Source organism: Sphingomonas sp. C3-2, from assembly GCF_033025475.1.
Classification (GTDB): Bacteria; Pseudomonadota; Alphaproteobacteria; order Sphingomonadales; family Sphingomonadaceae; genus Sphingobium_A.
Map to the genome: position 1 here is coordinate 1245851 of NZ_CP130322.1, position 54869 is coordinate 1300719.

Consider the following 54869-nt stretch of genomic DNA (forward strand, 5'->3'; position numbering starts at 1 on the left):
ACCATCTCGATCCCTGTCGATTCGACCAGCCGTTTCGGTACGGGGTTGTCCTTTTCCGAGATTTCCGGTCTCAGCCCCCGCTCCAGCGGCCTCTCCAATGCCGGCATCCGTGAACAGATTGCCGACAACCCCCTCCTCCTGCCGCTCGCCAAGCTCCAGCTGGGCGCGGCAGTGGGTGACAAGGCGCTGGGTGCTGGCGATATTCGCGTCGCAACCGATTTCGTCGACCGGCTTGCTGCTGCAGTGAACATGGGCACGGCCGGAACCGCGACGTTCGACAGCTTTTCCAACCAGATGATCGCGAACGTCGCCGGTCAGGCGCTCACCGCCGAAACCGCCTTCAACGCCGCTTCGGCGCGCCTTAACGATGCGATCAATCGCCGCGACGGCTTCGCCGGGGTGAATGTCGACGAGGAACTGGCCAACATGGTCGTCCTCCAGAACAGCTATTCCGCTGCGGCCCGCGTCATGACGACCGCTGGCCAGATGTACGACACGCTCCTCGCAATGATGAACTGAGGGTTATTGCCATGAACCGCGTATCCACGTTCCAGCTCACCACCGCCATGTCTCGCGGCATCGAGCGCACCCAGCAAAATCTCGCCAATGCGCAGATGCAGTTCAACACGGGGAAGAAGACGCAGGACTATTCGGGCCTCGGCGCCGAAGCCATCCGCTCGCTCTCGGCCCGTTCGGTGCTCGTCCGCCAGCAGGCCTATACAAGCTCGGCGGGGGCGGTAACGACCACGCTCGAACTTTACGACGCGCATATGTCGAATGTCGAAACCAGCATGGGCAATCTGCGCCAGCAGATCTACGACGCGCTTGCACTCGACAGTGGGCTTGATCTCTATCCGCAGGTCGAAGGCGCCTTCAGCGATTTCCGCAACGCGCTCAACAATACCGAGAACGGCAAGGCGCTCTTCGGTGGCGCGCAGACCGGCGATCCGTTCCTGCTCAACACGCTGGGGGAAACGGTCGGCATCAATCCCGACGATGCCTTCGCCAATGATCAGATCCGCAACAGGGCGCGCCTGGGCGATGGGCTCGACGTCGAATATGGCATCGTCGCTACCGATTTCGGCAAGAATTTCGTCAGCGCGTTCGGTACGCTCGCCGCCTTGGGCCCGCTTGACGGTGCTCTTTCGGATACCGACCGCGCAACGCTCAAGACCGCGCTCGAACAGATCGATGCCGGCCTTTCGGAAGTCCGTGCCGTCAACGGCGAGAATGGCCGCAAGCTGGCCTATGTCGATACGCTCAACACCCGGGCGGAAGACCGGATCATGCTGCTTGAAACCGTTGTAGGCAAAGTGGAGGATGCCGATCTTGGCCGTGTCGCCATCGACATCACCCATTACAAGACGATGCTCGAAGCCTCCTATTCGGTCTTCTCGACGATCTCTGGCCTTTCGCTGACCAATTATCTGCGCTGACGCGTATCCGCAGCGCAGACCCGGTGGGGCCGCTCCGCACATTGCGGAGCGGCCCCTTTTGATTGGCGCCACGGACGCCGCCTTGAACCTATGAAAAAGGCCCCGGAACCTATCCCGGGGCCTTTTGCATGATTGTCGCTGCAAGCGCCTCAGGCGGCGGTTTTTTCCTGCTGCATCGGCCCAGCCTCGATCAGTTCGGCCAAATCCCCCGCCGGGCTGACGGCAGGCATCGCCGCCATGGCTTCCGCCACCGCGGATGGGTCGGCGGACCCAACCGCGCCCGTCAGAAGGTCGAAAACCGGCGCGGTCGCACGGTCGGCAAAGCCTGCCGCATAGCGCGCGCGCAGATTGGCCAGATCGGCCTCGCGGCCCAGCATCGCCAGCGAGATCGCATAGCGCAGGATCTCGGTCTGCTTGACGTCGGAAAGCGAACCGCTTGAGGGCAGCGCAGCCTGCGCCTCGATGGCAAAGGCCTCCCAGTCGCGTCGATTCCACAAGATCTCTGCACGCAGCACCTGCGCGCCCGGAACGTCCTGCAACACGGCGAAGGATTCTTCGACCTTGCCAAGCTGGCTCAGCGCGATCGCCTCGATCCGCTTGCGCGCCTGGATCATATCGTCGGTAAAGCCCGAGCTGTTGCTCTTGCGGATCGCGGTCAGCGCGCGCTCGGGCTTGCCCGCCAGGATATAGAGCGTGCCCACCTTGGCCGATAGCGGCCCGCGCGCCAGTTCCCCCGCACGCGCGAAAAGCTGGTGCTCCAGCAGTTCGGCAGCACGGCCGTAAAGCCCCGCCGATTGCAGACGATCGCTCAGACGGCTGACCAGATAATCGCCCTGCGCGCCACTCGGCGTCAGGTCGCGGTAATCCCAGTACAGCCCTGCGGCCTTGTCCACCGGCATCGTGCTGTTTTCATCCAGCGCGCCGGCAAGTTGCGCCTGCAGGTTGTTCAGGAATTCCGGGTCGCGCCGGATCGGATCGAAGAAACGGAAAAGCACCGCGCCCGTCTTCAACGCGCCGAACATGTCGTTGCTTTCGCGGTTCAGTCGGTAACTCAGCCACAGCGCGCGCTCTTCCACATAATCGCCGCGCCAGATAAAGCGCAGCGCATCGAGCTGTGCCAGCGCCGCCTTGGTGCCGATCGTCTGCCCGGCCACCTTCGCTTCGATCACGCTCAGCCGGGCATCCATCTGCTCCTGTCGCGTTCCGCTGCGTTCGACACGCGAAAAGCGCAGACGCGCCTCGTCCGCCTGCCCCATCGCGAGCAGCGCGCGCGCGCGGTAAAGGTTGGCCGTCGAATCGCGGTCCGGCAGGTCCTTCAGCCAATTAAGCGCAAGGCCGGGATTGCCAGCCTCCACGGCCGCGCGTGCAACCGAAAGCGCAAACGGCTTGCGGCTTTGATAGCTGCGCTTGGAGATCGCCGCCCGCGCACAATTGAGCTGCTCCATTGCCTGCTCGGCAAATCCCGACTGCGCCAATGCACGCAACCGCCAGGCGCAGGCCTCGCTATTATTGGCAAGCAGCCCCGCCGACAGCTCGGCAACGACATCGCCATAATGCCCCATCTGGGTCATGGCGGCGGCCCGCGCTATGCGAAAGGCATCGACCAGCGCCAGATCGGGATCGTCCTGTCGCATCACCTCAAGCACACCGAATGCTTCGCTGCCTTTGTCCTGTGCAATCAGGCTACGCGCATAATCCCAACGCACGCGCTGTTTCTGGATGCCGCGCGCCCGCGCCAGCGCGGCCCAGCTCTTGGCCTTGTCCTGCGCCACCCAGAGTTCGGGGCCGGTAACGCTCGGGCGCTGCGCCAGCTCGCCCGAAAATCCGGGAATGCGGATCGGGGGTGGTGCCGGAAGCGGTGGCAGCGGCGTACCCAGTGCGGCGGCTTCACCCAAAGTGCGCGGCCCGGCATCGGTGTTCGCCGTGCCCTCGCCGGATGCGGCATTGGCGGCCACGGGCGCAGCCTGTGCGGCAGCCGCCGTCGCACCAGCGGCCACGGCTTTGGCCGGCGCAGTCCCCTTGGCGGCCGGCTTCGGATCGGGGGTCCGCGCGGCCTGGGCCAATGCAGCGCGCTGCTGCCGGGTCAGCGGCTTGCGTGCGGCCCCAGCCGGTGCAGCCGGCTTCACCACGGACTTGGCGGCAATAGGTGCGCGATTGGCGGGTGCTGGTGTGGTTCGCTCCGGTTTCTTCGCCTCCACCGATGCCTGCGGAGAAGGCGTCGGTGCCGCCGTTGGGGCTGCAGGGGCCGTCGCCGCGGGCTTAGGAGCCGGAACGGTTGCAACGGTTGCATTCTGGCTCGCCACCGTTGCGGGAACGGCAACGATGGCTGCGGTCGTCAAAAGCAGACGCATGGTCATGATGCGGACATCTCAAAAAATCCGAAAAAACTGATCAGCGCGCCACCAATGGCGCAGCCGGCAAGAAACAGCAGCATTGCGCCCCAGCGCATGCCACCCACGGTGGACGGGTCATTGATTTCACGCTCAACGCCAGCAATTTCGGGCGTTTCAGCGTCCGGCCTGATGTCGTCATGCCGACGCAAAGGATGGTCTGGCTGCTCCCCGGCAGAAAAAACCCTGACCTTTGCCGGGCGTCGATTCCCGCTCATCGCTTACCGTCCTTTAGTAATTTCCTCCTATTATAGAATGACGACGCCCCATCGGAGGCCTTTATGGGCTGAACAATTCGACGGGACAGCGTTCAATTTTTCGGGAGTCCGACGATGCGTTCCTATCTTGCCGCAACAACCGCCGCGCTGGTCGCGCTCGTTGTTGGAGGATCAGCGGCAGCTGTCGATCCCGAACCGCAAAATCCCAGCGGCCGGGGCGGGCCCTATTTCGTGGAAATGGATCCGATGGTCACGCCGATCGTCGGCCCGGCCAAGATCGAGGGATCGCTCGAGGTGAAGTTCGTGCTCGAAGCCGCCAGCGCGGCCGAGGCCTCTGCGCTCACCATGAAGATGCCCGAACTGCGCGATGCCACCTATCTGGCGGCGCTCGAATTTTCGCGTCTGCACGCATCGGGCTATCTGCCGGTCGATGCGCAGCGCTTCAGCGCGGATGTGACCGCTGCGGTCCGCACCGCCCATCCCAGCGTATCGCGCGTCCTGGTTCAGGAAATTTCAGCCCTTCCCGGCTGATCGAACAATCCACCAGCGATCATTCATTCGCCCGGGCCGCTGGCCCGGGCGTTTTCGTTTCAGCGTGCGCTGCGCGGAGCGGCCTGTTCGGCGCTCCGCGGATTGGCCTTGGGCGCAGGTGCATCGCGGCGCGGCGCACGCGGTTCGGCCGCCGCCATCTGCTGCACCGGCATCTTCGGCACAGGCTTGCCCGCCAGCGCCATGCTCAGCTGCACGGCGGCATTGGGGCTCATGTTCGACATGATGAGCGCCATCGCACGCTCCCGCATGCGGCGGGCCACCTCGGTCTGCACTTCCAGATCGAGCCGCTCGAAAATCGGCGCCGCCTTGGCGGGCTTCATCGTCTGATAGATGCGCGCCAGTTCATCATAAGGCTCATTGGCTTCGACGGGCTTGCCGCCCGCCGCCATGCGCGGTGCCGGCTTTTCGGCTTCGGCCTGCCGGGATGCCAGATCGGCCTTCAGCCGCTCCTCGGTTGCCTTCGCCGCCTGTTCACGCAGCTGCAGCGCGCGCTTCTGCTCGGCCATCGCGCGGTCGCGGTCGCGCACGCTCTGCTGGATCGAATTGCCCAGCCGCGTCTGCGGCTGTTCGGTGGCAGGCGCGGCAACTGCGACCGCGTTGGCGATCGCCGAAAGCCCGGCAACCCCTGCGGTCACCATCAACAGGCTCGGCCGGAAACGGTCCGGGATACGGGCGGTGATCCGCCCCAACCCGCTCAACATGCCCGAAGACGCCGCAACCATTATGCCGCCTCCGCGCGCGGTGTTGCGGCTTCGGCCTCGGCCACCGCCATCGCGACCAGCGCGGCCGTTTCCGAATGATCCGACGGCTGCGACGCGGGGGTGTCGCCGCGGCGGCCACGGCCACCGCGCTTACGCCGGCTCCGCCCCTGCGGTACCGCGCTCGTCACCACATCGCCTGCCTCGGCATCATCATCGGTCAGGATATCCTCCTCACCGTCCTCCTCTGCGCCGCGCGAACGCTCATTGGCGCTCGCGCTCGCTTCCATGATCCGCTCGGCAACCGAATTGCCGATTCCGATCATCATCGACAATTCGTCACGCAGCGCCTCGCCCGAGGCGATGGTACGTGCATTGGCGGCACCGTCGGTAGCAAGCAGGTCTTTGAGCTCGGCCAGCACCGTGCGCGCCTGCGCGGTGGCATTGTCGAGCGACTTCACCGTCTGCGCCAGATCGCCCGACTTGATCGCGTTGAAGCTGCGCATCATGCGCGCGCACTGCACAAGGACGGCAACGCACAGCAGCATCAGCGCCACATTGGTGAAAGTTGCGAACGTCATTTGGAAAAGCCCTTCGAAATGTCCGACACCATCCGGACCGCAATATTGTTGCAGCGCTGGCCGATCTGCGCATGGCCCAGCGGAATCCCACCGCAATGCAGTTCGAGCGGATCGTCGGGCCCGCGATTGAGCGGGATCGTCTGGCCAACCTGCAGGCTCATCATGTCGTTGAGGCGCATCTGCCTTTCACCCAGAACAACATCGACCGAGACTTCGGTGTTATGCAGTTCAGACGCCATGTGCGCTTCCCAGATCCGGTCGCGACCCAGCTTTTCACCCATGAAGCGCTGCAGCAGCTTGGCACGCACCGGCTCGATCGTGGCATAAGGCAACAGGACATCGAACTTGCCGCCGCGCCCTTCCATGTCGACGCGGAAGGTGGCGACCGCTGCAATATTGCTGGGGCCGGCAATCGCGGCAAAGCGCGGGCTGGTCTCGATACGCTCCACCTGCATCGTGACGGGCTCGATCGCCTCGAATGCCGTCGACAGATCGTCAAGCGCCAGCTGCACCACCTTCGAGACGAGCATCGTCTCGATCGTCGTGAACGCCCGCCCCTCGATCCGCAGCGTGCTATTGCCCTTGCGCCCACCCAAAAGCGCATCGACCACGGCATAGATCAGGTTGGATTCAACCGTGACGACACCGTAATTTTCCCATTCCTTCACCTTGAACACGCCGAACATCGCGGGCAGCGCGACACGGTTCATGAACTCGCCGAAACGGATCGGGCGGATTTCCTCAAGGCTGACATCGATCGCATCGGACGTCAGGTTGCGCATGCTGGTGGCAAAGGTGCGCACCATGCGTTCGCACACCACCTCCAGCATCGGCAGACGTTCATGGCTGATCACGTTCGATTCGATGACCGCCTTCAGACCACTCTTTTGCGGCGACGGCGCGCTGTTGTCGAAACCGAACAGCGCATCGATCCCCGCCTGATCGAACGTCACGTCGCCAAGCGGCATCGGCTTGGGATCGGGAAGGATGAAATCGTCGAAGTCATCGCTCATTGCTGGACAAGATCCTGAATAAGCACGTCGCGCACCATATTGGCGCCCAGCGTGGCTGTCATGCGGGCCATCATCTCTTCCTTGACGCGGAACACCGCCGCCGATCCGTTCAGATCCTCGGGCCGCAATTCGCGCAGGAAAGGCTGCAACGCATCAAGGATGAAGGGCAGCTTCCCGCGCACTTCGTTCACCTGGCCTTCCTCATCGGCGACGATGATGAAACGCAGCTTCAGGAAACGCGCCTGCCCATCGCTGGATCGCAGGTTCACGACCAACGGCGGCACCTCGACATAGGCTTCAGGCCCTGCGCCCGACGCGCTCGGCTTGGCGCCTTCATCACCGCTCAGCAACATATAGCCGCCACCGCCCGCACCCAGCAGCAATATCGCCGCAGCGCCCGCAATCATTGCCTTGCGCTTGTCGAAACGGCGCGCCGGTGCGGCGGGCTCGGGCTCTGCCGGCGTCGCGAGTTCGGCATTGGCACCTGTTTCAATCGTCATACTGGTGGACACGCATTCACCCCCTAGATCCGCCAGGACCCGCCTGCATCCGAATATCGGCGCCGCGCGTCCGTTTTCGCGTTTTCGGTTCTATTATAGGAGAAGCGCGCGGCAAATTCTGCCTAGCGCCAATTATCGCTGAATTTTCCAGGATGGGTGCAATGGACGTCTCGACCTATGTGCTGCTGAGCCACGAACAGGCGCTGCGCCGTCGTCTCGATGTCACTGCCAATAATATGGCGAACAGCAGCACTGTCGGCTTCAAGCGCGAACAGCCCCTGTTCCATGAATATGTCGAACGCGCGCAAGAAGCGCCTGTCGACGATGCGAAGAAAACCTCCTTCGTGCTCGATTACGGCGCGGTTCACGATACCAGTCCGGGTGCTTTCCAGCCCACCGGCAATCCGCTCGATGTGATGATCGACGGCCCCGGCTATCTGAGCGTCGAGGTTGCCGGCGAGGTCGGCTATACGCGCGCGGGATTCATCAAGATCCTGGAAAGCGGCGAGCTCGTCACCGCGGGCGGACAGTTCATCCTTGGTGAGGGCGGACAGCCGATCCGTGTGCCCCCCGAACAGCGCGCCACGGTGGCAATCGCCTCGGATGGCAGCGTCATCACGCGCGAAGGCCAAATCGGCCGTATCGCGGTTACCGTCTTTGCCGATGAAAACCAGATTTCCCCGCGCGGCGACGGCATCGTCACCGGCACGGGCGGACAGCAGCTCACCGCCGATCAAACCCGGCTCCGCGTCGGCGGGGTCGAAGGCTCAAACGTCCAGCCGATCGTCGAGACCAGCAATATGGTCGAAATTCTCCGCGCCTATCAAAGCAGCATGCGCATGTCGGAAAACCTGAACGAACTGCGCAAGCAGGCGATCAGCCGGCTCGGTCGCATCAACTGATCCACCCCTATTCCAGTCCAGAAAGGCTAAACCATGCGCACCCTGTCCATCGCCGCAACCGGCATGCTGGCCCAGCAGACCAATGTGGACGTGATCTCGAACAATATCGCGAACATGAACACCACCGCGTTCAAGCGCCAGCGCGCCGAGTTTCAGGATCTGCTCTACCAGCAGATCGCACGCCCCGGCGCCACGTCCAGTGCGGATGGCACGCGCGTCCCCTCGGGCATCCAGATCGGTGCCGGTGTGCGCACGGGTGGCGTCTACCGCATCACCGAACAGGGTCCAATGACGAACACCGGCAACCGCTATGACATCGCGATCGACGGGCTCGGTTATTTCCAGATTGCGCTGCCCTCGGGCGATCTCGCCTATACGCGCGCGGGTTCGTTCCAGCTGTCCGATCAGGGCGAACTCGTCACCACCGACGGCTACCGCGTCCAGCCCGACATCACGATCCCGCAGGGCGCGATCGACGTTGTGATCTCCAAGACCGGCGAAGTGCAGGTAAAGCTTGCCGGTCAGCCGGAAATGCAGACGGTCGGCCAGCTCGAACTCGCCACCTTCGTGAACGAAGCGGGGCTCGAAGCGATCGGCTCGAACATGTTCCTTGAAACCGCAGCATCGGGTCAGCCCACCGTGTCGGTCCCCGGCGAACCCGGCTTCGGCGTCCTGAGCCAGGGCTTTGTCGAGGCATCGAACGTCAATCCCGTGGCCGAAATCACCGCGCTCATCACCGCGCAGCGCGCCTATGAGATGAACAGCCGCGTGGTGAAGACCGCCGACGAAATGCTCTCCACCACCAGCCAGCTGCGCTGATCCAATGCGTCTGCTTCCGTTCCTCGGCGTTATCGGCCTGGCCCTTGCGGGCCCGGCCGGTGCGCAGACTGCACCGGCCGGCCCTGCCACCGTCGCCACGCATGTGCTGGCGCGCATGATCGACAAGGGCGAAAGGCTGTCTGCCGCCGATTTCCAGCTCGAACAGCGCAGCCCCGCGACGGCGCGCAACGCGCTTCGCCCGGCCGATGCCGAGGGGATGGAGGCATCGCGCCGATTGATGGCCGGCTCTGCCGTACGCGCCACCGATCTGATGCGCGCCCAGGCCGTGCGGCGCGGCGAAGCCGTCACGATCGCACTCGTCAACGGGCCGCTCTCGATCACCACTGCCGGGCGCGCGCTTTCGGGCGGCGGCAACGGCGATACCGTCCGCGTGATCAGCCTCAGCACCAATCGTACGCTCGACGCGGTCGTCGAACGCACCGGCCATGTCCGCGTCGCTGGCCACTGATCGCCGCGACGCCGCGAATTCAAAGGATTTTCGGATGAAAAAGCTCCTGTCCGCGCTGCTTCTTGCATCGATGCTGTCGGGCTGCGGCGTTCCTGGTCGCCTCGCCAATGTCGGCAAGGCGCCCAAGATGACACCGATGGATGATCCCGCCGCACCGCTCATCGAACCCTCGCTCGGCAACCAGGCCGCCGCCCACCGCGCCGGCCGCAACGGCCAGCCCGCGCCGGAGACGCCCGCCAACAGCGCCTCGCTGTTCCGCACCGGCGCTGGGGCCTTTTTCCGCGATCAGCGCGCCTCGCGCGTGGGCGACATCGTCACCATCCGCATCAATATTCAAGACAAGGCCGTTGTCGGCAACTCCACCAGCCGCTCGCGGGCCGGCTCGGAAAATGGTGGAATTGCAGCACTGCTTGGGCTCGAAAGCCAGATCGGCAAGGTTTTACCCGGCAATCCCGATCCCGCGCAGCTGGTGAACACCAATTCCAACTCGCAGTCTCAGGGTTCGGGCAACACCGCGCGCAGCGAACAGATCAACATGACGGTGGCGGCGCTCGTTACCGATGTGCTGCCCAACGGCAATCTGCTCATTCGCGGGCGACAGGAAGTCCGCGTCAATTTCGAGCTGCGCGAGTTGATCGTCTCGGGCGTCATCCGCCCCGAAGACATCGCGCGCGACAACAGCATCCGTCACAGCCAGATCGCCGAAGCGCGGATCAGCTATGGTGGCCGCGGCCAGCTCACAGATGCCCAACAGGCACGCTGGGGGCAGCAGATCTACGACGCGCTCTTCCCCTTCTGAATTCGGCGCAACAGCGTTGCTTCCAGCCGGGGCCGGCCCATGCATCGTGCATGGGCCGGCCTTTTTGCTGCGCGCCTTCCGGCAGGCTTCGTTAACCATGAAAATTTGCGCGAAACGCTTTGGATAGGCTGATTTTCTTCCCAGAATAAAAGGCGACCAAATCAAATCTGGATCGCCGGGGGGCAGCGCAACTGCTCCAGAGCCGAAGAATTCGGCTTATTCATCCTAGAAGGAATAAGAACATGGCGTTTTCGATCAACACCAACGTTGGTGCAATGGCTGCTCTGCAGACCCTCAATGCGACCAACAAGAACCTGTCGACCACCTCGAGCCGCATCAACACCGGCCTGAACGTTGCATCGACCAAGGACGACTCGGCTAAGTTCACCATCGCTCAGACGCTCCGCAGCGACGTCGGCGGCCTTTCGGCTGTCACCTCGTCGCTCCAGAACGCCAAGAGCGTGACGGACGTGGCCGTTGCCGGCGCCGAGCAGATCTCGGACCTGCTGAACCAGATGAAGACCAAGGCTTATGAAGCTTCGGACGCTGGTATCAGCCAGGAATCGCGCGACATGATCAACCAGGACTTCAACTCCCTGCGTGATCAGGTCAACACGATCATCAAGGGTTCGGAATTCAACGGCATCAACCTTCTCGACTCGAGCTTCTCGGGCACGACGACGGTTGCGGCACTGCAGTCGCTCGAAGTCTCCGACACGCTCAGCGTTGCCAACCAGGCGATGGACACCGACGTGTTCGCCAGCCTGACCACCGATGGCATCAAGGACCAGGGTGACGCGGCAACGATGGTCGGCACGATCGAAGGCCTGATCACCGATGTGAACGGCAAGCTCAGCACCCTCGGTGCAGCTTCGCGTAAGATCGATGGTCAGCTCAACTTCACCAGCAAGCTGACGGACGTGATCGAAAGCGGTATCGGCAACCTCGTGGACGCCGATCTTGCCAAGGAATCGGCGAAGCTCACCGCCCTGCAGACCCAGCAGCAGCTCGGCCTCCAGGCGCTGTCGATCGCCAACCAGGCACCGCAGACGATCCTGTCGCTCTTCCGCTAAGGAAGGGAGGCGACGGCCCCCTCCCCCCGATGGGGCCGCTCGTTTGCCGACCGGGATGGGTTCGCCCATCCCGGTCATTTTTTTGTCCATGCAATTAATTGTATTATCAAAAAAAACCTCAGATCTTTACTAGATTAAGGGAAAACCCTTAGTTGGAGTCGTGCATCCACCCCGGCAAAGACGGCCATGCAACTGCCGACGGGGGTCAGCAGGAGCAGTCTGTCCGGGGGGGCAGGCGAGACCAGTGTTTTGGTTCGCATCGAGGGTCGATAGACAATGCATCATGACACCGCATCCGCGATTGCCGCGATTGGCAATCGCTCATGCAGCCAGCGGGTCAATCTGACGTTCCAGTTCAGCATCGCCGATCCGGCCGCGCTTTGGCGCGCCGCGGCCCAACGCTGCATGGACGGGACCGGCCTTTCTCCCGAAGACGTGTTCGAGACGCTCGGCCCGCCCGAAGATCCCTCGATCGAGGATTGTCTGGCGATGCTGCTCAGCGCGCCCCTCATTCCCGGCTGTGCGATCGAGGACATGGCGATCGAGGCCGCCGAAGATGACCTTCTGCCGCTTGCCGGTGAAGCCCCCATTCCGGCCCCGCGCCTGCCGATCGAGGCGATGTCCGGCCTGTTCGATCCGCGCCTCCAGCCGAACCCGTCAGCGGCCTGAGACATCATTCCATTTCCATAAACAAAAAGCCCCGCGCCAAAATCCGGCGCGGGGCTTTTTGTTTGTACAAGGGCTAAGCGATCAGGCGGGAAGCGGGGTCGGCTCAGGCGCCGGCGAGGCCGAAGTCGGGGCAGAAACCGCCACCAGCCCGTTCACCGACATGCGGATGCCGTTGACACCCAGCAGGATATTTACGCCGTCGGTCACCACGTCCTTGACGATGCCGACCGAGTTGATTGTCGAGTTGAGCTGGACGCCGTTGCCGCCATCGACGGTCAGTGCCAGCGTATAAGCGCCTTCGGGCGCGCGCGTGCCATCGGCAAGCGTGCCGTCCCAGCTGAAGCGCCCCTGGTTCGACGGATCGATCGACGCCTCATGCACCACCTTACCCGACGCGTCGGTTACCTTTGCGGTAATCGCCTTGGGCGTGCCATCGACATAATAGGTCCAGGTCGCCGGATCGCTGCCCAGCCCCGAAACCGCTGAATCGAAGCGCGCTTCCTTGCCGATATAGGCCGATGCCTGCGCCATGTTCTGCGACGAGATCTGCGCCAGAATCGACTGCAGCGCGCCGGTCTGCTGAAGCGACTGCTCCACCTGCGAATATTGCACCAGTTGCTGGGCATATTCGCTCGTATCCATCGGATCGAGCGGGTCCTGATTTTGCATCTGCGCGGTCAGCAGCTTCAGGAACATGTTGAAATCGGCGGCGATTGTCGATGTCTGCTGCTGTTGTTGCGTGGCAGCGGCAGCCGCAGCGCCGGATCCGGTCCCGTTAACGGTTGTCATCTCAAATGCTCCTTACGCCATTACGTCCACACGGCCGCTCGTCGTCAGCCGTTGATATTGCGGTACATCGTCTTCGCCTGCGCCCTGTCCGCCGCGGGCATGGCCATCGCCACCCGAACGACCGTCCTGCTGTCCGCGCTGAGCGAACTGGCCGCCCTCACCGCCCCGGCTGTCGAACCGGAAGGACTGGCTGTCGGTGCGTACGCCCGCCTCGCTCAGCGCGCGGTTGAGGTCCCCCGCCTCGCGCCGCAGCATGTCGAGTGCGACCTGGCTGTCCGCCGTCACCAACGCGCGCAGCCCGCCATCACGGTCGAAGGTCATGCGCACATCGATCCGGCCAAGTTCAGCGGGGTCCATGCGGACGATCAGTTCCTCGCGTCCCGCCGCCATGTGCCGTGCAATCTCAACGCCCATGTCGCGCCCCACCTGCCCCGGGCGCGCGGCGACCACGGCATGGTGCGGTTGCTGCGCCTGGGCAGCGCCATAAAGCTGGTCGAAACTTGCCGTACGATGTGCGGTCGCACCCGGCAGCGCCTGGCTCATCAACGGCGTCGACAGGCCGTCGGGCATGTCCGTCGCCGCCAGTGCGGTTTCGGCGCCATTGCCCGGAACCACACCCTGCGTGCCCGCATTGGCTGTTGCACCTGCGCCACCGTGCATGATGGGCGCCGGCGTCGGTGCGGTCCGACTGGGCTCGGGCATAGGAGCAGCGGCATCCACCACCGGGTTATCCACAGGCGCCTGCTGAACAGCCACCGCCATGCGCGCTTCGGCAGCGGGTTGCGGCGGCGTAACGGGCGCCGGGACGGCAAGCGGCGCATCACCGACCGGAACCGGAAGCGGCGCGGATTTCGTCTTGTTTTCAGGGCGCTCATCCGGTGCGGCCTGCGCCAGCAGCACCGCGTCCTCGGGCAGGATTTTCTCGCCTGCTTCTGCTGCCAGTTCCGCCTGCATCGTCGCATCGGGTTTTACAGGCGTAGGCGCAAGGCTGTTGGCGGGCAGCGCAACCTGAGGCTTGCCGCCCTGTTGCGGCACCACCACCGTCTGGTCTGCCTCTGCGGTATCTTTTCCGGGCACCGCCAGTGTCTGCTCGGGCATGGCGTCCTTGCCCGGCTGAAGCATCTGCGCGGCTGAAGGCAACACGGTCGCGTCCACACCGCCGGGCAGCGCCAGCCCGTCGGCGGGAACCGCCTGGGTCGCAATCGGCATCACGCCGGTCGGTGCGGGTGCTGTGGCGGAGCCCGCAGTGGCACCCAACAGCGCGCCAAAGGCAGATCCGGTTTCTCCCGCGGATGCCGATCGAGCGGCACCATTTGCGGTGGCCGGGGTTCCGGCACCGGGTACGGTCGGGAATATGTTCATCTCAGCCTTTCACCGGGTATGAAGCCATGTCCTCATTATAGAATGGTTTGCGACGAACGGGTCGCACTCAACCAACCGCGCCCAATGTTCGAATGCGCGCACGCGCATGAATCTCGTTCTGCGACAGAACGACCGTCGCAGGGCGGACGCGTTCGATGATCGATCGCACAAAGGGGCGGATTGCGGGGCTGGTGAGCAGGCACGGTATCTCCCCGTCCGCCGCCAGCTTGTCATAGCATTCGCGCACCGCGGCGATGAACGCCTGCAGGCTCGAAGGCGCCATCGCCAGCTGGCGTTCGTCGCCATCGCCGATGATGCTCTCGGCAAACTCGGCGTCCCAGCGCGGTGCCAGCGTCACGATCGGGATCGTGCCATCGCGGGTGTTCTGCGCCGAAATCTGGCGCGCCAGCCGGCTGCGCACATGTTCGGTCATCTGTGCAATATTGTGCGTCAGCGCCGAGGCTTCCGAAATCCCCTCAAGGATCGTCGGCACGTCGCGGATCGATACGCCTTCGTTGAGCAGATTTTGCAGGATGCGCTGCACGCCCGAGATCGAGATCTTGGCCGGCACGATATCCGCCACCAGCTTTTCCGACTCCTTGTGCACCTCGGTCAGCAATTTTTGCGTCTCGGTGTACGACAGCAGATCGGCGATATTGTCCTTGACGATCTCAGTCAGGTGCGTCGCGATCACCGTGCCACAATCCACCACGGTCAACCCGCGCAGGCCAGCCTCGTCGCGCAGATCGCGGTCGATCCACAAGGCAGGCAGATTGAACACGGGTTCGCGCGTTTCCTCGCCGTTGATCCCCACGGGCCCGCCGCCGGGATTGATCAACAACAATTTGTCGAGCCGGATATTGCCGCGCGCCGTCTCGGTTTCCTTGACGTACACGACATATTCGTTGGGCTGCAGCGCGAGATTGTCGAGAATGCGCACCGCCGGCAGCACAAAGCCGTAATCGATCGCCATCTGGCGGCGCAGTGCGCGCACCTGATCGTCAAGCCGGGGTTCGGAGGTTGCGTCGTTGATGATCGGCAGCAACGCATAGCCGATCTCGATGCGCACCGCGTCGATCGCCAGCGTGCGCGAAATCGGTTCTTCAACCTGGGCGCTCTGTTCCTGCGCCACCGCCTCGGCCATCCGCTCCTGCGCGGCATCGGCTTCGGCCTTGCGGTTCATCTTCCACGCCAGCCAGCCGCACAGCCCGCCCAGCAGCGCGAACGGTGCAAAGGGCATCCCGGGCAGCAGCGCGAGCGTGATCATCAGCGCGGCGGCAAGGCCGAACGCCTTGGGATAACGGCCCAGCTGATCGGCCAGCGTCGCGCCGGTCTTGCCCGATATGCCGCCCTTCGAAACAAGCAGGCCCGCCGCGGTGGAAACGATCAGCGCCGGGATCTGGCTGACCAGGCCGTCCCCCACGGTCAGGATAGTATAGGTACGAAACGCCTCGCCAAAGGCGACATCGTGGATCACGACACCAACGATCAGGCCGACGACGATGTTGATCGCGGTGATCAGCAGCCCGGCGATCGCATCGCCCTTCACGAATTTCGATGCACCGTCCATCGCGCCGTAAAAGCCGCTTTCGGCCTCGATCTCGCTGCGCCGCTCACGCGCATCCTGCTCGGTGATCATGCCTGCCGAAAGATCGGCGTCGATCGCCATCTGCTTGCCCGGCATCGCATCAAGGCTGAAGCGCGCGGCGACTTCGGCGATACGCCCGGCACCCTTGGTGATCACGACGAAGTTGATGACGATCAGGATGATGAAGATGGTGAGGCCGATCACGGTCTCGCCGCCCATCAGGAATTCGCCAAATGCCGCGATCACCCCGCCTGCGGCGTCATGCCCCTCATGCCCATGACCGAGGATCAGCCGGGTCGATGCGATGTTGAGCCCGAGACGCAGCATCGTCACGATCAGCAGGATCGTCGGAAAGCTCGAAAGCTGAAGCGGCTTTTCGATGAACAGCGCGGTCATCAGGATCAGGACCGATGCCGTGATCGACAGCGACAGCCCAAGATCCAGCAGCCAACCGGGCATGGGCAGGATGAGCATCGCGATGATCGCGATGACGCCCAGCGCCAGCGCCAGATCGCGCCCGGGGCCAAGCCGCTTCATGAAATCGTCAAAACTCGTGGGCATCAAGGGGCTCCGTTACCGGCTCAGATCTGGACCGCGGGGATCACCGCCACGCCGTCTTCCATGAAGCTCCTCAGCTTGTTGCGCATCGTGCGCACCGAAATGCCGAGCATCGCGGCCGCGCTGGTGCGGTTGCCATGGCAATGTGCCAGTGTCTCGAGGATCAGCGCGCGTTCCACATCCGCCACGGTGCGGCCCACCAGCGGCATGCACAGATCAGCCAGGCTTTCGCCCGAACGCAGCCGCTGCACCACGTCGGGCACGTCGACCGGAACGTCCACCATCACCAGCCTTTCCGCATTGCGGCGCAGCCGTTCCAGCGCGCCTTCGGTTTCGCACACCGACAGCGCCGCATGCGATCGCCGCGCCATTTCGGCGGCGACGCGAAGCGTGCTGCCGGGCTCGCCGACCAGCATCAGCCGTGCCGAGGCACTGGATGTTGCCTGTGCCGTCAACGGTCTTGCCGGACGATTTCAGTGAGCGTCACGCCGAGTGCGCTGTCGATCAGCACCACTTCGCCGCGCGCGATAAGCCGGTTGTTGACGAAGATGTCGACGGGTTCACCAACCCGGCGATCGAGTTCGACAACGTCGCCCGATTTCAGGCGCAGCAACTGGCCGATATCCATCTGCGAACGACCGAGAACGGCCTGCACCTTCACCGGCACTTCATACACGGCCTGCAGATCATCGGGCGTCGGCGGCGTGTTGGGGCGTTCGACAGCAGCCGCGCGTATCTGGCTTTCATCACCGCCCACGGCGTCCATGCCTTCCTGGGCGAATTGGGTGGGGGCCAGTTGGCGCGGTTCGTTTTCGTTGGTCATGGGATACTCTCTCATGCGTTCATCCACTGGCGGATAACCGATACGGATTCAGTCGGGTTGATGGCGACGGCGTCGCCAATGCGCTTCAGGGCCGAAAGCTTGATGCGCCCGTCCACCTGGGCCAGCGCAATTTCCTGATCGAGCAGCGGTTGGTCGCCCTCGCGCATCTGCTCCAGCTGCTTCATCGCCTCCTCGTCGCCATCGGCGGCGCGGGTCGCCAGTTCGAGCATTTCGGGGCTGTCGGGGGCTGGTAGTTGCTCCGCCCCCTCGGCGCCTGCGGCGGCGGGCGCCGGCAGCGCGCGCTGGTCGCGGAAGCGCTTGGGGCGCAGCATGTTGAGCGCGAACAGCACGATACCGCCAATCACCACCACCTTCAGCAGGTCGAACAACTGGCTCGCGGTAATGCCGAAAGGCAGACCCGAATCCGCGCCTTCCATGTCTTCGGCGGTAGCAAAGGCCATGCTCTCGACGATCACGCTGTCACCACGCTCGGCGTCGAAGCCCACGGCATTCTCGACCAGCCGGGTCAGGCGCTGCACCTGTTGCTGCGGCAGCCCGTCGGGGCCGCCATCGACCATGACGGCAACCGTCAGGCGATTGAGCTTGCCCGGATTGCGCACGCTCACCTTCTGCGTGCGGCTGTTCTGGAAGGTAATGTCTTCAGATGTTTCGTTGCGCGCCGAATTCCGGCTGTCGCCGCCATTGCCCGCAATTGCCTGGTCGTTTTCGGGCAGCTGGTTGGAAATCGTCGCGCCGTCGGCCGAAATGCGGTTTTCGTTGTTCTGCTCGCCCGATTCCACGGTCACCTGGCGCGCGATCACCTGCGTGTCGGGGTCGTACACCTCGGCTTCCTCGCGCGTCTGCTCACGGTCGAGCATCGCGGACACCTCAGCGCGCACCTTGCCGGTGCCGACGATCGGCTCCAGCATGGTTTCGATCTGCTGGCGCAGGCGCGCCTCGACGGCGGCCTGGCGTTCCTCGATCTGCGAACCGGCGGCATCGCCGCCCTCGCCTGCACGCGCCAGCAGCGCACCCGACTGGTCGACGATCGAAACGCTTTCGGGCGCCAGTTCGGGAACCGACGACGCCACGAGATAGCGGATCGCCTGCACCGTCTCACCGGTCAGGCGGCCATTGGTCTTCACCGTCACAGCGGCCGTCGCCTTGCGGGGTTCGGCGGCGAACATCGCGCGTTCGGGCATCACGATATGGACGCGCGCGCGCGATACACGCTCGAGACTTTCGATTGAACGCGCCAATTCGCCTTCGATCGCGCGCGTCTCGTTCATCTTGGCGCGGGTGGAGGAAACACCAAAGGGCTCCTCGGCATCCAGCACGTCATAGCCGATCTTGCCGCCCAGCCGCTCGGATGCCATCGCCATGCGCAGTTCGGCAAGCTTGTCGACCGGTGCCATCACCGATGTGCCGTCCGACGAAATCTGGAAGGGCACATTCTGCGCCCTCAGCTTTTCGGTGATCGTCTGCGCCGCCGACGGATCAAGGTCGGTATAGAGATATCCCATTTCCGACGTGGGACTGCGCAGCGCCAGCGCACCGAGACCGACAAGCAGGGCAAGCGCAACGCCCCCCATGATCATCAGCCGGCGCGGCCCCATCTGCGCGACAAAATTCCGCAATCCGTTCAAGACAGGCCTCGTAACTAGATCCGCAAAGGCCCGCGCCCCTGCTTCGGTTTATTATAGGAGGACCGAAGCTAGGCAATTATTGCCCAGACGAAATCTTTTACGATTTTATGCGTTCGCCCAGCAAAGGCGCCATTTCTTCAAGCACTGCGGCATGGCGCGCGGCGCGTTCTACGGCCAGACCGCCATCATCCCAGAAAATACGCGCATCGCCCTGCGGCATGTCGTCGTCGGGGATCACCGAGATCACCAGCTTGCGGCGCTCCTTGCTCGCGCGGACTTCGACAAGCTGCTCGACATCGGCCACCTGCGCCGAATTGACGCGGATCCGCAACTGCGCGCCGCGTCCGATCTGGTCGAGTACGCGGCCAAGCGCCTCATCGATCGCCCGGGTCGGCTGCATCTCCAGCGCATGGCCGGCAATCGCCTCGGCAGCGGCCAGCACGGCCTCGCCCGCATCCTCGCGCATATCCTGCGCCGCGCGTTCCAGCCGTTGATCGGCATCTTCAAGCGCCGCGTGGAGCGCATCGATCGCCGCCAGCACCGCCGCCTCGCGTTCGCCGCGCGCTTCAGCCAAGGCCGCCTCGAAACTTTCGCGGCGCGCATCGACCAGCTGGTTCGCATGCGACCGCTTCAGCCGATCGATCTCGGCCTGCAGGGCCGCAATCCGATCGAGCAGTTCGGGGCTCTGCACCACCTCGTCCTCAACCGCCTCTTGCTGGCGGAATATGCGATCGAACCCGAACGGCCGAATTTCGATGGAAGACCCCATCCTCGCCTCTCAAATCGTCTTTGTCCTGTCCCCGCTGGGGGCAGGATCAGTAAATCATCGCATCGTCGCTCTTGGGATCGACGAGCACGATCTCGCCCCGGTCGCCCAGAGACTTGGCCAGGCGCACCAGGTTCGTCTGCGCCTCTTCGCAATCGCGCGCGCGTACCGGGCCCATCGCGGACATGTCGTCGCGCATCAGCTTGGCGGCACGTTCGGTCATGCCCGAGAAGAAGAGCTGCTTCATTTCCTCCGGCGAGCCCTTCAGCGCCAGCGCAAGTTCGCGCTTGTTGCTGTTGCGGACGATCACCTGGATCGCTGCCGGCAACAGATTGCCCAGATCCTCGAAGGTGAACATGAGCGCGCGGATGCGTTCGGCCGATTCCGGCGCCTTTTCGTCGAGCGCGGTCAGCATCGCCTCTTCGGTCGTCCGGTCGAGCGCGTTGAACACCTCGGCCATCGTTTCGTGCGGATCGCGGCGCTGGGCGCGCGACAAGTTGGTCATAAACTCGCTCTTCAGCGTCTGCTCGACCTGCAGGATCACGTCCTTCTGCACCGTTTCCATGCGCAGCATACGCATCACGACATCGGTCGCCATCTCATTGGGCAGTTCAGCCAGAACACGCGCAGCATGGTCCGAACGCAGCTTGTGGAGGATCACCGCCACGGTCTGCGGATATTCGTTCTTCAGATATCCCGCGAGCACGGTCTCGCTGACATTGGACAGCTTGTCCCACATCGTCCGGCCCGACGGGCCACGGATATCCTCCATGATCTCCTTCACGCGCTCGGGCGGCAAAACCGCCTCTAGCAGGCGTTCGGTCGATTCGAACGAACCGTGCAGGCTCGTCATGCTCGACACCTCGCCCGAGAACTGGACGAGCAGATGCTCAACGACAACCGCCGGCACCCGGCCCAGTTGCGCGATCGCCTGCGACAGTTCCTTGATCTCGTCGATCGTCAGCTGTTCCCAGATGGGGCCGCCATGTTCATGGCCGAGCGCCAGCATCAAGGCCGCTGCACGCTGCAGGCCCGAATACTTTTTCAACTCCGGCGGCTCGGCGACCGGCGTCATAACGCTCATGCAATAACCCCCAAAATATTCGCGCTTCCGTGCCCGAAAGGGCCGCGCGTCCTCTATCTTATAGGAGGATGCATCGACGGCCGGCCATCGGAGGGTAATTTGGCGATAAATTTAAACAACAGCCTGCTGGGGCTGAGCATGCTCACGGGCACGAACTATCTGTCGGGCGATGTGTTCGGCTCGGTGGAATCCGCAGCCGTGCGCGCCGCCAAGAAACTCTTCACCACGCCGACGACGACCGCGCCGTGGAATGAGCCCGCCTCCAAAACGCCGGTTTCGATCCAGATCTCGAACATCAAGCGCCTGCCGACGATCATCGACACCACCGCCAGCAGCACGATCAGCAAGCTGCCCGACGTGCAGACCAGTTTCACCACCTATAAGGCGCTCTACAAGCTGCAGCTGCTCGCCGAGTTCGCGTCGAAGACCTCAACCTCCGCATCCGAGCGCGCCCAGCTTCAAACTGCATTCTCCAAAGGGTTGTCCGACCTTCAGACCTATCTCGGCAAGGCGCCGAGCGACGCACTCAACCTGTCCTTCGGCAAACCCTCGACCTCGGCCGAAACCGTTGGCATCGACAAGGCCTCCAGCTCGGGCAAGGTGGTCGGCACTGGCCTGCTCAAGGAACGCGACGGCGCACTTCAGGGCATCACCGGCAACGAAGTCATCTCGATCAAGGTCGCGCGCTCCAGCGGCTCGGAAACCTTCACGGTCAACCTCGCCAACACGCCGCAGCCGCCGACGCTCGATTCCATCGCCGCCGCGCTCAACGCCGCGATTGCCTCCTCGCCGATCCGCGACAGCAACGGCGATCCGATCCTCAACGGCAATGGCGAGGAAATTCCCCGCTGGGCATCGCGCTTTGCGGTCGAAAAACATGACGACAAATGGGGCCTCGTGCTGAACGGCCAGGCCGCCGAAAAGATTTCGCTCGATCAGGTCGGCGCGCCCGATGCGCTGCTCGTGGTCAGCGGGCAGACGGGGCTTGATGCCCCCACCTCGGCCAAGGTCCAGCGGATCGACGATCCCCTATCCAGCCTCGGCAACCTCACCTCGCTCGGCACGCTCAGCGCGGTCGATGCCGCCGCCACCGAAAAGGCTGTCCAGGCCGCCAAGACCAAAACCAAGATAGATACCAAAACCAACAAGACCGACGACGCCAAGGACAATACCCCGGCCGACGTCGCCGCCGCGCTCAACGCGCGCGCTGTCGTCACCGATGCCGATGGGTTCAGCTATGTCGTCGGCACCACCGCGGGCGATCTTGGTTCGCAGCTGTCCGATGGCGCGAACGATCTCTTCCTCACCAAGCTCGACAGCGAAGGCAATGTCGTGTGGCAGCGCACGCTGGGCGCCGCCGGCGAGGCTGCAGGCGCGGCGATCAGCATCGCGGACAATGGCGACATCGTCGTCGCCGGCACGGTGAAGGGCGCGTTCAACGGTTCGATGAGCGGCGACAGCGACATGCTCGTCGCCCGGTTCGACGCAAGCGGCCAGGAAAAATTCGCCACCTCGATGCGCAAGGCGGGCAATGATACCGCCAATGCGGTCACCGTCGGCCCCGACGGCTCGATCTATATCGGCGGGCGCGCGTCTTCGGGCAATGGCGACGCCTTCCTCGTCAAGCTCGACGCCACCGGCAAGGAAGTCTCGCGCCGCACGATCGACAGCGGCAATGGCGACAGCCTGACCGCACTCAGCTTCGATGCTTCGGGCCAGCTCATCGCGCTCACCCGCGAGGGCACCAACGCCGTCGTCCGCAAGATCGACAGCGACAATCTCTCGCTCGATCTCGGCTCCTATTCGCTGGGCGCGGTCGACGCCTCGGCGATCAAGGTCGCCGCGAGCGGGGAAATCATCGTCGCTGGCGCCACGAGCAATGCCGTGTCCGGCGCGCAGGTGAATGGCCTGAGCGGCGGGCGCGACGGGTTCGTCACGCGGATCGATGGCGCGCTTTCGGGTGCCAGCACCACCTATATCGGCTCGTCGGGCGACGATCAGGTCGACAGCATCGCCTTTCTCGGCGACGATATCTATGTCGGCGGCCGCACCAACGGCGCCATTGATGGCGATCGGCGCGGCGCGGTCGACGGCTTTGTCGGCCGGATCGATCTGGCCACCGGCGCGCTCGAAAGCGTCTCGCAATTCGGCCGGGTCGCGCAGCGTACCGAAACCGTCCAGGTCGCCGCCGCCCCCGGCGGGTCGACGATCATGGGCGCGCTCGGTTTCAACCGTGGCCAGATCAACGCCACCGAATCCACGACGCTCACCTCGCTCACCAGCCTGCGCAAGGGGGATAGCTTCAGCCTCACCGTGAACGGCGGCACCGCCAAAAAGGTGACGATCGACGCCACCGAAACCTTCGCCACGCTCACCAAGAAGCTGGGCAAGATCCTCGGCTCGTCCGCCACCGTCACCACGCCGACGGTCAATGGTCAGCAAACGCTGCGGATCACCGCCAAGAACGGCCAGAAGATCGAACTGATCGCCGGTCCCAATGGCACCGATGCACTGAGCAAGCTCGGCATGCTTCCCGCACGCCTCATCGGCTCCACTTCAACGGGCAGCAAGACGCCCAAGGTCAGCCCCGGCGGCAATTACGGTCTCAACCTCAACCTCGGGCTCAACCTCTCCGATCGCGGGGCCGCCGCTGCCGCGCTCGATGCGGTCAAATCGGCAATCTCGATGACGCAGAGCGCCTATCGCTCGCTCTATTGGAGCGATGCCAACGCCAATATCGTCGACGGCAAGAAAGCCACCATCTCGGGCGGCGGCTCACCCTATCAGCAAAAACAGCTCGCCAATTATAAGGCCGCGCTCGAGCGGCTCGGCGGTTGATCCAAGGCGAAAGGGACAGACGATGAAAACCAACGCCCTGCTCGGCGCCATCCATCAGCAGATGAAGCATCTGGCCGAACGCCAGCGCGTCATCTCCCAGAACATCGCGAACAGCGAAACCGGCGGCTACAAGGCGCGCGAGGTCACCGGCCCCGATTTCGCCGCGCTCCTCGAAGCGCAGGGCAGCAATGGCGGCAAACCCCGCATCAGCCGCCCGCGCATCAGCCTCACTTCTGGCATGGCCGCGATGGGTGCCACCCCGCCCCAGGGTGGCACGCGTATCATCCTTGATCCCGATACCGGCGAAACCAAACCCGATGGCAACAATGTGACGCTTGAGGAACAGCTGCTCAAAATGGGTCAGCTCCAGGCCGACTTTGCCGAGATGACCAACCTCTACCGCAAGCAACTCGCGCTGATGAAAACCGCGATCGGAAAGGCGTCGGGATAAGGTCGGCAGCCAGGTCGGATTTTGTCAGGCTGCACGCTCGCGAAGCGGCCGTTTCGACGCACTAGTCGCCATTGGCATCGACTGTAAAAATTACCGTCTTGCCTCGCGATGCAGGGTCCCACCCTGCCGACAACGCAGCCCGCACCCCTCTGGCGGCAATCGTGTCGTTGATGTGAGAACGGCCCTTCGGCAATCCTCGCATAAGGCGCTTGGGCGTCGGAAACTCGAGCACCGCCTCACGCGGCATGTCGTGCTGACGCAATGAGACCGTCATGCCTTTCCAGCCATCGTCAGAGGATAGCTGGGGCTCGCTCAGAAGCTGCCAATCATATTTGAACCCATCGATTTCGACGGTGCCGCCATGGCTACGGATGCTGGACATAATACGCCCTAGCATGCCGATGACGACACTTCACCCCATTCACTGATGGCGCAGCACTTTCTCGAACCCCTCATTCGCCTTGGTCATCTTGGCCAGCTTCCTAAGGTAGCTGCGAATATGCCGCTCGAACCGGGCGTCATCATAGGTGCTCGTCGCCGGATAATCGTCTTGGCTGACAAGTTCCTTGACGCGCTTGGCGAACGCGGCCTGTTCATCCGTGCAATCGGCGTTTTTCAGTACGCGGCAAACCCATTCCTCAGCTGCGGCCTTGTCATAATCGTCCCGCGCCTCATAGCCGCGCCGGTCCGCCGCCGCCTGATCCAGCCTTGCCGCCTCGAAACGGCGCTCAAGCCATTTGCGAACCTGCTCTCCATCCCATGGTTTCAATGGATCCGTCATCGCTGTTCCTGTTTTTGAATTTCGGCAAACGCCGATTTATGAATTTGCCAATATGATGCCGCCGTTCGCATCGCTATAGGCCAAACGAAACCAAGACAATTGAAGCGATCCATGGCCCGCAAGCGTTCGAAACACGACCCCTATGACCATCTCCCGCAGGAAGACGAGGCTCCGGCAGCGCCGGTGCCCTGCTGGCTATGCGGTCGACCAACCGGCACGACCATCGTCTGGCATCATCCCATACCCAAAAGCCGTGGCGGGCGCGATGTCGTGCCGATGCATTCCATCTGCCAGCAGACGCTGATTGCCAATTTCACCAATTCCGAACTGCAGCGCCATGGGATGGAGGTGGCGGGCCTTCTGGAAAATCCAAACGTCCGCAAATTCGTCGACTGGGTCGCAAACAAGGATCCGGACTTCACCGCGACCATCGCAAAGAAGCAACGCTAAGGCTGGACGAGTTACCGCTAAAAGGCCGGGATGGGCTCTAGCCCTTCCCCGCCATCCATGCGAACCCATGACCCATGTTGAAGGTCGATCACGTCGCCATTGTCGGCGGGGGATTCAGCGGCGCGTTGCTCGCGATCAACCTGCTGCGGCACGACACGGTGCGCGTGACGCTGGTCGAGCGCCGGTCGGACCGGCTGGGCCGGGGGCTCGCCTATTCGGCGCCGCATCTCGATCATGTCCTGAACGTCCGCGCCGCGAATATGAGCGCGCTGCCCGATGCGCCCGCGCATTTCGTTGACTGGCTGCAGGCGGAGGGCGCCGGGCAGGAAGCCAGCTTCGCCACGCGCCGCGGCTATGGCACCTATCTCTGCACGCTGCTCGACGCCGCGCGCGCCTATGCCGGGAAACGCTTCACCGTGCTGGCGGATGAGGCGGTCGATCTGACGACGGGCGAACACGGCGCGGCGCTCACGCTGCGCTCGGGCGCGCGCGTCGATGCCGATATCGCGGTGCTCGCGCCGGGCAATCTTCCCCCGCACGACCTGCCCGCCTTTGCCGGATTGGCGCACCCCGCTTATGTCAACGATCCCTGGAACACGAACATCGCCGCCGGGCTGGCGCCGCAAGACTGCGTGCTGCTGCTCGGTAACGGCCTCACCGCGGTCGACTGTGCCTTGAGCTTCGAAAATGCGGGGTTTGCCGGAAAGATCATCGCGGTGTCGCGGCGCGGGCTGGCGCCGCACGCCCATGCCCCCGCGCAAGAATTTGCCCGCCGCAGCGCGCGTCCAACCGGGCCGGTCTCCGCGCTCGTTCATGATGTCCGCGCCCGTGCACGCGCCATTGGCTGGCGCAACGCCGTCGATGAACTGCGCCCCTTCACGCAGGATATGTGGCGCGCCGCCACCCCAGCTGAACGCCGCCGCTTCCTGCGCCATTTACGCCCCTATTGGGATGTCCACCGCCACCGCATCGCGCCCGAGGTCGCCGCGCGGCTTGATCGTCTGCGCGCCAATGGCCGACTGACCGGTCGCGCCGCCAAAGTCATCTCCGCCGCGCCCGCTGGCGAGGGCCTTATCGTCACGCTCCGCCCGCGCGGGGCAGATACGGACGAAGTACTGCGGGTCGCGCGCGTCATCAACTGCACGGGCCCTTTGGGTGATCTGCGCCGCGCCGCCGATCCGCTGCTCAAAAATCTTTTCGCTCGCGGAGATATCCGCCCCGATCCACTGGCCATCGGCATCGATGTCGATCGCCAATGCCGTGCCATCGCATCGGATGGCAACGCGCAGGACCGGCTTTATGTCGTCGGCCCGATGACGCGCGGCGCGCATTGGGAAATCGTCGCCGTCCCCGATATCCGCCAGCAGGTATGGTCGCTCGCGCGCCAGATCACCAATGCACATTGGGTGGAAGCAGAGGGGCTCTGAGATCCGCACAGGTGCTTGCACATGTCCTTGATCGTCCCCAATATGCGGCTATCTCCATGAGCCGAAAAGAAAAACGATGAAGACCCTGATCCCCAGCGCCCTGTTTGTCGCCCTCACCCTCACCACCAGCCCCGCGCTTGCCGCCGGGCAAATCGTCAACGCGGCGGTGGGCGATTTCAACCGCGACGGCGCGCCCGATCTCGTCACGCTCACCGCCGACCCCGAGGAACCGACCGAGATCGGCATCGCGGTCTATCTGCGCGACAAGGATCGCAACATCCTCTTCCCCACGCTCACCGCGCCGCGGCTGTTCTGGGGCAGCGCGGCGAAAGATGGCTTTACCGGGCAGGAACCTGAGATCGCCGCCACCGCGAGCGGATCGATCCGCGTCACCACGAAGAATAACGCAATCGGGCGGCACCGTTGGGAACAGACGCTCACCATCGCGCACCGCGACGGCGGCTTCGTCGTCGCCGGCTTCACCTACAGCCATTACGACACGATCGATCCCGATACGGGCGGCAGCTGCGATCTCAACCTGCTCACCGGCGCGGGGCTGCGCGATCAGAAGCCGCTCAAGGCCAAGCCGCAGCGCATCGCACTGCCTGACTGGAAGGGCGAACTTGGGATGGACGCGTGCGGGATGGGCGGCTGAGCCTTTCGGCTCAGGGCACCAGCACCGTATCCACCGCCTCGGCGAGCGTCTGGGGATAATCGAGCGTATAGTGGAGCCCGCGGCTTTCCTTGCGCTTCAAGGCGGAGCGCACGATCAGATCGGCCACCTCGATCAGGTTGCGCAGTTCGATCAGGTCGGGCGTCACGCGGAAATTGCCGTAATATTCCTCCACCTCGCGGCGGAGCAGCTTCACGCGGTGCGCCGCGCGTTCCAGCCGCTTGGTGGTGCGCACGATGCCCACATAATCCCACATGAAGCGGCGGATCTCGCGCCAGTTATGCGCGACGATCACCTCCTCGTCGGAATCGGTGACGCGGCTTTCGTCCCAGGCGCGGATCGGCGGCGGCGCGGGGAAGCTTTCCCAGTTCGCCGCGATATGCTTGGCCGCCGCTTCGCCAAAGACAAAGCATTCGAGCAGCGAATTGGATGCCAGCCGGTTCGCGCCGTGCAGGCCCGATTGCGTCACCTCGCCTGCGGCATAAAGGCCGGGCAGGTCGGTACAGCCATTGAGGTCAACGATCACCCCGCCACAGGTATAATGCTGCGCGGGGACGACGGGGATGGGCTCGCGCGTGATGTCGATGCCCAGATCCATCAGCCGGTTGTAGATATTGGGGAAATGCTCGCGGACGAATTCGGGCGGCTTGTGGCTGATGTCGAGATGGACATAGTCGAGGCCCAGCCGCTTGATCTCATGGTCGATCGCGCGGGCCACCACGTCGCGCGGAGCCAGTTCGGCGCGCGGATCGAAATCGGGCATGAAACGGTGCCCGGTCTCGGGGATCAGCAAATGCCCGCCCTCGCCGCGTACCGCCTCGGTGATGAGGAAGTTCTTCACCTCCAGATTATACAGGCAGGTCGGGTGGAACTGCATGAACTCCATGTTGGAAACCCGCGCACCCGCACGCCATGCCATTGCGATCCCGTCACCCGTCGCGCCGCGCGGCGCGGTCGAATAGAGATAGGTGCGCCCGGCCCCGCCCGTCGCCAGCACGGTCGCGCGCCCGGTGAACAGTTCCACCCGCGCGGTCTTGCGATTGAGCGCATAGACGCCCCACACATGCCCCTCGGCGCTGAACTTCTCGCCGTGGCGGCCGGTGACAAGGTCGATCACCACCATGTCGGGGATCAGCGTGATATTAGGGTGTGCAAAGGCCGCGCGTTCCAGTGCCTGCTGCACCGCCCAGCCGGTCGCGTCGTCGACATGGACGATCCGGCGGTGGCTGTGCCCGCCCTCGCGCGTCAGGTGCCAGCGGTCATCGCCCCCCTCGCCGGGGTTGAACGGCACGCCCAGTTCGGCCAGCCGCTCGATCGCCGCCGGCGCATTCTCGACAACAAGCTCGACGGTGCGGCGATCATTCAACCCCGCGCCCGCCACCATCGTATCCTCGATATGGCTTTCGAACGTGTCGCCCGCCTCGAGCACGGCGGCGATGCCGCCCTGTGCATGCGCGGTCGATCCATCCGAAATCCCGGCCTTGGCGATCACCGCCACGCGGAAGCGTTCCGCCAGATTGATCGCCGCGGTCAGCCCGGCCGCGCCGGATCCGATGACGATCACATCATAATTATGGCTGGTTTCGCCCATGGCCGGTCCGTTCGTATTCACTAGGGGGATGTGTCAGGCCGCGCGCTCAGCCCTGGGCCGCCGCGCGCGTGAGGTTCAGGAAAACATCTTCCAGATCGGCTTCGCGGGTGACGACGTCGACGATGCCGAAACCGCTGTCCTGCACGGCGGCCAGCACCTGCCCCGCATTCACCTGCGCCTTGGAATAGGTGATCGACAAAACCCGCTCGCCCTTCAGCTCGATCTTCTGGAATGCGCCGTGCGCGGGCATCGCCGCTACATCGCGGTCCACCGTCACCTCGACCAGTTTTTCCTGCGCCTTGCCCACCAGTTCGCGCGTGGGCTCGTTGGCGATCAGCCGGCCATGGTTGATAATGGCGATCCGGTCGCACAACGCCTCGGCCTCTTCCAGATAATGGGTGGTCAGCACCACCGTCACGCCCTGCCGATTGAGTTCGCGCACATAGGCCCAAAGCTGCTGGCGCAGTTCGATATCGACGCCCGCGGTCGGTTCGTCGAGCACCAGCACCGGCGGTGCGTGCACCATTGCTTTGGCCACCATCAGCCGCCGCTTCATCCCGCCCGAAAGCGTGCGCGAATAGGCGCTCGCCTTATCTTCCAGATGCATCGCGCGCAGCAATTCCATCGAGCGCCGCTCGCCCTTGGGCACGCCGTACAGCCCCGCCTGAATCTCAAGCGTCTCGAACGGGGTGAAAAAGGGATCGAACACGATCTCCTGGTTGACGATCCCGATCGACGCCTTGGCGTTGCGCGGATGCTGGTCGATATCGAATCCCCAGATCGCCGCGCGCCCGGCGGTCTTGTTCACCAGCCCGGCCAGAATGTTGATCAGCGTCGATTTTCCCGCGCCATTGGGACCCAGCAGCCCGAATATCTGCCCGCGCGGCACCTCGAAACTCACGCCATCCAGTGCGCGCTTGCCGCCCGCATAGGTTTTTTCGATTCCGTCGATCTCGATCGCAGCCTGGGTCATGGCGCAACCGCATAAACGCTTACGCCGCAGGGCGCAAAGCTGCGCACGCATTTCGGGGGCATAAATTCGCCTGCGAGGCCCATTCCCGGCCACGCCGATTGTTGCACCCGCATTTCGGGCTTGCTAATGGGCGGCGCATGAACGCCAACCCCGAAACCATCCGTGTCACGTCCGCCCGCGTCGCCTGTGACGGCGCTTCCGATATTCCGGGCGGCGAAGCTCTTGGCCATCCGCGCGTCTTTCTGCAGATCGACGAAAGCGGCTATGTCGATTGCGGCTATTGCGATCGCCGCTTCGTCCTCGCCGGCGGTCCTGCGGACACGGCTGACAAACACTAAGGCTACCCAGCCGCGATAATGCGCCTATATCGGTGGCATGCACACCGATCCGCGCAGCTTTCTCTATCGCCCCGGCGGCCTCGATCCCGACGCCGCCCGACTGCTCACCGCCCAGGCGCTCAAGGCCTGCGACGATGGCGAGCTTTACCTTCAGTACAGCGCCTCCGAAAGCTTCGGCTTCGACGATGGCCGGCTGAAGACCGCCGATTATTCGAGCGACTCGGGGTTCGGGCTGCGCGGTGTCTCGGGCGAGACGACCGCGTTCGCCCATGCCAATGAACTGAGCGAGGACGCGATCCGCCGCGCCGCCGAAACGCTGACGCTGCTCGATCCCGCCAAGGGCCAGCCCGCGCCGCCGCCGCAGGGCAACAACCGCCACCTGTATACCGCCAGCGATCCGCTTTCGCTCGTCCCCTTCGCGCAGAAGGTTGCGCTGTGCGAACAGATCGATGCCGCCGCCCGCGCGCGTGATCCGCGCGTCGCGCAGGTATCGGTCAGCCTGTCGGGTTCGTGGAACGTGATCGAAATCGTCCGCCCCGACGGTTTCACCGCGATGGACGTGCGCCCGCTCGTCCGCCTTAACGTCTCGATCGTCGCCGAACAGAATGGCCGCCGCGAAACCGGCTCGTTCGGCATTGGCGGACGCCATGTCTATGACCGGCTCTTCTCCCCCGAAACGTGGAACCGCGCGATCGACGAGGCACTGGCACAGGCGCTCATCAATCTCGAATCGGTGGCCGCCCCCGCGGGCGAGATGACCGTGCTGCTCGGCCCCGGCTGGCCCGGCGTGCTGCTGCACGAGGCGATCGGCCACGGGCTTGAGGGCGATTTCAACCGCAAGGGCACCTCGGCCTTTTCGGGGCGCATCGGCGAACGCGTGGCCGCCCCCGGCGTCACCGTGGTCGACGACGGCGCGCTCGGCGAACGGCGCGGTTCGCTGTCGATCGACGATGAAGGCACGCCCACGCGCGAAACCGTGCTGATCGAGGACGGCATTTTGAAGGGCTATATGCAGGATCGGCTCAACGCCCGGCTGATGGGGGTCGAACCCACCGGCAATGGCCGTCGCCAGTCCTATGCCTATGCCCCCATGCCGCGCATGACCAACACCTTCATGAAGGCGGGGAATGACGATCCCGCCGAACTGCTCTCGCGCGTCAAAAAGGGCATCTTCGCCAAAAGCTTTGGCGGCGGCCAGGTCGATATCGTCTCGGGCAAGTTCGTCTTTTCGTGCACCGAGGCCTATCTCGTCGAAAACGGCAAGCTCGGCGCGCCGATCAAGGGCGCCACGCTGATCGGCGACGGCCCCACCGTGCTCACCAAGGTGGCCGGCATCGGCAACGACTTCGCGCTCGACGAGGGCGTCGGCATGTGCGGCAAGGGGGGTCAGTCGGTTCCCGCCGGCGTCGGCCAGCCCACGCTGCTCATCAACGGCCTCACCGTGGGTGGCACCGCCGCGTGATGACCGTGCGCCCCGGCATCCCGACTCCGCCCTGCCTTGCGGCGGCGCGGGACCGGGGTGCCGGGTCGCTGCCCAGGGCCACAGGCTGATGCCGCTCGTCCCGGTCGCCGAATATCCCGACCGTATCGCCGCCGATCTCGCGCGGCTGCATCTCGAGGCCGAGGGCCTCTCTCCCATCCTCTTCGACAGCGGCGTCGCCAGCCTCGGGCTGGGCCTGCTCGCCCCCGTCCGGATCATGGTGCCCGAAGATCAGGCAGAGGCTGCCCGTATCTTGCTCAACCCACCTGCCTGATTTTTAGGCATCGTTTCGCAACTGCACAATTTTTAGCGCCCTGCTCGCCACGCGGTGGCGAAGCCATTGTGCATTGCAACAGGATTCCGGGACTTTTCGGATTCTGGCACGGCCCTTGCGAGGCATCCCTCGCGCATCAAATGCAAAGGGGGCCGAATGAAACTCGTCATCGCCATCATAAAACCCTTCAAGCTCGACGAAGTGCGCGACGCGCTTTCGGAACTCGGCATCGCCGGGATGACCGTTTCGGAGGTCAAGGGTTTCGGCCGACAAAAGGGGCAGACCGAAATCTATCGCGGCGCCGAATACAGCACCAACATGGTGCCCAAGATCAAGCTTGAGATCGTCACGGACGACAGCCTTGCCGACCGGGTGGTCGAAGCCATCCAGTCCGCCGCGCACACGGGTGCCATCGGCGACGGCAAGATTTTCGTTCTCGATGTCGGTCAGGCCGTGCGCATCCGCACCGGCGAAACCGACGAAACCGCGCTCTAATCGAAAGGGGGAAAGATGAATTTTTCCAAGAAATTGGCGATGAGCGCGGGGGCGATCGGTGCATCGCTCTTCGGCGCGCTGCCCGCCTGGGCCCAGGAAGCCGCAGCTGAAACGCCCAAGATCGATACCGGCGACACCGCGTGGATGCTTACGTCGACGCTGCTCGTCCTCCTCATGATCGTGCCGGGTCTGGCGCTGTTTTACGGCGGCCTGCTGCGCACCAAGAACATGCTGTCGATGCTCACCCATGTGCTCGGCGTCACCTGTCTGGCGATGCTCGTCTGGGTCGGCTGGGGCTATTCGATCGCCTTTTCCGAAGGGACGCCCTTTTTCGGCGGCCTTTCCAACCTCTTCCTCCTGAACGTCAAGGCCGACGCGGTTTCGGGCACCATCCCCGAATATGTCTTCGTCGCCTTCCAGATGACCTTTGCGGCCATCACCTGCGCGCTGCTCGTCGGCTCGCTGGCGGAACGCGTCAAATTCGGCGCGCTGATGGCCTTTGCGTTCATCTGGCTCACCATCGTCTATTTCCCGCTCGCCCATATGGTGTGGTCGGCCGGCGGTTTCTTCTTCGAAATGGGCGCGCTCGATTTCGCGGGCGGCACCGTGGTCCACATCAACGCGGGCATCTCGGGGCTGGTCGGCTGCCTGCTGCTCGGCAAGCGCATCGGCTATCAGCGTGAGGTTCTGGCCCCGCACTCGATGACGATGACCTTCATCGGCACGGGCCTGCTGTGGGTGGGCTGGTTCGGCTTCAATGCCGGTTCGGCGCTCGGCGCCAACGCCAACGCCGCGCTCGCCATGATCAACACCTTCACCGCCACCGCCGCCGGTGCGCTGGCCTGGCTGCTCGCCGAAAAGCTGGCCGGTCACAAGGCCTCGCTCCTCGGCGGCTGCTCGGGCGTCATCGCCGGCCTCGTCGCCGTCACCCCGGCGGCCGGCAATGCGGGCCCGCTCGGTGCGATCGTCCTCGGCGCCATCGCCTCGTTCGTCGCCTTCTGGTTCGTCACCGCGATGAAGCCGCGCCTCGGCTTCGACGACACGGCCGACGTCTTCGGCATCCACGGCGTCGCCGGCATCGTCGGCTCGCTACTCACCGCGGTTACCTATGCCCCGATGTTCGGCGGCCCGGGCGCTGCGGACTATGCGATCGGCGGCCAGCTCGGCGTCCAGGCCTTTGCCACCGCCGTCGCCATCCTGTGGTCCGGCATCGGCTCGCTCATCGCCTTCGGGATCGTCAAGGCCGTGTTCGGCCTGCGCGTCAGCGAAGAGGTGGAACGCGAAGGCCTCGACCTCGGGGAGCATGGCGAACGCGCCTACAACTACTGATCCGATTTGGGGGAGCGTCTTTTATTCCCCGGCGCTTCCCCCCTCCAGGGGTTCCTCCTGCGAACGCACTGGGCCGGTGTGGCAACACACCGGCCTCTTTTTATGCCCGCGATCAGCGGCGCGGCGGGTGACATAAGTTACACGAGGGACTGGCGGAAAGGTGCGGTCTTTACGCTTTGCGAGCGACGGGTAATCGCTGCGTGAACCCTAGGCCGCGTGCGCGATTTGCACCCAACCGGCCAACGCCCCCCTTTGCACTCCGTTGCTACAACGTTTTTCAATGAGCGTATTGCAGTTGCGAGGCCATGCCCGCAATTGGGCGTGCCCGGACAGACCGCAACTGGGTCGAAACGCCGTCACCGGCCATGATCCCAATTTGTCCACCCCCTAGCCCGGATAAGGCGCTGTAGGACAGGGCCGTGCGATCACGCCCTTCCGGTGGAACTTCCATCCAGAGCACACGTTACACACCCCGGCCAGAGGTTTTGACCGCCTCGCCCGCCAAGTGGCGCAACCAGCGCACGAATTTCCGCACCTTGCGGAGTAAACAAGTTATCAAGTTAACTTGTTTTTCGCCACTCTATTTAGAGTGTGAAATATATACTACGAACCCTGAAAATAGATCCGTATGATTTACAAAATAAATATGGATTTATCAGATAACTTCATCATACAAAAATTCTCGTTTCGGCGAGAAGATGAATCCATTCGTCGCATCACGCTCTCCGATCATCTTCACAAAGTTCGATTTGATCTGTCTTGTTCATCTGGGAGCAAGGTTAATCCGAACAGGCAGAAGCTCCATGGCGCCCCACCCGAGGCGCCGTGCCGAACAGCTTACGAAGGCAAGTGGAGGGGGGTTCTGACAGCCGGATACGCCGTCATGCGGACGGCAGTCGGACGAAGAGCTGCGGTCATGCAGACCCCGCCCTGCCGAATTTGGAGGAATATCGTGATGAGTGCCATGTCCAAGAACCCCAAGCTGCTGCTGCTCGCCACCCTGCTGGCCGGCGTGGCACCGGCCAGCCTCGCGGCACAGGAACAGGAGCCGCCCGCAGCCGATGTGTCGGCAAGCTATGAAGCCGCCGCCCCGGCCGAAATGGCCGAAGGCCCCGAAATCAAGGGCATCATTTCCGCGCGCAGCGGCGACAAGATGCAGGTAACCGCCGCCGATGGCACCAAATCGGTGATCGTCATCAACGACGCCACCAAGATCAGCGCCAGCAAGGGCTTTCTTGGTCTGGGACGTGACAAGCTTCTGGCGACCTCGCTGCTCAACGGCCTGCCGGTTAGCGTGAAGACGCTGGATGGCGGCGGTGAACTGATCGCCAGCCGGATCAACCTGCAGAACAAGGATCTGAAGACCGCGTCGATGATCCACAACGGCACGGCCCAGCGCTTTGACGAGCAGACCGCAGCCACCGACGCGCTGCGCGGCCGCATGGGCGAGATCGACCAGTACAACATCAAGGGCACGACCAACGTGAACTTCGACACCGGCAAGTCGGCGCTGTCGGCCGAAGCGAAGAACGAGCTCTGCTCCGCCGCCGCCACCGCCGAGGGCATGCCCAACGCGCTGCTGCTGGTCGTCGGCTACACCGATTCGGTCGGTGGCGACGATTACAACCAGGAACTGAGCGAAAAGCGCGCCGGCCGCGTCGTCAACTATCTGCAGCAGGCCTGCGGCTGGAAGCCCTATCGCATGCTGACGCCGACCGGAATGGCCAAGGCCGATCCGCTGGCCAGCAACGACACCGTCGAAGGCAAGGCGCAGAACCGCCGCGTTGCGGTGAACATCCTCGTCAGCAAGGGCCTCGACGGTCTTTGATCGATATGGGGTGGGCCTTCGTGCCCACCCCAATACCGCCAGCAAACCTCAACGGAGGTTTGCGGCGCCGGTTTGCGGGGGCATGACCGCCCCTCTCAGTTCCTGCCGGGCATGCGCGATGATCTGCCATCCGCCCGATAGCGCGAGCACCGCCATGATCGCGGCCACCGCAATGTCGGGCCAGCCCGTCCCGGTGCCGAACACGCCGATCGCGGCGGCGACCACGGCGATATTGCCGATCGCATCATTGCGCGAGCAGATCCAGACCGAGCGACGATTGGCGTCGCCCGTGCGGTGGCGCCACAGCATCACGGCGCATATCAGATTGGCGATGAGCGCAAGCACGCCGACAAGCCCCATGGTTTCGGCCCTGGGCACCGCGCCCTGCATGGCCATCCACACCGTGCTGCCCATCACCCACAGGCCGAACACGAAGATTGACAGCCCCTTGGCCAGCGCGGCGCGCGCGCGCCAGACCAGCGCCATCCCCGCCACACCCAGGCTGATCGCATAATTGGCGGCATCGCCCAGAAAATCGAGCGCATCGGCCTTCAGCGAAGCCGACCCGGCGGTGACGCCCGCCACCATTTCAACCGCGAACATCGCTGCGTTGATGGCGAGCGCAATCCACAGCACCCGGCGCCAGCCGCGATCATCGAGCTTTTGCGCATTATCCTGTGATCCGCCGCAGCATCCGCCAGCCATTTGCCATCTCCTTCTTTCGGTGATGGCTGCCTATATAAGGGCTGTAGTCACTACAGGGTCAAGTACATGGCATTCACAATCGGCGACATGGGCAAGGCCACCGGCACCAAGATCGAAACCATCCGTTATTATGAGCGCATCGGGCTGCTTCCCAAGCCCGCCCGGACGACAGGCAACTACCGCGATTATGGGCAGGCGGAGCTTGGCCGGCTGTCCTTCATCCGCCGCGCCCGCGATCTCGGTTTTTCGCTCGATCAGGTCCGCGCACTGCTCAGCATCTCGGGCGACCGGAGCGGCGATTGCGCGGGGATCGACCGGATCGCCAAGGACCATCTGGTCGAGGTGGACCGCAAGCTCGCCGACCTCGCCGCGCTGCGCAAGGAACTGAAGGCGGTGATCGATTCGTGCAATGGCGGCCGCGTGGCCGAATGCCGCATCGTCGAAGCGCTGGGGCCGATACCCTGAACCCCGCGCCCCCTTATTCGGCGGGCTCCGCCACCGGCGCGTGCCGGGCTTCCCAGCGCGCGCGGATCGTCTCGCTCGATTCGCGCGAGCCATCATGGCTCCAACCCGGCGGGCGCGTGAGATAGCGCCATTTATTGACGAGCCCCGGCGCGTGCCACAGGTCGCGCGCAATCCCCATCCATTCGTGGAACGCAGCCCAGATCAGGTTGTACGAACCCAGATTCTTCACGATGCCATAGCGCGGCTTTTCATCGTCGCGCTCGGGCGTGAAGGTGCCGAACATCCGATCCCAGATGATGAACACGCCCGCATAGTTGCGATCGAGATAGCGCGCATTGGTGGCGTGGTGGACGCGGTGGTGCGACGGGGTGTTCATCACCGCCTCGAACCAGCGCGGGCAGCGGCCGATCACCTCGGTGTGGATCCAGAACTGGTAGATCAGGTTGATGCCACCGCAGAACAGCACCATTTCGGGCGGAAAGCCGATCAGGAACAGCGGCAGGCGAAACAGGAAGCTGGCGCTGATGAACCCCGTCCATGTCTGCCGCAGCGCGGTCGACAGGTTATAATGCTGGCTCGAATGATGGATGACATGGCTTGCCCAGAACCAGCGCACGCGGTGCGCGGAGCGGTGGAAAACATAATAGGCCAGATCGTCGAGCACGAAGCACAGCGCCCAGCTCCACCACGCAAAGGGGATGTCGATAAGGCGCCGATCCGAAAGCCAAACCGCCATCGCCAGCACCGCGCCCGCGGTCAGCACGCCCGCAACCGTGCTGCCCAGCCCAAGGCCGAGCGAGGTGAGCGTATCCTGCGGATCATAACGGTGCCGCCCGCGCCAGCGCGCGACGAGCATCTCGATCACGATCAGCAGGATGAAAACGGGGATCGCCCAGTTCACCGGATCGGGCAGCTCAACCATGGTCCGTCTTTCCCTCGCCGCGCAGGCGGCTCGCCCAGACAGAGGCGGCCATGCCCAGCTTCAGCGTTACCGATCCAAACATCGGATCATCGGGCTCAAGCGTCAACATGTCGCGGTCGAGCCGCGCCTTGAACGGCGCGGTCATCACCCGGCCCACGAAATGCCCGCCATGCGCGCGGATCAGCATCAGCCGGCCGCGCGCGTCGCGCAGCAGCGCGGCATAGCCCGCACGGTCGACGGCAACGTCCACCGGCGCGAACCCGTCGTCGATCTCCTCGGCGACGGCGAGCGCATGGTCTTCATTGACGATCCGTGCTTCCTCCCCCAGCCCGAGCAGCCTCGACAACAGGGTGAGCGCCAAAATCCCGACGAGCGAACCGCCGATCAGCAGTAGTTTCATCGGCCTCCGCTGAGCGCGTCCATCATCGCGCGCACGGGGCTGAGGTCATAGCCCGCAGCCGCCGCCTTGGCCGACAGTTCCTCGGCCGCGTCGCCGCGCTGCGCCCGCGCCAGCGCCCAGAGCAGCGTCGAGCGCGTGCCCGAGCGGCAATAAGCGAGCACCGGCCCACCGGCGGCATCGAGCGCGGCGTTCATTTCGACCAGCTGGTTCGCCGAAAAGCCCGCATGCGTCACGGGAATGGCGCGGTAGCCGATGCCCGCGGCTTCGGCCGCGGCGGCGATGACGGCGCCTTCGGGCTGGCCGGCTTCCTCGCCCTCGGGGCGGTTGTTGATGATCATGGTCACGCCCGCGGCCGCCGCTTCCGCCACCTGTTCGGGGGTGATCTGGGGGGAAACCGAAATGCTATCGTCAAGGCGTCGGAACATGGGGCATCTCCATAATGTCGCGCCCCTATAGCGCCCTCGGCGCGGGCGGGGGCAAAAATTTCCACCCCCACCGGTGGGGGCGGCGCAATTTCTTCAGTTAATCCACGCTTTTCAATATGATAGTCATGCGGGTTCGGCAACGCCATCGGGCGCCCCTTTGCGCCGCGCCGCGATCAGGCAGCCCGCGACGATCATCAGCGCGCCGCCGATCGTGGGCGCAGACACCGTTTCGCCGAACACCCACCAGCCGAGCAGCGCGGCCCAGACAAAGGCGGTATATTCTACGGGCAGCAGATATTGCGCCTCGGCGCGCGCATAGGCCCAGGCGAGCAGCATCAGCGAGACGAACGCCGCCACCGCCGATGCGGTGAGCCCCGGCCAGTGCTCGGCCCCCGGCAGGATTGCGAACCACGGCGCCGCCAGCGCGAGCATCACGCCCGCGACAAGGTTTAGGAAAAAGGCGACCTCGGCGGGCTTGGCGACCAGCGCCTGCCGCTTCAGAAGGATGATGTTATAGGCATAGAGCGATGCCGCGACGAGGATCGCCACCGATCCCTTCAACGCCTCGGGCCCCAATTCCATCCGCGCCTGGCCCGCCAGGATGACGACCACCCCGGCAAAGGCGAGCAGCGAGGCGAGCACCGTGCGCTGGCCCACTTTTTCCTTCAAGAGCACCGCCGCCAGATAGAGCGCGAGCAGCGGCGCGATGAAGGACAGCGCCACGCCCTGCGCCAGCGGCACGCGCGCGAGCCCCCAGAAAAAGAGCAGCACCGATCCGCCGCCCGCCACGCCGCGCTGGATATGAAGCCGCAAAACCGGGCGCGACGGCCAGGGCATCCGCCCGAACGCATAGAAAACGCCGCCGATCAGCACGCCGATGAACGACCGCCAGAGCAGCGCGTTATACGCGCCCAGCGCGATCGACAGCTGCTTCATCTCGGCATCCATCATCGCGAAGATGGCGATGCCGAGCACGGCCACGCCGAACGCGGCCGGCGGGTTGCGGGGGTTCATTCAGCCGCGATGGGGCCGGACGCTTCGGCATTGGCGGCCTCGATCTCGGCCGCCTTCTCCTCCACCAGCTTGACGATATGCTCGATCATGTCGGCATCCTGCACATGATGGTCGGTCACCCCCGAAAGATAGACCATGTGCTTGCCCTGCCCGCCGCCGGTGATGCCGATATCGGTCTCGCGCGCTTCGCCGGGGCCGTTGACCACGCAGCCGAGCACCGAGAGCGAGATCGGCGTGTGGATATGCTGGAGCCGTTCCTCGAGCGCCTGGACGGTGCGGATCACGTCGAACCCCTGCCGCGCGCAGCTGGGGCAGGAAACGACGCGCACCCCGCGCGTGCGGATGCCGAGCGATTTCAGGATCTCGTAACCGACGCGCACTTCCTCTTCGGGCTCGGCCGAGAGCGAGACGCGGATCGTGTCGCCAATCCCCGCCCAGAGCAGGTTGCCGATGCCGATAGCGGATTTCACCGTGCCGCCGATCAGCCCGCCCGCCTCGGTGATGCCCAGGTGCAGCGGACAATCCACCGCTTCCGCCAGCCCCATATAGGCCGACACCGCAAGGAAGACGTCCGACGCCTTCACCGCGACCTTGTAGTCGTGGAAATCCTGATCCTGCAGCAGCTTGATATGATCGAGCGCGCTTTCGACCAGCGCCTCGGGGCACGGCTCGCCATATTTTTCGAGCAGGTCCTTCTCGAGGCTGCCGGCATTGACGCCGATGCGGATCGCGCAGCCATTGGCCTTGGCCGCGTCCACCACTTCCTTCACGCGCGCTTCCGAGCCGATATTGCCGGGGTTGATGCGCAGGCACGCCGCCCCCGCATCGGCGGCTTCCAGCGCGCGCTTATAGTGGAAATGGATGTCGGCGACGATCGGCACCTTCGCCGCGCGCACGATCTGCTTCAGCGCGGCGGTCGATTCCTCGTCGGGGCACGAGACGCGGATGATGTCGACGCCCGCGTCCTCGCAGCGCCGTATCTGATCGATCGTCGCCTTGGCATCGGATGTCAGCGTGTTGGTCATGGTCTGCACGCTGATCGGCGCATCGCCGCCAACGGGAACATTGCCAACCATGATCTGCCGGGACTTGCGCCGCGCGATGTCGCGCCAGGGACGAACGGACATTATTCAAACTACTCTGCGATTATTCGGTTCGCCGGCGCTTATAGCGCGTACCGCCGCCCGCCGATAGCGGCTGTTGAGACGAGGGCGCATTCTGCTAAAGCGGAAGGCAATCAAACCAATGGGAGACACTCCCGTGCGCATGAAGCTTCTCCTCGGAGTATTGTTGATGTCAGCAACACCCGCCTCGGCCGCTGCCGAGGCTCCCAAATGGACGCTCGTCATCCATGGCGGCGCCGGCGTTCTCGAACGCGATCGCATCACCCCTCAGCAGGACCGCGAGGTCCGCGCCGCGCTGGCGCAGGCGCTCGACGCCGGGTCCGGCGTACTGGCTTCGGGCGGATCGTCGCTCGATGCGGTCGAGGCCGCGGTCAAGGTTCTGGAAAACGATCCCAATTTCAACGCCGGGCGCGGCGCGGTCTTCACCTATGAAGGCAAGAACGAGCTCGACGCCGCGATCATGGACGGACGCACCCGCGCGGCCGGCGCGGTCGCCCGAGTCACCCGCACCAAGAACCCGGTCAGCCTGGCGCGCAAGGTGATGGAAGACAGCCCGCACGTCTTCCTGAGCGGCGAAGGCGCCGATCAGTTCTCGGTCGAACAGCATCTCGAACAGGCCGATCCCAGCTGGTTCGCTACCCCCGAGCGCAAGCGCCAGCTCGACGAGATGAAGGCGAAAAAGGTCGGCTGGTACGATGTCGACCTGAAATACGGCACGGTCGGCGCGGTTGCGGTCGATGCCAAGGGCCATGTCGCCGCCGCCACCTCGACGGGCGGGCTTACCGGTAAGCGCTGGGGCCGGATCGGCGATTCGCCGATCATCGGTGCCGGCACCTATGCCGACGACCGCGCCTGCGCGATCTCGGCCACCGGTGCTGGCGAATATTTCATCCGCATCGGCGTGGCGCATGAAATCTGCGCGCGAATCCGCATGACGGGCGAAACCCCGAAACAGGCGGCCGATGCGGTGATTGCCGAGCTTGGCACGCTGGGCGGCACCGGCGGCGTGATCGTCACCGGCCCCGGCGGCAATGCCGACTGGTCGTTCAACACCCCGGGCATGTACCGCGGCAAGGCGACGAGCGACGGCACGCGCAAGGTCGCGATCTACGGCGACGAAGACTAAAGACGGCGCGAAAATCCATGTTCAAACCTGCGTTTCTGGCGGTCGCAGCCCTGCTGCTGACCGCCTCCCCCGCGCATGCCTGGTGGGATTATGGCCATGAAACCGTGGCCGAGATCGCCTATCGCAACGTCACGCCCAAAACGCGCGCGGCGATGGATGCGCTGTTGCGGCAGGGCGCGCGGCTGGGCACGCCCGAATGCCCGGTCAGCAATGTGCGCCAGGCGAGCACCTGGCCCGATTGCATCAAGGCGCTCGGCCAAAAATTTCGGCACACCGGTCCCTGGCATTACCAGAATGTCGATGTCTGCCAGCCGTTCGACCTGACGGCGGCCTGTGCCGACGGCAATTGCGTCTCGGCACAGATCACGCAGCAGGAAAAGCGGCTCGCCGATCGGCGCACGCCCATGGCCGAACGCGTCGCGGCGCTCGCCTATCTCATCCATTTCGTCGGCGATCTGCACATGCCGCTCCATGCGGGCGACCGCGCGGATCGCGGCGGCAACGATGTGAAAACAGCTTATGGCGACGCGTATACCCGCCGGATGAACCTGCACAGCGTCTGGGATGGCTATCTGGCCGAACGCGCCATCTCCACCCCGCCCGCGCTGGTGCGCCGCTACACCCCCGCGCAACTGAAGGCGCTTGCCGCGGGCAGCGTCGAGGATTGGAGCCGGGAAAACTGGGCGGTCAGCCGGGACGCGGCCTATGCCACCGCGCTTGGCGGCGATGCCTGCGCGCCCAAGCCCGAGGGCCCGGTGACGCTTTCCAACCCGACGATCGAAACGCTGGTGCCGCCCATTCGCCAGCAGATCGAACGCGGCGGCGCGCGCCTCGCCCGCCTGCTAAACAAGGCGCTGGGGTAAAGAGGCGTAGGGTAAAAGCCTGCAACGCGCCCTGCCGGTCTTTGCCGGCGGGGCGTCAGGCGGCAGCGATCAGCTCGGCCGCCTGTGTTTCCTCGATCCAGCCACCGCCCAGAACGCGGTCGCCGGCATAGAATACGGCCGCCTGCCCCGGCGCCACGCCATATTCGGGCGCGTCGAAGACCACCCGGTCGCCGTCCAGCCGCGCGGGCACGGGCTTGGCGAGCGAGCGCACCTTGGCGGTGAGCGGCCCCTGATGATCGCCGCCGATCCAGTTCAGCCCCGAAATCCGGGCCGAGGCAACCGCGAGCGCACGGCGCGGGCCGACGATCACGCGCCGGCTCGGCGCATCGAGCCGGATCACATAGAGCGGCTCGGCCTGCCCGCCGATCTCAAGCCCCCGGCGCTGGCCGACGGTGAAGTGGATGAACCCCTTGTGCATGCCCAGCACATTGCCCGCCAGATCGACGATCTCACCCGCCGTATCGGCATCGGGGCGCACCTTGCGCACCACCTTGGCATAATCGCCATCAGGCACGAAGCAAATGTCCTGGCTGTCGGGCTTCAGCGCGACGCCCAGGCCCAGCTCGGCCGCGATCTCGCGCACCTGCGGCTTGGGCATGCCGCCCAGCGGGAAACGAAGATAGTCCAGCTGATCCTGCGTGGTCGCGAACAGGAAATAGCTCTGGTCGCGCGCGGGGTCGGCGGCGCGGTGCAGTTCGGCCCCCGCGGCCCCTTCGACGCGGCGGACATAATGGCCCGTCGCCAGGCAATCGGCGCCCAGATCCTTGGCCAGCCGGAACAGATCGGTGAACTTCACGCCCATATTGCATTTGACGCAGGGAATTGGTGTGCGCCCCGCCATATATTCATTGGCGAAATCGTCGATCACCGAGGTTCGAAAGCTGCTTTCGTGATCAAAGACATAATGGGCGATGCCCAGCTTGTCGGCCACCGCGCGCGCATCGCGAATATCCTGCCCCGCGCAGCAGCTCCCCGTCCGGCCGACGGCGGCACCGTGATCGTATAGCTGAAGCGTGACGCCGATCGTCTCGGCACCGGTGCGCGCGGCGAGCGCGGCCACCACCGAACTGTCGACCCCGCCAGACATGGCGACGACGATACGACGGGCGTTGAGCGGAGCTTGAAGCTGGAATTCGGGAGCCATTGCGCGCGTGCCTTTAGCCTGCTTTGCCCGACGACGCAAAGCACTGAGGTGAAGCGGCTGAAAAGCGGGATGAATCCCCACCCACATTTACAAAGGCTTCAGCATTTCCCGCCTAGTTCTGGGGCGTCGCCACAGCGTTTGAGTCGAGCATGAAAACCACGCCACCGCCATTCGAACCATACCGCGCCACCGACAGTTTCGCCGCGCTTGTCGCCGGCCTGTCGGCGCAACAATCCGCCAGCACCACCGCGCGCCATCAGATGATGCTCGGGCGCGGCAACGATATCGTCGATGCCGATCTGCTCATGATGAACGCGCGCGAAAAGGGCAGCTTCGACGCCTCCGTGGCGCGGTCGCTGCGCGAACCGCCGCTCGACTGAGCGAAATTTTTTGAGGGATATTAGTTTTCTATCAACCCTCATTGATTAGGCTGAGCCTCAACAAATTTACGAGGGGGCCCCAACCCCGAACCAACGCCCCGAACTTGAGGTAGGAATGATCGAAAATCAGAAGATTCGCCCCGCACAGGTGATCGGTCCGCTCGGCGAACCGCTGACGATCGACACGCTGCCGCCGCCGACCACCACCCGCTGGGTCGTCCGGCGCAAGGCAGAGGTCGTCGCAGCCGTCAATGGCGGCCTGTTGTCGATCGAGGAAGCGTGCATCCGCTATGGCCTGACCCCGGAAGAATTCGCCGGCTGGCAACGCGCGGTCGATCGTTCGGGCATGCCCGGGCTGCGCGTCACGCGCATCCAGCATTACAAATCGCTCTACGAACGCCAGACCTTCTGACCCGCAGCCGGCGCGGCCCGCCACGATGGGCCGCGCGCTGCATTTTCAAAACTTTGCAAAGAACAGACATGACGTGACGGTCATGGAACAAATATCCCGACCGTCCGTATTTCCCTCCATTGGCGGCGTACAAAAGGGCCGCGATAGCAGGAGGGCACGGCAATGGGCTTTATTCTCTATCTCATCATCGGTGGCGTCATCGGCTGGCTGGCCAGCATCGTCATGCGCACCGACGCACAGCAAGGCATTTTCCTCAACGTCATCGTCGGCATCGTCGGCGCGTTCCTCGCGGGCCTCGTCGTTTCGGGCGGCTCGATCGGCGAAGGCCTCAATGTCACCTCGCTGCTCGCCTCCTTTGTCGGCGCGATCGTGCTGCTCGGCATCGTCAACCTCATCCGGCGCGGCTCGGTACGCTGAGCCCAGCCACAAAAAAAGGGCCGCGCGGCATGTGCTGCGCGGCCCTTTTTCATGTCTATCGGTTCGCGCTTATTCAAGCTCGAACGAGACGTTCACCGTGACGTTGACCGCCTGTTCGCCCGGCTCGATCGCGGTATCCGCCACCTCGACCTTCGCGGAACGCGCCGCCATCATATAGGGCATTGGCGGCGCCGGGTTGTAGCCACCCGATTCCGAGATGGAGAGGATGCGCTTCACCTTCAGCCCGGCCGCGCCCGCATAAAGATCGGCGCGCGCACGCGCCTTGCGGATCGCGTCCACCCGCGCCTCGTCCTCGGCCGCCTCGGGCTTGTCGATCTGCAGGTTCGGCCCGTTGATCTGGTTCGCGCCCTGCGCCACCAGCGTGTCGAGGATCTTGCCGCTCGCCGCGACGTCGCGGAAGCGGATGCTCACCGAATTATGCGCCTGATACCCAGTGATCGTCGGCGGCGTATTCTCGGCATATTTATACTGCGGCTCGAGCCGGATGGTGCTCGTCATGATGTCGCGGTCAGCGACACCCGCCTTTTTGAGCGCGGCGACCACGCCCGTCATGCGCGCGGCATTGTCGCGCATCGCGGTGGCGGCGTCCTTGGCCTGCGTCACCACGCCCGCGCTGATCACCGCCACATCGGGCACGCGCTTGGTGGTGCCCGTCGCCGCCACGTCGAGGCGCGTTCCCTTCAGCGCAACCATATCGGCGGGCACGGACTGCGCGGCCACCGCCGCCGGAACCGCCACCATCGCCGCGCCTGCAAGTGCCCAAAGCGACTTGCTCATAAAACACCACTCCTTGCTCGTGTCGAGCGGACCAGATCGGCCCGATGGCGCAATAATTACGCGAAAAATCTGCACGGTTCCTGAATAAAGCGCCCGCTCGTCAATTGCTCCGCAGCTTGAGCATTACGCGGTAGAGCATCAGCAATATTACCGCACCCAGCGTGGCGCCGATGAAACCGGTATCTTCGCCCGGTTCATAGAAGCCGATGATCTGACCGACATAGCCGGTCAGGAGCGCGCCCGCGATGCCGATCAAGATCGTCACCACGCATCCACCGGGGTCCTTGCCCGGCATGATCAGCTTGCCCACCGCGCCGGCGACGAAGCCAATGACAATCCACCAGAAGATATCGGCCATGTTACTCCTCAGCGCTCGATTCAATCTTTCGCCCACCATTCCGGCGACGCCGCGCCAATGCAAGCGCCATTACATTTTCACCTGCAAAGCATGCGCTTCGTCCTGAATACTACTTGCTTTCACTGTCGCCAGCGCGCAGGAAGCATTGCCTTGCGAAAGTCCCGCTTGAGGGAAGTGACTTGTTGATGTAATACACTCGTCGCAAATGTGGGAACGCTTCGAGACTGAAAGCAGGCAATGATGAATTACGAATCGCGTTTTTCTGAAAATGGCGAGGCTGTGGGCGCGCTTTCAGACGAGGATGCGCGCCGCAAACGGCGCCGCACCGTCATTGCCGCTGCGCTCGGCTGCGCCGCGATCATCGGCACCGCCGGCTATTTCTTCAGTGGTGGGGATGAAAAGGCCGCGGGCAGCGCCGCCGCCAGCGCCGACAAGTCGATGCCCGTCGTCACCGTGATGGTCCCCGGCACACAGGAAATCTCGCGCATCGTCTCGGCCACCGGCTCGCTCGCTGCGCGCCGCGAAATGCCCGTCGGTTCGGTCGGCGAAGGCGGCATGGTGACGAACGTGCTCGTCGAACCCGGCGCCTGGGTCCGCAAGGGCCAGGTTCTCGCCACCGTCGAACGCTCGGTCCAGACGCAGCAACTCCAACAGCTTTCCGCGCAGATCAACGTCGCGCGCGCCGATGCGCGGCTGGCCCAGGCCGAACTTGACCGCGCGCAGGCGCTGGTCGCGCGCGGCTTCGTCTCCAAGGCCGATATCGACCGCAAGGCCGCAACGCGCGATTCCGCCGATGCCCGCGTCCGCGTGGCCGAGGCCTCGCTCGCCGAGGCGCGTGCACGCACCGGGCGGCTCGATATCCGCGCGCCCGAGGCCGGCCTTGTCCTCACCCGCGATGTCGAACCCGGCCAGGTGGTGAGCGGCGGCAGCGGCGTGCTGTTCCGCCTCGCGCTGGGCGGTGAAATGGAACTGCGCGCCGAGGTGGCCGAATCCGATCTCCAGAATATCCGCGTCGGCGGAACCGCCAATGTCACGCCGGTGGGCACCAACCTCACCTTCCCCGGCAAGATCTGGCAGATCTCGCCCGTCGTGAACCCCACCAGTCGTCAGGGCGTCGCCCGCATCCTGCTGGGATATGACAAGGCGTTGCGCCCCGGCGGCTTTGCCTCGGTCAACATCGTCAGCGGCACCGCGGTCGCCCCGCTCCTGCCCGAATCGGCGGTGCTGAGCGACGGCAAGATCAACTATGTCTATGTCGTCGACGCGGGCGACAAGGTCGTCCGGCGCGATGTTCAGGTGGGCCAGGTGGCCGATGCCGGCGTCTCGGTGCTCAGCGGCATTTCGGGCAATGAACGCATCGTGCTGTCGGCCGGCGCCTTCCTGAACCCCGGCGAAAAGATCAAGCCGGTTCTCGCCAAGAAGCAGAAATAACGGGTCTGGAGAGGACTGCCATGAGCTTCCGCAACATCTCGGCCTGGTCCATTCGGAACCCGGTCCCGCCGCTCGTCATCTTTCTGGCGATCACCCTGGCTGGCCTGATCAGCTTCAACCGGATGGACATCACCAACAATCCGGACATCAGCTTTCCGGCGGTGCGCGTTGTCGTGAACCAGCCGGGCGCCGCGCCCTCCGAGCTTGAAACCCAGGTCACCCAGCGCGTCGAGGCCGCCGTGCGCGGCGTCAACGGCGTCGACGAGATCACCTCCTATGTCGAGGAGGGTATGTCCTCGAGCATGGTGCAGTTCGACATCGGCACGCCGGTCGACCGCGCGCTCAACGACGTGCGCAACGCCGTCGCGCAGATCCGCAGCGACCTGCCCGAAGGCATTCTCGAACCCCAGGTGCTGCGCATCGACGTCGATGGCGGCCCGATCGCCTATATCTCGGCCGAGGCCGTCGACATGACGCTCGAGGAACTGAGCTGGTTTGTCGACAATACGGTGGCCAAGCGGCTGCTCTCGATCGAGGGCATGGCCGCAGTCAACCGCGGCGGCGGCGTCAGCCGCGAAATCCGCATCATCCTCGATCCCGCCAAGATGCAGGCACAAGGCATTACCGCCACCGAGGTGAACGCCCAGCTGCGTCAGGTGAACCTCAACGCCGCGGGCGGCCGCGCCGAAATCGCGGGCTCCGAACAATCGGTGCGCGTGCTCGGCAATGCACGCAACGCCTATGAGCTCGGCCAGACGCAGATCTCGGTCGGCGGCGGCCGCACGGTGAAGCTCGCCGATATCGCCGAGGTGCGCGACCTGTTCGCCGAACAGCGGTCGATGTCTGAAATGAACGGCCGTCAGGTCACCAGCTTCAGCGTCGAAAAGTCGAAGGGTGCCTCCGACGTCACCGTCTATGACGAGGTGCAAAAGGCGCTCGACGAGCTGAGCAAGGAAAATCCGAAGGTAAAGTTCAAGCAGCTGTTCACCAGCGTCGACTATACCAAGGACCAGTATCATTCGGCGATGGCCGCGATGATCGAGGGCGCCGTCCTCGCCGTCATCGTCGTCTTCCTCTTCCTGCGCGACTGGCGCGCCACCGTCATCTCGGCGCTCGCCATCCCGCTGTCCGCGATCCCGGCCTTCTGGTTCATGGACATGATGGGCTTCACGCTCAACTTCGTCAGCCTGCTCGCGCTCAGCCTTGTCGCCGGCGTGCTTGTCGACGATGCGATCGTGGAGATCGAGAATATCGTCCGGCACATGCGCATGGGCAAATCCGCCTATCAGGCCGCGATCGACGCGGCCGACGAGATCGGCCTCGCGGTGCTCGCCACCACCATGTCGATCGTCGCGGTGTTCCTGCCCGTGGGCCTGATGCCCGGCATGTCGGGCCAGTTCTTCAAGCAGTTCGGCCTTACGGTCGTGGTCGCGGTGCTGATGAGCCTTGCCGTCGCGCGCATGGTGACGCCGCTGATCGCCGCCTATTTCCTCAAGGCCCATGGCCAGGCCAAGCACGGCGAAAGCCGGCTGATGGACAAATATATGATCATCCTGCGCTGGTCGCTCATCCACCGCTGGAAGACGATGCTGCTCGGCGTGGCCGCCTTTGTCGCGACCATCATCGCCTTCGCCACACTGCCGATGACGTTCAACCCGACGATCAACACCGATTACAGCCAGGTGCAGGTTGAAATGGTTCCGGGCTCCACGCTGGCGCAGACCAAGGCGGTGACCGATCAGGTGACCGACATCCTGAACAAGTCGCCAGTGGTGGAGGCCGCCTATGCGGATATCCGCCCAACCGCGGCCAGCATCTACATCACGCTGAAAAAAGACCGGAAGATGAGCAGCATCGATTGGGAACGCGAACTCACGCCCAAGCTGCTGGGCATCGCCGATGCGCGCGTCAACTTCCAGTCCCAGTCGGGCGGCGGCTTCGGGCGTGATATCATCATCATGCTCGGCGGCGACGATCCGGTGCTGCTCAACGAGACCGCGCAGAAGATCGTCGACGAGATGAACGGCATTCCCGAAATTCGCGGGCCGCGCCTTACCGGCGACCTCCAGCGCCCCGAAATCACGATCGAACCGCGCCTCGACCTCGCCGCCGATCTCGGCGTGACGACCGCGTCGCTCAGCCACGCAATCCGCATCGCGACATTGGGTGAGATCGATCAGAACAGCGCCAAATTCTCGTTGTCCGATCGCCAAATCCCGATCCGCGTCGCGCTCAACCAGGATTCGCGCAAGTCGCTGTCGACGATCGAGAATCTTCCGGTTCAAACCACCTCGGGGGGTTCGGTGCCGCTAAAGGTCGTCGCCGATATCCGCTTCGGTGCTGGCCCCACGGTGATCCGCCGCCACAACCAGGTCCGCCGCGTCGTTCTCGGCGCAGACCTTGCCCCCGGCATCGTCACCTCGCAGGCCACGGCCAAGATCGATGCGCTGCCGACGCTCAAGAACCTGCCCCAAGGCATTCGCCGTCTCCAGATCGGCGACAGCAAGCTGCAGGCAGAAATGCTCACCAATTTCGCCATCGCGGTGATCTCGGGCGTGCTCCTCGTCTTCGGCGTGCTCGTGCTGCTCTACAAGCGGATCATGCCGCCCTTCGTGAACATGGGCTCGCTGCTGCTCGCCCCGCTGGGCGGCGCGCTCGCGCTGCACCTGACGGGCAACCCGCTCTCGATGCCCGTGTTCATCGGCATATTGATGCTGCTGGGCATCGTCGCCAAGAACTCGATCCTCGTCGTCGACTTCGCGCTCGAGGAAATCGAGAAGGGCGTCGACAAGATGGAGGCGATCATCGATGCCGGGCACAAGCGCGCGCAGCCGATCGTGATGACCACGGTCGCGATGGCGGCGGGCATGGTGCCGACCGCGCTGTCGCTTTCGGGCGACGGGGCATGGCGTGCACCGATGGGCATCACCGTGATCGGCGGGCTGATCCTGTCGACGCTGCTCACGCTGATCATCGTTCCCGCGGCGTTCAGCCTTGCGATCGACCTTGAAAAATGGCTTGGCCCCCACCTCAGCAAGCGGCTGCTCACCTTCAAGCCCGGGGACGACAAGCCGCATCCGGCACCGGCGGAGTGAACCATTCCGCCACCGGTCCGTTCTAGGAAGATGGGGTTGTTCGCGCACACGGGGATCGCAAAGCTGGCACCAGTCACCAATGGCGCGGCGCGCATGCGCGCCGTCGCCACCGGGTTGCTGGTCCTCATGGCGGCGATCTTCTTCACCGCGCGCTATCTTGAGCCGCTGCACCCCGGCTGGGGCTTCGTAAAGGCCTTTGCCGAGGCAGCGATGGTGGGCGGGCTGGCCGACTGGTTCGCGGTCACCGCGCTCTTCCGCCACCCGCTTGGCCTGCCCATCCCCCACACCGCGATCATCCCGCGCAACAAGGACCGGATCGGCGACACGCTCGCGCTGTTCCTCAAGGACAATTTCCTCACCCCCTCGGTCGTCGCGCGGCGCATGTACCGGGTGGATGTCGCCGCCGCCGCCGGCCGCTTCCTCAGCAATCCGGATACCAGTGGCGAAGGCCGCCTGCGCCTCGGCGCCTCGCGCCTCTTCGCCGATCTGCTCGACGCGCTCGATCAGGAACGGCTGGGCGGGATGGTCAAGCAGGCGATCGCCTCGCGGCTGCGCACGCTCGATATCTCGCCCCTGTTCGGCCAGTCGCTCGAAGCCGCGCTGCGCGAGGGGCGGCATATCCCCCTCCTTGATTCGGTCATCGGCTGGTGTGCCGAGACGCTCGCCGCCAACGAACATCTGATCCGCGAGATCGTCCATGAACGCGCCAATGCGATCCTGCGCTGGACCGGGCTTGATGAAAAGGTCGCCAATGCGATCATCAGCGGGCTTCAGAAGCTGCTCTTCGACATGGCCGACGATCCCGATCACCCGCTGCGCGTCCGCGCCGAAACCGCGCTGTCAAACCTCGCCTTCGATCTCCAGAACGATCCCGAGATGCAGGCCCGCGTCGCGCGCTGGAAGCAGGAGATCGTCGACAACCCCGCGATGCAGCGCTGGATGGACGGGCTGTGGGAAGAAGCGCGCAGCGGGCTGCTGCGCGCCGCGCGCGATCCCAATGCGGCGCTGGCCGGCAAGCTGGGCGAGGCGGTGAAGCAGCTTGGCCTCACGCTCCAGCAGGACGAGCGGCTGCGCGAGACGATCAACCGCTTTGCGCGGCGCGCCACCGTGGGCGCCACCGCCAGCTATGGCGACGGGCTGGTCCGTCTCGTGTCGGATACGATCCGGGGCTGGGATGTCGACACCGTCACCGGCCGCCTCGAAAACGCCGTCGGCCGCGATCTGCAATATATCCGCGTCAACGGCACACTGGTTGGCGGGCTGGTCGGCCTCGCCATCCATTTGTTTGAGCTTTGGGCTTGAGCGCTCCGATCAGCCGACGCTGATCCGCTCGATATCGGCGCCCACCGCCTGCAGCTTTTCTTCCAGCCGCTCATAGCCGCGATCGAGGTGATAGATGCGGCTGACGCGGGTTTCGCCCTGTGCGGCGAGCCCGGCGATGATCAGGCTCATCGACGCACGCAGATCGGTTGCCATCACCGGCGCACCGTTGAGCTGGCGCACACCGCGCACCACCGCCGAACGCCCGCGCACCTCGATATCCGCGCCCATGCGCGCCAATTCGGGCACGTGCATATAGCGGTTTTCAAAGATCGTCTCGGTCAACAGGCTCGCGCCGTCGGCCAGCGTCAGCATCGCCATGAACTGCGCCTGCATGTCGGTGGCGAAACCAGGGAACGGCGCGGTCGACAGCGTCAGCGGACCCAGACGGTCGGGCGCGGTCACCACGATCGAATTGCGTTTTTCCTCGATCGCAACGCCCGCATCGCGCAGCGCGGCGAGCGTGGCGCCCATATCGGCGGCATTCGCGCCCACCAGTTCGAGCGAACCGCCCGTGATCGCCACCGCGCAGGCATAGCTGCCCGCCTCGATCCGGTCGGCCATCACCTGATAGGTTGCGCCGTGGAGACGGTCGACGCCCTCGATCTCGAGCGTCTCGCTGCCGATGCCCTCGATCCGCGCGCCCATGGCGACGAGGCAGTTGCACAGGTCGACAATCTCTGGTTCGCGCGCGGCGTTCTCCAGCCGGGTCGTGCCCTTGGCGAGAACCGCGGCCATCAGCGCGTTCTCGGTCGCGCCGACCGAGACGACGGGGAAGACATAGCTGCCGCCAGGCAGGCGTCCGCCGGGTGCGGTGGCCTTCACATAGCCCGCCGCCAGTTCGATCTCGGCGCCCATCGCCTCCAGCGCCTTCAGGTGCAGGTCGATCGGGCGGTTGCCGATGGCGCAGCCGCCGGGCAGCGACACGGTCGCCTCGCCCGCACGCGCAAGCAGCGGACCCAGCACCAGGATCGACGCGCGCATCTTGCGGACGATGTCATAGGGCGCTTCGGTGGAGGTGAGCCGCGCCGCGCGCATCGTCATCACCCGACCAAAATCTTCGGGGCGCGCACCCTCGACCATGGTCGAGGTGCCAAGCTGGTTGAGCAGATGGCCAAAACCATCGACGTCCGCGAGCCGCGGCAGGTTGCGCAGCGTCAGCGGTTCGTCCGTCAGCAGCGCGCACGGCATCAACGTCAGTGCCGAGTTCTTGGCACCGGAAATGGGGAGTTTGCCGGAAAGGGGCTTGCCGCCGCGGATGAGAATGCTGTCCATCTTCGGGCTTCTAATCGCTGCATCGTCCAACGCAAGCGAAAGCCGTTGTTTTAAAGCGTCCAAAACCCCCGCAAGGCTTGACCCACCGCCGCCCCCCGCGTCATGCAGGGGGCATGGAACTCAACCCCGCCGTATCGACGATCGCGCAGGCCATCCAGCTTTCGGTGGCGCCGGTTTTCCTGCTCACCGGGATCGGTGCCATCCTCAACCTGCTGGCGACGCGGCTTGCCCGGGTGATTGATCGCAGCCGCGTCCTCGAGGATCGTATTCCGCTGAGCGGGCCCGATGCCCGGCAACGCGATATCCGCGAACTGCGCCTGCTCGACTGGCGGATCAAGGTGATCAATTTCTCGATCTTCCTGATCGTCGCCAGCGCGGTGGCGGTGTCGCTCGTCGTCGTGCTCTTGTTCGTCGCCGACCTCATCCATCTCGAAATCGGCACGATGGTGACGGTCTCGTTCATCGTCGCGATGGTGCTCTTGATGATCGGGCTGGTGCTGTTCCTCGTCGAAACGCGCGTCGCCACCCGCGTCATCCGCATCCGCGCCGAAATTCTGTCGGGCGAAATCGACCAGAAATGAAAAGAGGCTGCCGGGCATGCGCCCGGCAACCCCTTGACATGGTCAGCGGCCGGAAGTTCCAGCCCGGAAGACCAAAATCGCGCTTTGATCTGGGAAGTTCAATCGGCTCTGGAGCCTGATTTCACTCGCAAATTAGCGGCGCGTCTTCCGAACGGACTGAACCGACCTCATTGCTGAACCATGAGACATCGGATCACCTCCTTTCGCTTGTTAAAGCCTGTGCCTTGCGGGCACCCTATGTGTGAATCATTCCGCAGATGCGAACAAGACTTGTATTATCATTTTTTCGGAGCAATCATCACAGGCTCGCCCCAAGACATCAGCCGCGACAGTCTTCCACAACCCGTGCGAATTCGGCCCAGCTGGGCACCACAATATCTTGTGCCCCATCGATCTGGACGAGGATGCGCCCACGGCTAAAGGCCAACTTGTCGAGCAGCGGATCGACCGCGCTCAACGACGCCCCCACCTGCGGCGGAACATCGCCGATATTGCTGACCGGATAGCTGCCCGCGCCCTCGGTGCCGCGCAGCGTCATCGTCGCCGCCTTGCCCGCGTCCAATACCCCCGGCCGCGCGATCACCACGCGGCGTGCAGGCCGGTCGCAACGCACGCTGAGCGCGGCGGGCTGGTTGAGCAGACCATAGGTCGCCACCGTCACATCGGGCTGCGCGCGGTAGCGCCAGTCGCCCGGCGTCAACGCGCGGTCCTGCCAGCCGGCGGGGGGTGCAACGGCCGCCACCGGGGGCTCCGTGGCGGCGGGCGGCCGGGCTGCGGGCTCGGCCACCTTCGGCGACACACAGGCGGCCGGCAGCAACAGCAAACCCAATAGCGGAACCACGATCGAACGACGCATCAAACCCCCTTGCCCAGTGCCTGTCTTTGACGGCGCGCAGCATAGGGATTGGCTCGCCATGCACAAGCATGGCC

General features: G+C 64.4%; 59 protein-coding genes (1 of these 59 cut by a window edge). 30 read left to right on the forward strand and 29 right to left on the reverse strand.

The window, feature by feature from the left end:
* Nucleotides 1-519, forward strand: partial view of a flagellar hook-associated protein FlgK gene (gene flgK, locus QYC26_RS06060; RefSeq protein WP_317514502.1) — the final stretch only. 1578 nt of this gene lie to the left of the window's left edge; only the last 519 of its 2097 coding nucleotides appear in the window; its start codon lies off the left edge, out of view; it ends in the stop codon at nt 517-519.
* An 11-nt stretch (nt 520-530) separates the two neighbouring features.
* Nucleotides 531-1436 (forward strand): flagellin, encoded by a 906-nt coding sequence (locus tag QYC26_RS06065; protein ID WP_317514503.1) that lies wholly within the window; start codon nt 531-533, stop codon nt 1434-1436.
* Between the two features lie 149 nt (nt 1437-1585).
* Here the strand turns inward: QYC26_RS06065 and QYC26_RS06070 are convergent, their stop codons facing one another.
* Both QYC26_RS06070 and QYC26_RS06075 read right to left on the reverse strand, forming a co-directional pair.
* Nucleotides 1586-3793: a hypothetical protein gene (locus tag QYC26_RS06070; protein ID WP_317514504.1), complete on the reverse strand. Its 2208-nt coding sequence runs from the start codon at nt 3791-3793 to the stop codon at nt 1586-1588.
* Nucleotides 3790-4044, reverse strand: coding sequence for a hypothetical protein (locus QYC26_RS06075; RefSeq protein ID WP_317514505.1), 255 nt, complete (start codon nt 4042-4044; stop codon nt 3790-3792). The genes QYC26_RS06070 and QYC26_RS06075 overlap by 4 nt, the downstream gene beginning before the upstream one ends.
* 114 nt (nt 4045-4158) lie before the next feature.
* On the opposite strand from QYC26_RS06075, the gene QYC26_RS06080 reads away from it, so the two are divergent.
* Complete coding sequence (locus tag QYC26_RS06080) at nt 4159-4575, forward strand: hypothetical protein (RefSeq protein ID WP_317514506.1); 417 nt, start codon at nt 4159-4161, stop codon at nt 4573-4575.
* Nucleotides 4576-4634: 59 nt separating this feature from the next.
* Here the strand turns inward: QYC26_RS06080 and QYC26_RS06085 are convergent, their stop codons facing one another.
* The 4 genes from QYC26_RS06085 to QYC26_RS06100 are packed head-to-tail and all read right to left on the reverse strand — an operon-like array spanning nt 4635 to nt 7400.
* Nucleotides 4635-5318, reverse strand: coding sequence for a MotE family protein (locus QYC26_RS06085; protein WP_317514507.1), 684 nt, complete (start codon nt 5316-5318; stop codon nt 4635-4637).
* A complete protein-coding gene (locus tag QYC26_RS06090) occupies nt 5318-5875 on the reverse strand; it encodes a DUF6468 domain-containing protein (protein ID WP_317514508.1) in 558 nt (185 codons plus the stop codon). Before QYC26_RS06090 ends, QYC26_RS06085 begins: the two co-directional genes overlap by 1 nt.
* Nucleotides 5872-6888, reverse strand: coding sequence for a flagellar motor switch protein FliM (fliM, locus tag QYC26_RS06095; RefSeq protein WP_317514509.1), 1017 nt, complete (start codon nt 6886-6888; stop codon nt 5872-5874). The genes QYC26_RS06090 and fliM overlap by 4 nt, the downstream gene beginning before the upstream one ends.
* Nucleotides 6885-7400, reverse strand: coding sequence for a flagellar basal body-associated FliL family protein (locus tag QYC26_RS06100; RefSeq protein WP_317514510.1), 516 nt, complete (start codon nt 7398-7400; stop codon nt 6885-6887). The genes fliM and QYC26_RS06100 overlap by 4 nt, the downstream gene beginning before the upstream one ends.
* Before the next feature lie 149 nt (nt 7401-7549).
* On the opposite strand from QYC26_RS06100, the gene QYC26_RS06105 reads away from it, so the two are divergent.
* The 6 genes from QYC26_RS06105 (at nt 7550) to QYC26_RS06130 (ending at nt 12119) form a co-directional block, all read left to right on the forward strand.
* Nucleotides 7550-8290, forward strand: coding sequence for a flagellar hook-basal body complex protein (locus tag QYC26_RS06105; protein WP_317514511.1), 741 nt, complete (start codon nt 7550-7552; stop codon nt 8288-8290).
* Nucleotides 8291-8323: 33 nt separating this feature from the next.
* The gene (gene flgG / locus QYC26_RS06110; protein ID WP_317514512.1) at nt 8324-9109 is read left to right on the forward strand and encodes a flagellar basal-body rod protein FlgG; all 786 of its coding nucleotides are present in this window, start codon (nt 8324-8326) and stop codon (nt 9107-9109) included.
* A gap of 4 nt (nt 9110-9113) precedes the next feature.
* The gene (gene flgA / locus QYC26_RS06115) at nt 9114-9578 is read left to right on the forward strand and encodes a flagellar basal body P-ring formation chaperone FlgA (RefSeq protein WP_317514513.1); all 465 of its coding nucleotides are present in this window, start codon (nt 9114-9116) and stop codon (nt 9576-9578) included.
* Between the two features lie 34 nt (nt 9579-9612).
* Nucleotides 9613-10377, forward strand: a complete 765-nt coding sequence (gene flgH, locus QYC26_RS06120; protein ID WP_317514514.1) for a flagellar basal body L-ring protein FlgH — start codon at nt 9613-9615, stop codon at nt 10375-10377.
* 242 nt (nt 10378-10619) lie between these two features.
* Nucleotides 10620-11450 (forward strand): flagellin, encoded by an 831-nt coding sequence (locus QYC26_RS06125; RefSeq protein WP_317514515.1) that lies wholly within the window; start codon nt 10620-10622, stop codon nt 11448-11450.
* Nucleotides 11451-11726: 276 nt separating this feature from the next.
* Nucleotides 11727-12119 carry a hypothetical protein gene (locus tag QYC26_RS06130; protein WP_317514516.1) on the forward strand — a complete coding sequence of 131 codons (393 nt, stop codon included), beginning with the start codon at nt 11727-11729 and terminating at the stop codon, nt 12117-12119.
* 81 nt (nt 12120-12200) lie between these two features.
* Here QYC26_RS06130 and QYC26_RS06135 read toward each other — a convergent pair whose 3' ends face one another.
* From QYC26_RS06135 to fliG, 8 genes are all read right to left on the reverse strand, one after another.
* Nucleotides 12201-12908: a flagellar hook assembly protein FlgD gene (locus QYC26_RS06135; RefSeq protein WP_317514517.1), complete on the reverse strand. Its 708-nt coding sequence runs from the start codon at nt 12906-12908 to the stop codon at nt 12201-12203.
* Nucleotides 12909-12920: 12 nt separating this feature from the next.
* Nucleotides 12921-14270 carry a flagellar hook-length control protein FliK gene (locus tag QYC26_RS06140; RefSeq protein WP_317514518.1) on the reverse strand — a complete coding sequence of 450 codons (1350 nt, stop codon included), beginning with the start codon at nt 14268-14270 and terminating at the stop codon, nt 12921-12923.
* Between the two features lie 67 nt (nt 14271-14337).
* Complete coding sequence (flhA, locus tag QYC26_RS06145) at nt 14338-16419, reverse strand: flagellar biosynthesis protein FlhA (protein ID WP_317514519.1); 2082 nt, start codon at nt 16417-16419, stop codon at nt 14338-14340.
* Between the two features lie 20 nt (nt 16420-16439).
* Nucleotides 16440-16871, reverse strand: a complete 432-nt coding sequence (locus QYC26_RS06150; protein ID WP_317514520.1) for a helix-turn-helix domain-containing protein — start codon at nt 16869-16871, stop codon at nt 16440-16442.
* Nucleotides 16868-17239 (reverse strand): flagellar motor switch protein FliN, encoded by a 372-nt coding sequence (gene fliN / locus QYC26_RS06155; RefSeq protein WP_317514521.1) that lies wholly within the window; start codon nt 17237-17239, stop codon nt 16868-16870. The genes QYC26_RS06150 and fliN overlap by 4 nt, the downstream gene beginning before the upstream one ends.
* Before the next feature lie 11 nt (nt 17240-17250).
* Entirely contained in the window at nt 17251-18837 is a 1587-nt protein-coding gene (gene fliF / locus QYC26_RS06160) for a flagellar basal-body MS-ring/collar protein FliF (protein ID WP_317515004.1), read from the reverse strand.
* A 145-nt stretch (nt 18838-18982) separates the two neighbouring features.
* Complete coding sequence (locus QYC26_RS06165) at nt 18983-19654, reverse strand: FliH/SctL family protein (RefSeq protein ID WP_317514522.1); 672 nt, start codon at nt 19652-19654, stop codon at nt 18983-18985.
* 46 nt (nt 19655-19700) lie between these two features.
* Nucleotides 19701-20735 (reverse strand): flagellar motor switch protein FliG, encoded by a 1035-nt coding sequence (gene fliG / locus QYC26_RS06170; RefSeq protein ID WP_317514523.1) that lies wholly within the window; start codon nt 20733-20735, stop codon nt 19701-19703.
* Nucleotides 20736-20834: 99 nt separating this feature from the next.
* Here fliG and QYC26_RS06175 point away from each other — a divergent pair, with 99 nt between their 5' ends.
* Together QYC26_RS06175 and QYC26_RS06180 are read left to right on the forward strand one after the other, a co-directional pair.
* Nucleotides 20835-23573: a hypothetical protein gene (locus QYC26_RS06175; protein ID WP_317514524.1), complete on the forward strand. Its 2739-nt coding sequence runs from the start codon at nt 20835-20837 to the stop codon at nt 23571-23573.
* Between the two features lie 22 nt (nt 23574-23595).
* The gene (locus QYC26_RS06180) at nt 23596-24024 is read left to right on the forward strand and encodes a flagellar biosynthesis protein FlgB (RefSeq protein WP_317514525.1); all 429 of its coding nucleotides are present in this window, start codon (nt 23596-23598) and stop codon (nt 24022-24024) included.
* A gap of 61 nt (nt 24025-24085) precedes the next feature.
* On the opposite strand, the gene QYC26_RS06185 is transcribed toward QYC26_RS06180, so the two are convergent.
* Both QYC26_RS06185 and QYC26_RS06190 read right to left on the reverse strand, forming a co-directional pair.
* On the reverse strand, nt 24086-24406 hold the full coding sequence (locus QYC26_RS06185) for a hypothetical protein (RefSeq protein ID WP_317514526.1): 321 nt from the start codon (nt 24404-24406) through the stop codon (nt 24086-24088).
* Nucleotides 24407-24445: 39 nt separating this feature from the next.
* A complete protein-coding gene (locus QYC26_RS06190) occupies nt 24446-24805 on the reverse strand; it encodes a hypothetical protein (protein ID WP_317514527.1) in 360 nt (119 codons plus the stop codon).
* A 111-nt stretch (nt 24806-24916) separates the two neighbouring features.
* Here QYC26_RS06190 and QYC26_RS06195 point away from each other — a divergent pair, with 111 nt between their 5' ends.
* The 3 genes from QYC26_RS06195 to QYC26_RS06205 all read left to right on the forward strand — a co-directional run bounded on the left by QYC26_RS06195 (nt 24917) and on the right by QYC26_RS06205 (nt 27337).
* Entirely contained in the window at nt 24917-25255 is a 339-nt protein-coding gene (locus tag QYC26_RS06195) for a hypothetical protein (RefSeq protein WP_317514528.1), read from the forward strand.
* Nucleotides 25256-25329: 74 nt separating this feature from the next.
* Nucleotides 25330-26682 carry an FAD/NAD(P)-binding protein gene (locus tag QYC26_RS06200; protein ID WP_317514529.1) on the forward strand — a complete coding sequence of 451 codons (1353 nt, stop codon included), beginning with the start codon at nt 25330-25332 and terminating at the stop codon, nt 26680-26682.
* A gap of 76 nt (nt 26683-26758) precedes the next feature.
* Entirely contained in the window at nt 26759-27337 is a 579-nt protein-coding gene (locus tag QYC26_RS06205) for a hypothetical protein (protein WP_317514530.1), read from the forward strand.
* Nucleotides 27338-27347: 10 nt separating this feature from the next.
* Here the strand turns inward: QYC26_RS06205 and nadB are convergent, their stop codons facing one another.
* Both nadB and QYC26_RS06215 read right to left on the reverse strand, forming a co-directional pair.
* Nucleotides 27348-28946 (reverse strand): L-aspartate oxidase, encoded by a 1599-nt coding sequence (gene nadB / locus QYC26_RS06210; protein WP_317514531.1) that lies wholly within the window; start codon nt 28944-28946, stop codon nt 27348-27350.
* 46 nt (nt 28947-28992) lie between these two features.
* On the reverse strand, nt 28993-29919 hold the full coding sequence (locus QYC26_RS06215) for an ABC transporter ATP-binding protein (RefSeq protein WP_317514532.1): 927 nt from the start codon (nt 29917-29919) through the stop codon (nt 28993-28995).
* 137 nt (nt 29920-30056) lie between these two features.
* Here QYC26_RS06215 and QYC26_RS06220 point away from each other — a divergent pair, with 137 nt between their 5' ends.
* From QYC26_RS06220 to QYC26_RS06245, 6 genes are all read left to right on the forward strand, one after another.
* On the forward strand, nt 30057-30257 hold the full coding sequence (locus QYC26_RS06220; RefSeq protein ID WP_317514533.1) for a zinc-finger domain-containing protein: 201 nt from the start codon (nt 30057-30059) through the stop codon (nt 30255-30257).
* A gap of 37 nt (nt 30258-30294) precedes the next feature.
* The gene (gene tldD, locus QYC26_RS06225) at nt 30295-31719 is read left to right on the forward strand and encodes a metalloprotease TldD (protein ID WP_317514534.1); all 1425 of its coding nucleotides are present in this window, start codon (nt 30295-30297) and stop codon (nt 31717-31719) included.
* Between the two features lie 88 nt (nt 31720-31807).
* Nucleotides 31808-32011 carry a putative signal transducing protein gene (locus tag QYC26_RS06230; protein ID WP_317514535.1) on the forward strand — a complete coding sequence of 68 codons (204 nt, stop codon included), beginning with the start codon at nt 31808-31810 and terminating at the stop codon, nt 32009-32011.
* 156 nt (nt 32012-32167) lie between these two features.
* On the forward strand, nt 32168-32506 hold the full coding sequence (locus tag QYC26_RS06235) for a P-II family nitrogen regulator (RefSeq protein ID WP_317514536.1): 339 nt from the start codon (nt 32168-32170) through the stop codon (nt 32504-32506).
* Nucleotides 32507-32521: 15 nt separating this feature from the next.
* Complete coding sequence (locus tag QYC26_RS06240) at nt 32522-33835, forward strand: ammonium transporter (RefSeq protein ID WP_317514537.1); 1314 nt, start codon at nt 32522-32524, stop codon at nt 33833-33835.
* A gap of 955 nt (nt 33836-34790) precedes the next feature.
* Complete coding sequence (locus QYC26_RS06245) at nt 34791-35663, forward strand: OmpA family protein (RefSeq protein WP_317514538.1); 873 nt, start codon at nt 34791-34793, stop codon at nt 35661-35663.
* 48 nt (nt 35664-35711) lie between these two features.
* Here QYC26_RS06245 and QYC26_RS06250 read toward each other — a convergent pair whose 3' ends face one another.
* Complete coding sequence (locus QYC26_RS06250; RefSeq protein WP_317514539.1) at nt 35712-36368, reverse strand: cation transporter; 657 nt, start codon at nt 36366-36368, stop codon at nt 35712-35714.
* 66 nt (nt 36369-36434) lie between these two features.
* Here QYC26_RS06250 and QYC26_RS06255 point away from each other — a divergent pair, with 66 nt between their 5' ends.
* A complete protein-coding gene (locus tag QYC26_RS06255; protein WP_317514540.1) occupies nt 36435-36833 on the forward strand; it encodes a helix-turn-helix domain-containing protein in 399 nt (132 codons plus the stop codon).
* Nucleotides 36834-36846: 13 nt separating this feature from the next.
* Here the strand turns inward: QYC26_RS06255 and QYC26_RS06260 are convergent, their stop codons facing one another.
* The 5 genes from QYC26_RS06260 to ispG form a co-directional block, all read right to left on the reverse strand.
* The gene (locus tag QYC26_RS06260; protein ID WP_317514541.1) at nt 36847-37755 is read right to left on the reverse strand and encodes a sterol desaturase family protein; all 909 of its coding nucleotides are present in this window, start codon (nt 37753-37755) and stop codon (nt 36847-36849) included.
* The gene (locus QYC26_RS06265) at nt 37748-38155 is read right to left on the reverse strand and encodes a hypothetical protein (protein ID WP_317514542.1); all 408 of its coding nucleotides are present in this window, start codon (nt 38153-38155) and stop codon (nt 37748-37750) included. The genes QYC26_RS06260 and QYC26_RS06265 overlap by 8 nt, the downstream gene beginning before the upstream one ends.
* Nucleotides 38152-38580: a TIGR01244 family sulfur transferase gene (locus tag QYC26_RS06270; protein WP_317514543.1), complete on the reverse strand. Its 429-nt coding sequence runs from the start codon at nt 38578-38580 to the stop codon at nt 38152-38154. The genes QYC26_RS06265 and QYC26_RS06270 overlap by 4 nt, the downstream gene beginning before the upstream one ends.
* Before the next feature lie 123 nt (nt 38581-38703).
* Entirely contained in the window at nt 38704-39594 is an 891-nt protein-coding gene (locus QYC26_RS06275; protein WP_317514544.1) for a DMT family transporter, read from the reverse strand.
* A complete protein-coding gene (gene ispG, locus QYC26_RS06280) occupies nt 39591-40721 on the reverse strand; it encodes a flavodoxin-dependent (E)-4-hydroxy-3-methylbut-2-enyl-diphosphate synthase (RefSeq protein WP_317514545.1) in 1131 nt (376 codons plus the stop codon). The genes QYC26_RS06275 and ispG overlap by 4 nt, the downstream gene beginning before the upstream one ends.
* A gap of 166 nt (nt 40722-40887) precedes the next feature.
* On the opposite strand from ispG, the gene QYC26_RS06285 reads away from it, so the two are divergent.
* Together QYC26_RS06285 and QYC26_RS06290 are read left to right on the forward strand one after the other, a co-directional pair.
* The gene (locus tag QYC26_RS06285; protein ID WP_317514546.1) at nt 40888-41844 is read left to right on the forward strand and encodes an isoaspartyl peptidase/L-asparaginase; all 957 of its coding nucleotides are present in this window, start codon (nt 40888-40890) and stop codon (nt 41842-41844) included.
* 17 nt (nt 41845-41861) lie between these two features.
* On the forward strand, nt 41862-42707 hold the full coding sequence (locus QYC26_RS06290) for a S1/P1 nuclease (protein WP_317514547.1): 846 nt from the start codon (nt 41862-41864) through the stop codon (nt 42705-42707).
* A 55-nt stretch (nt 42708-42762) separates the two neighbouring features.
* On the opposite strand, the gene mnmA is transcribed toward QYC26_RS06290, so the two are convergent.
* Entirely contained in the window at nt 42763-43872 is a 1110-nt protein-coding gene (gene mnmA / locus QYC26_RS06295; protein ID WP_317514548.1) for a tRNA 2-thiouridine(34) synthase MnmA, read from the reverse strand.
* Between the two features lie 149 nt (nt 43873-44021).
* Between mnmA and QYC26_RS06300 the strand changes: the two genes are divergently transcribed.
* From QYC26_RS06300 to QYC26_RS06310, 3 genes are all read left to right on the forward strand, one after another.
* Nucleotides 44022-44252, forward strand: a complete 231-nt coding sequence (locus QYC26_RS06300) for a hypothetical protein (RefSeq protein ID WP_317514549.1) — start codon at nt 44022-44024, stop codon at nt 44250-44252.
* A 115-nt stretch (nt 44253-44367) separates the two neighbouring features.
* Nucleotides 44368-44664, forward strand: coding sequence for a DUF1153 domain-containing protein (locus tag QYC26_RS06305; RefSeq protein ID WP_317514550.1), 297 nt, complete (start codon nt 44368-44370; stop codon nt 44662-44664).
* Between the two features lie 162 nt (nt 44665-44826).
* Nucleotides 44827-45081, forward strand: coding sequence for a GlsB/YeaQ/YmgE family stress response membrane protein (locus QYC26_RS06310; protein ID WP_317514551.1), 255 nt, complete (start codon nt 44827-44829; stop codon nt 45079-45081).
* A gap of 69 nt (nt 45082-45150) precedes the next feature.
* Here QYC26_RS06310 and QYC26_RS06315 read toward each other — a convergent pair whose 3' ends face one another.
* Nucleotides 45151-45879, reverse strand: a complete 729-nt coding sequence (locus QYC26_RS06315) for an SIMPL domain-containing protein (RefSeq protein WP_317514552.1) — start codon at nt 45877-45879, stop codon at nt 45151-45153.
* A 100-nt stretch (nt 45880-45979) separates the two neighbouring features.
* Nucleotides 45980-46237, reverse strand: coding sequence for a GlsB/YeaQ/YmgE family stress response membrane protein (locus QYC26_RS06320; RefSeq protein ID WP_317514553.1), 258 nt, complete (start codon nt 46235-46237; stop codon nt 45980-45982).
* Between the two features lie 240 nt (nt 46238-46477).
* Here QYC26_RS06320 and QYC26_RS06325 point away from each other — a divergent pair, with 240 nt between their 5' ends.
* From QYC26_RS06325 to QYC26_RS06335, 3 genes are read left to right on the forward strand one after another with little or no spacing between them, the layout of a single operon-like run.
* Nucleotides 46478-47668 (forward strand): efflux RND transporter periplasmic adaptor subunit, encoded by a 1191-nt coding sequence (locus tag QYC26_RS06325; RefSeq protein ID WP_317515005.1) that lies wholly within the window; start codon nt 46478-46480, stop codon nt 47666-47668.
* 20 nt (nt 47669-47688) lie between these two features.
* Nucleotides 47689-50763, forward strand: a complete 3075-nt coding sequence (locus QYC26_RS06330) for an efflux RND transporter permease subunit (RefSeq protein ID WP_317514554.1) — start codon at nt 47689-47691, stop codon at nt 50761-50763.
* Between the two features lie 30 nt (nt 50764-50793).
* Nucleotides 50794-52065, forward strand: coding sequence for a DUF445 domain-containing protein (locus QYC26_RS06335; protein ID WP_317514555.1), 1272 nt, complete (start codon nt 50794-50796; stop codon nt 52063-52065).
* A gap of 9 nt (nt 52066-52074) precedes the next feature.
* Here QYC26_RS06335 and murA read toward each other — a convergent pair whose 3' ends face one another.
* On the reverse strand, nt 52075-53358 hold the full coding sequence (gene murA, locus QYC26_RS06340; protein ID WP_317514556.1) for a UDP-N-acetylglucosamine 1-carboxyvinyltransferase: 1284 nt from the start codon (nt 53356-53358) through the stop codon (nt 52075-52077).
* Between the two features lie 113 nt (nt 53359-53471).
* Here murA and QYC26_RS06345 point away from each other — a divergent pair, with 113 nt between their 5' ends.
* Nucleotides 53472-53939 (forward strand): DUF2721 domain-containing protein, encoded by a 468-nt coding sequence (locus tag QYC26_RS06345; RefSeq protein ID WP_317514557.1) that lies wholly within the window; start codon nt 53472-53474, stop codon nt 53937-53939.
* Nucleotides 53940-54258: 319 nt separating this feature from the next.
* On the opposite strand, the gene QYC26_RS06350 is transcribed toward QYC26_RS06345, so the two are convergent.
* Complete coding sequence (locus QYC26_RS06350; RefSeq protein ID WP_317514558.1) at nt 54259-54795, reverse strand: hypothetical protein; 537 nt, start codon at nt 54793-54795, stop codon at nt 54259-54261.
* Nucleotides 54796-54869 lie beyond the last annotated feature (74 nt).

Bases quoted from the DNA above. Each gene is read 5' to 3' on its own strand.
- QYC26_RS06135 (WP_317514517.1), bottom strand. From the start codon at position 12,908: ATGACAACCGTTAACGGGACCGGATCCGGCGCTGCGGCTGCCGCTGCC.
- QYC26_RS06140 (WP_317514518.1), bottom strand. From the start codon at position 14,270: ATGAACATATTCCCGACCGTACCCGGTGCCGGAACCCCGGCCACCGCA.
- fliG (WP_317514523.1), bottom strand. From the start codon at position 20,735: ATGAGCGTTATGACGCCGGTCGCCGAGCCGCCGGAGTTGAAAAAGTAT.
- QYC26_RS06250 (WP_317514539.1), bottom strand. From the start codon at position 36,368: ATGGCTGGCGGATGCTGCGGCGGATCACAGGATAATGCGCAAAAGCTC.
- QYC26_RS06185 (WP_317514526.1), bottom strand. From the start codon at position 24,406: ATGTCCAGCATCCGTAGCCATGGCGGCACCGTCGAAATCGATGGGTTC.
- QYC26_RS06320 (WP_317514553.1), bottom strand. From the start codon at position 46,237: ATGGCCGATATCTTCTGGTGGATTGTCATTGGCTTCGTCGCCGGCGCG.
- QYC26_RS06090 (WP_317514508.1), bottom strand. From the start codon at position 5,875: ATGACGTTCGCAACTTTCACCAATGTGGCGCTGATGCTGCTGTGCGTT.
- QYC26_RS06080 (WP_317514506.1), top strand. From the start codon at position 4,159: ATGCGTTCCTATCTTGCCGCAACAACCGCCGCGCTGGTCGCGCTCGTT.
- QYC26_RS06075 (WP_317514505.1), bottom strand. From the start codon at position 4,044: ATGAGCGGGAATCGACGCCCGGCAAAGGTCAGGGTTTTTTCTGCCGGG.
- QYC26_RS06190 (WP_317514527.1), bottom strand. From the start codon at position 24,805: ATGACGGATCCATTGAAACCATGGGATGGAGAGCAGGTTCGCAAATGG.
- QYC26_RS06265 (WP_317514542.1), bottom strand. From the start codon at position 38,155: ATGAAACTACTGCTGATCGGCGGTTCGCTCGTCGGGATTTTGGCGCTC.
- nadB (WP_317514531.1), bottom strand. From the start codon at position 28,946: ATGGGCGAAACCAGCCATAATTATGATGTGATCGTCATCGGATCCGGC.
- QYC26_RS06070 (WP_317514504.1), bottom strand. From the start codon at position 3,793: ATGACCATGCGTCTGCTTTTGACGACCGCAGCCATCGTTGCCGTTCCC.
- QYC26_RS06300 (WP_317514549.1), top strand. From the start codon at position 44,022: ATGAAAACCACGCCACCGCCATTCGAACCATACCGCGCCACCGACAGT.
- flgG (WP_317514512.1), top strand. From the start codon at position 8,324: ATGCGCACCCTGTCCATCGCCGCAACCGGCATGCTGGCCCAGCAGACC.
- flgA (WP_317514513.1), top strand. From the start codon at position 9,114: ATGCGTCTGCTTCCGTTCCTCGGCGTTATCGGCCTGGCCCTTGCGGGC.
- tldD (WP_317514534.1), top strand. From the start codon at position 30,295: ATGCACACCGATCCGCGCAGCTTTCTCTATCGCCCCGGCGGCCTCGAT.
- QYC26_RS06275 (WP_317514544.1), bottom strand. From the start codon at position 39,594: ATGAACCCCCGCAACCCGCCGGCCGCGTTCGGCGTGGCCGTGCTCGGC.
- QYC26_RS06180 (WP_317514525.1), top strand. From the start codon at position 23,596: ATGAAAACCAACGCCCTGCTCGGCGCCATCCATCAGCAGATGAAGCAT.
- fliM (WP_317514509.1), bottom strand. From the start codon at position 6,888: ATGAGCGATGACTTCGACGATTTCATCCTTCCCGATCCCAAGCCGATG.
- QYC26_RS06285 (WP_317514546.1), top strand. From the start codon at position 40,888: ATGTCAGCAACACCCGCCTCGGCCGCTGCCGAGGCTCCCAAATGGACG.
- QYC26_RS06235 (WP_317514536.1), top strand. From the start codon at position 32,168: ATGAAACTCGTCATCGCCATCATAAAACCCTTCAAGCTCGACGAAGTG.
- QYC26_RS06130 (WP_317514516.1), top strand. From the start codon at position 11,727: ATGCATCATGACACCGCATCCGCGATTGCCGCGATTGGCAATCGCTCA.
- QYC26_RS06350 (WP_317514558.1), bottom strand. From the start codon at position 54,795: ATGCGTCGTTCGATCGTGGTTCCGCTATTGGGTTTGCTGTTGCTGCCG.
- QYC26_RS06200 (WP_317514529.1), top strand. From the start codon at position 25,330: ATGTTGAAGGTCGATCACGTCGCCATTGTCGGCGGGGGATTCAGCGGC.
- QYC26_RS06270 (WP_317514543.1), bottom strand. From the start codon at position 38,580: ATGTTCCGACGCCTTGACGATAGCATTTCGGTTTCCCCCCAGATCACC.
- QYC26_RS06260 (WP_317514541.1), bottom strand. From the start codon at position 37,755: ATGGTTGAGCTGCCCGATCCGGTGAACTGGGCGATCCCCGTTTTCATC.
- QYC26_RS06255 (WP_317514540.1), top strand. From the start codon at position 36,435: ATGGCATTCACAATCGGCGACATGGGCAAGGCCACCGGCACCAAGATC.
- QYC26_RS06105 (WP_317514511.1), top strand. From the start codon at position 7,550: ATGGACGTCTCGACCTATGTGCTGCTGAGCCACGAACAGGCGCTGCGC.
- QYC26_RS06220 (WP_317514533.1), top strand. From the start codon at position 30,057: ATGAACGCCAACCCCGAAACCATCCGTGTCACGTCCGCCCGCGTCGCC.
- flgH (WP_317514514.1), top strand. From the start codon at position 9,613: ATGAAAAAGCTCCTGTCCGCGCTGCTTCTTGCATCGATGCTGTCGGGC.
- QYC26_RS06325 (WP_317515005.1), top strand. From the start codon at position 46,478: ATGAATTACGAATCGCGTTTTTCTGAAAATGGCGAGGCTGTGGGCGCG.
- QYC26_RS06305 (WP_317514550.1), top strand. From the start codon at position 44,368: ATGATCGAAAATCAGAAGATTCGCCCCGCACAGGTGATCGGTCCGCTC.
- QYC26_RS06215 (WP_317514532.1), bottom strand. From the start codon at position 29,919: ATGACCCAGGCTGCGATCGAGATCGACGGAATCGAAAAAACCTATGCG.
- QYC26_RS06330 (WP_317514554.1), top strand. From the start codon at position 47,689: ATGAGCTTCCGCAACATCTCGGCCTGGTCCATTCGGAACCCGGTCCCG.
- fliF (WP_317515004.1), bottom strand. From the start codon at position 18,837: ATGATCATGGGGGGCGTTGCGCTTGCCCTGCTTGTCGGTCTCGGTGCG.
- flhA (WP_317514519.1), bottom strand. From the start codon at position 16,419: ATGCCCACGAGTTTTGACGATTTCATGAAGCGGCTTGGCCCCGGGCGC.
- QYC26_RS06335 (WP_317514555.1), top strand. From the start codon at position 50,794: ATGGGGTTGTTCGCGCACACGGGGATCGCAAAGCTGGCACCAGTCACC.
- QYC26_RS06240 (WP_317514537.1), top strand. From the start codon at position 32,522: ATGAATTTTTCCAAGAAATTGGCGATGAGCGCGGGGGCGATCGGTGCA.
- murA (WP_317514556.1), bottom strand. From the start codon at position 53,358: ATGGACAGCATTCTCATCCGCGGCGGCAAGCCCCTTTCCGGCAAACTC.
- QYC26_RS06205 (WP_317514530.1), top strand. From the start codon at position 26,759: ATGAAGACCCTGATCCCCAGCGCCCTGTTTGTCGCCCTCACCCTCACC.
- QYC26_RS06065 (WP_317514503.1), top strand. From the start codon at position 531: ATGAACCGCGTATCCACGTTCCAGCTCACCACCGCCATGTCTCGCGGC.
- fliN (WP_317514521.1), bottom strand. From the start codon at position 17,239: ATGACCAACGAAAACGAACCGCGCCAACTGGCCCCCACCCAATTCGCC.
- QYC26_RS06245 (WP_317514538.1), top strand. From the start codon at position 34,791: ATGAGTGCCATGTCCAAGAACCCCAAGCTGCTGCTGCTCGCCACCCTG.
- QYC26_RS06085 (WP_317514507.1), bottom strand. From the start codon at position 5,318: ATGGTTGCGGCGTCTTCGGGCATGTTGAGCGGGTTGGGGCGGATCACC.
- QYC26_RS06310 (WP_317514551.1), top strand. From the start codon at position 44,827: ATGGGCTTTATTCTCTATCTCATCATCGGTGGCGTCATCGGCTGGCTG.
- QYC26_RS06290 (WP_317514547.1), top strand. From the start codon at position 41,862: ATGTTCAAACCTGCGTTTCTGGCGGTCGCAGCCCTGCTGCTGACCGCC.
- QYC26_RS06230 (WP_317514535.1), top strand. From the start codon at position 31,808: ATGCCGCTCGTCCCGGTCGCCGAATATCCCGACCGTATCGCCGCCGAT.
- QYC26_RS06315 (WP_317514552.1), bottom strand. From the start codon at position 45,879: ATGAGCAAGTCGCTTTGGGCACTTGCAGGCGCGGCGATGGTGGCGGTT.
- QYC26_RS06345 (WP_317514557.1), top strand. From the start codon at position 53,472: ATGGAACTCAACCCCGCCGTATCGACGATCGCGCAGGCCATCCAGCTT.
- QYC26_RS06125 (WP_317514515.1), top strand. From the start codon at position 10,620: ATGGCGTTTTCGATCAACACCAACGTTGGTGCAATGGCTGCTCTGCAG.
- QYC26_RS06165 (WP_317514522.1), bottom strand. From the start codon at position 19,654: ATGGGGTCTTCCATCGAAATTCGGCCGTTCGGGTTCGATCGCATATTC.
- mnmA (WP_317514548.1), bottom strand. From the start codon at position 43,872: ATGGCTCCCGAATTCCAGCTTCAAGCTCCGCTCAACGCCCGTCGTATC.
- QYC26_RS06195 (WP_317514528.1), top strand. From the start codon at position 24,917: ATGGCCCGCAAGCGTTCGAAACACGACCCCTATGACCATCTCCCGCAG.
- ispG (WP_317514545.1), bottom strand. From the start codon at position 40,721: ATGTCCGTTCGTCCCTGGCGCGACATCGCGCGGCGCAAGTCCCGGCAG.